The following is a 56739-nucleotide window of genomic DNA, read 5'->3' as shown; positions in this document are numbered from 1 at the left end:
GCAAACGGCGACGGAAAGTTCCTCAACTGCTTTCACTACCCGATGGAGAGCTGGGTCGAGACGCCGATGATCGCCTTCTTCGTCGACGGGGCGGCGATGCGCCGACAGGCGACGCTCCGGCGGACCAGCTGGGAGCCTTACGCCCACGCGATGGACAAGGTCTGCTTCGAGGAGGGGTTCCACGTCAAACACGGCGAGGACATCCTCAAGGAGCTGATGACCGGCTCCCGCAAGGAACAGCGGCTGACTCAGGAGGCCTTCGAGACGTGGTGGCCGCGTATCATCCAGTTCTTCGGCCCGACCGACGACAAGAGCACCCACCACGACTTCGCGTCGGACGTCGGCCTGAAACAGCAGTCAAACGACGCGCTGCGCAATGCCTTTCTCGATCAGTACATCCCGAAAGCGCGGAAGTACGGCCTCGAGATCCCCGACGAGCCGCGCATCCGCGAGCGCGACGACGGCACCTACGAGGTCGAGGAGGACGACCTCGACTGGGACGAGTTCTTCACGATCGCCAAAAACGAGTACGAACCCGGCCTCGGACAGATCAACGGTCGCAAGGCCGCACAGGAGGCCGTCGAGTGGGTTCGCGAAACGATCGACAGCGACGACGCTACCGCCGCCGGCGGCCACGCGCCGCAGGCGGCCGACTGACCATGATCTGGGAAGTGTTCCGACAGGAGAAAACGGGCGAGTACCACACCCACTGTGGCAACGTTCACGCGCCGGACCGCGAGATGGCCAAACAGTTCGCCGCCATCCAGCACGGCCGTCGCAAGCCGACCAACAGCCTCTGGGTAGTCCCCAAGGACGAGATCGGCGAAATCGACGACGCGGACGTCGCGTTCGGCGGGACGACCGACAAGAGCTATCGGTGGGCGACGAGCTACAGCACGACCGGGACCGACGCCAGCGAGGTCGTCGAATCCGAAGACGAGCAAGCGACCGCGGAGAAACAACGGGGTGACGCCTGATGGCCACGGACTTCGCCGATCCGGACGCCCTCGACGAACGCGAACGCGCCGCGCTCGAGGCGCTGCTGAAACGCCTAGGCGACGACGAGTTCGTGCTCGCCGAGCGCTACACCGAGTGGCAGGTCCGTGCACCCACCCTCGAGTCCGACCTCGCGCTGGCGAACAACGCACAGGACGAACTCGGCCACGCCCGCCTGTGGTACGACGTGCTCGAAGACCTCGGGTTCACGGAACGGGATCTCGTTTACGAGCGCGATCCGGCCGACTTCCGGCACAGCACGCTCGTCGAATTGCCGTTCGAGGACGGCGACTGGGCCGACGCCGTCCTCCGCTCGTACCTCTACGACGCCGCCGAGGAGATCCGGCTTGCGGCCCTCGAGGACTCCGCCCATCCGAAGATCACCGACCGCGTCGGCAAGATCCGGAGCGAGGAGGAGTACCACCTCGAGCACGCCCAGAACTGGCTGGAGCGACTCGCCGACGGCGACGAGGGCCACGAGCGCGTCCAGGACGCACTCGATCGGCTGTTCCCATACGCGCTGACGATCTTCGAACCGTCCGCGCCGCGTGCGGGTGCGGACGCTATGCGCGGCGACCTCGAGGACGACATCGTCGATCTCGGTCTGCGCGAGGCGACCCTCGCGGAGATGGGCACCGAGTGGCTGTCGACCGTCGTCCCGTTCCTCGAGTCGCTCGATCTCTCGGTTCCGGTCGCGGAACGGGACGGCGACGAGGAGTTCGCGTTCGAGGCGACCGACGACCTGCTGCCCGACGCGCGTGGCCGCGACGGCACCCACACCGACGCGTGGGCGGATCTCTACGACGAATTCACGCACACGTACCGCGAACTCGAGCGGAGCGAACCGACCAAGATCATGTCCAATCCAGACTAATGAGTAGTAATGTTCCTGACCCGGACGGCGACGCCACGCCCTGTGCGTACACCGAGTACCGCGAGGGGACGGCAAGCGAAGACCTCCCGGCGACCGGCGACGATGCCACCGGTCTCGAGGCCGACGTGTGGGAAGTCCTGTACGATATCGACGACCCCGAGATGCCGATCAGCATCGTCGACCTCGGGTTGCTCTACGGCGTGGCCGTCGAGGACGGCGTTGCGACCGTGGACATGACGCTCACCTACTCGGGCTGTCCGGCCCGTGACATGCTCACCGACGAGGTCGAGCGTCGCGTCGACTCCGTCGACGGCGTCGACGAGGTGGACCTGCGGCTGGTGTGGAGTCCGGGGTGGTCCGTCGAGATGGTAACCCAACAGGGCGAGGACGACCTGCGGGAGTTCGGGCTGAGCGTATGAGACGCGCATCCGATCCGAGCGTGACGACGGGCGGGGACGACAGCGGCGCGGAGTGTCCGTACTGCGAGTCGACCGATACCGTCCGCGAGCACCCGAAAGGGCCGTCGCTCTGTCGATCGATGCACTACTGTCGCGACTGCGAACAGCCCTTCGAGAAGTTCGAGTGAACTGTCAGGACCGTGGAGCCGAACGGACATCGCGACGCTCGCCGGACCCGAGACCCCCGATCGGACGAAAGGTTTTGAGGATCGATTGCGTGAGCGAAAGACGAACGCATGCCAGAGCGTATCGAACGAGTGCCCCGCGAGGAGTTACGGGTGACACAGAACGAACGGCTCCGCGAGACCGTCCAGTACGCCTACCGGACCGTTCCGTTCTACCGCGAGACCCTCGACGCGGCGGGTATTTCGCCGGCCGAAATCGAGACCGTCGACGATCTCTCGGCGCTGCCGTTGACGACCAAAGCCGACTTCCGCGAGGAGTACCCCGACGGGCTGTTCGCCGTCGACGACGACCGCATCCGGCGCGTCCACGCCTCCTCCGGTACTACCGGCAATCCCAAGATCGTCGCCTACACCCGCTCCGATCTCGACCGCTGGAACGAGGTGATGGCTCGATCGATGGCAGCGGCGGGGATCGAGCGAGGCGAGACGTTCCAGAACGCCTACGCCTACGGGCTCTTTACGGGCGGGCTCGGGTTCCACGGCGGTGCCGAGGAACTCGGGGCGACGGTCATCCCCGCAAGCAGCGGCAACACCCGGCGACAGGTCGAACTCGCGCGTGATCTCGAGAGCGATTCGCTCGGCTGTACGCCGTCGTACGCGATTTACTTCGCCGAAACGGCCGCGGAGATGGGCGTCGACCCCCGGGCGCTGTCGATCTCGACGGTCCTTTTCGGAGCCGAGCCCTGCACCGAGCCGATGCGCGAGGAGATCGAATCGCGGCTGGACGCGACGGGGATCGAAAACTACGGCCTCTCGGAACTGATCGGGCCGGGCGTCGCCGTCGAATGTCGCGAAGCTCAGTCCGGACTGCACGTCTGGGAAGATCACTTCTATCCCGAGGTGATCGACCCAGAGACTGGCGAACCGCTGCCGGCGGGCGAGGAGGGCGAACTGGTTCTGACGTCGCTGTCGAAGGAGGCCCTGCCGGTGCTTCGGTACCGCACCGGCGATCTGACTACACTCACCTACGACGAATGCGAGTGTGGCCGCACGATGGTCCGCATGGACGGCGTCACCGGCCGCACCGATGACCTGCTGATCGTCCGTGGCGTCAACCTCTATCCCAGCCAGATCGAAGCCGTCGTCCTCGAGTTCGACGCCGTCGCTCCTTACTACCGCATCGATCTCTACCGCGAGGACGCCCTCGATCGCTTCGAACTCACGATCGAACTGGAAGCGGGGTTCGACGGTGACGCTGACAGACTCCGTGCGGCCGTCCGCAAGCGATTAGCGAACGCCCTGTCGATCACGCCCGATGCGCTCGAACTCGTCGAGTACGGAACGATCGAACGGACCGAGGTCGGGAAGGTAAGGCGGGTCTTCGACCACCGGTGACGTCGAGGCAAACGGTTCCACTAGCTGGCACATTTATTATCGTTCGGCGGACAACCGTGTTGCATGGACATCGAATCCTTCTTCGAGGGGATGCCCTTCGCGTCCCTGCTCGGAATCGACGTCACCGAATGCGCCGACGGCCACGCCGAGGGCCGACTCGAGATGACGGAGGACCTCTCCTGGAACGAGGACCAGCTGATGGCCCACGGCGGCGTCACCTTCACGCTCGCGGACACCGTCGGCGGGGCGGCGCTGGTCTCGGTGGTCGACCAGCCGGTGCCGACGATCGACATGCGGATCGACTATCTCAGCGCCGGGACGGGCGATCTCTACGCCGAAGCCGACGTCGTCCGCTGTGGCAACGACGTCGGCGTCGTCGACGTCGACGTGTACGCCGAAGACGACGAGACCCACATCGCCGACGCGCGCGGCGTCTACAAGACCGGCTAACGGTCGAACCGGACTATAAGGCCCTCGAGGTGGGACGTGTCGCCATGCCTGTACCCGGGTACGATCCGGAAGACATCGACGACGCGCTCGAGGGGGAACGGCTCGAGGCGTCCCTCTCCGAGTCGGAGCTGGAGGCCTACAGGAACGGCGACGCGGAGCTGATCGATCTCCTGTCCGAGGACGAGATCCGACGGCTCATCGACGACGAGAGCGGTCCCGATTGATCCGGTGTCGGCTCCCGAAACGATCGCGACCGTTCGAATACCGAAAACCGACGACGGGAGCGGGTCGCGTTCGAATCTTTCGAACGCGTCGCCTGCTGGCCACCGGCGGCTCGTCGAACCTGCCGGGACGGACGCGGTAGCACCGACGGCCGTTCGAATTTTCGACGCGGATACAGGTGTTGTTTTCTGCCAGAACAAAAACTAAACCGTCCCTCCCTCGATAAGGGGACATGGACGACACCTCGCGATCGAATCGGCCGGTCACGACGACGGAGTCGTCGATCCGGATCCTCGAGCAACTGAAGCAAAACCCCGGCGGGACGCTCGACGAACTGACCGACGAGTTGGATCTCGCTCGCAGTACGATTCACCGGCATCTCCTCACGCTCGAGGACAACGACTTGCTCGTCAGGGAGGACGGCGGGTTCTACCTCGGCCTTCGGTTTCTGGACTTCGGGATCAGCGCCCGCAACCGCGTCCCGTTTTTCGATGTCGGTCGGCGACAGGTCGATCGACTGGCCGAAGAAACCGGAGAAAAGGTCTGGCTCGTCGCGAAGGAAGGTGATTTCAGCGTCCACCTCTACAAAGCATCGGGCGACAGCCCGCTGCGGACCTCCGCACGGGTTGGACAGCGACGATACCTTCACCAACTCGCCGCGGGCAAGGCCATACTGGCGTATCTCGACGAGGAAGAGTTCCGGGCGATCATCGATCGACAGGGCCTGTTGCGGATGACCGATCACACCATCACCGATGCGGATGCACTCCGTGAGGAACTGGAGGCGATTCGGGACCGGGGGTACGCGTTCAACACCGGCGAATCGATCGAGGGGCTGAACGCGGTCGGTGCACCGATCCGGAACGACGAGGGGACGCCGATCGGCGGCATAAGCATCTCCGGGCCGGCAAACCGGGTGAAAGGCGACTACCTGAAAGACGAACTCCCGGACAAACTCCTCGCGGCGATCGACGAGATCCATATCAACCTTCGATACAGTTCGACGTAGTACTGTTCGGGCCCCGCCGTGCCCGGGGCGACAGGGGTTCGACCCACCGTCGACTCGGGCACCCGATCCCGGTCGAGTCGGGATCCGGTCGTGGCCGGTCACCCGATCGCGCTTCCGTCGTTTGTCCGAGTAACTTGTTCCTCTTCCCCCACCGAACGCGGCAGTGAATTACGAATGTACAGTTGTAAATACAGGGCTGTTATTCCATCCGTTTCCGCCCGACAAGTACTGCGTCTCGGTCGCTGTGACGGTTTCGGTTCCGTATGATTCGTTCCGTATCGCCTGCAGTCAAGCGCCGTGACGAGACGGTATGCGGCCCGTTCGGTCGGCTTTCACTGGTGTCAAGAGCCATGGATTTCTATCACTTTCGGACGAAATTCGAGCTATTCGGATCGTATTCTACCCCTTCGACCGATTCGTTCGAAAAGAATCGGCGCTCCCGGCCGAAGAAATCCGACGATCGGTTTTCTACCCGTTGTGAAGTCAGTATCGGTATCCGGTGCGAACGGTCATCTATCCGAATCACTCGGACAACCTCGACGGCGATCGGCCAGAAACGCACGGAACCAGTGGGTCCGTTGTCCGGTTTCAGCCCGCCCGAACCGGTGCGAGTCCGCGACATCAACACGATCTTTCACAACGAAACAGTTTTCACGACGGAATATGAGGGTATAGACGCGATCATGTCATACGGTGTCCAGCCACGAGAGCAGACCTGGGGCCAGAACGCCTCTCAGTTGCGGGAGTACCCACCGAGCGCGAAGCTCGTTGCGAAAGTCCTGACCGTCCACGGGGAGATGACACAGCGGGATCTCGTCGAGGAAACGATGCTTCCGGCCAGAACGGTCCGTCACGCGGTGAACACGCTGGAGGACGACGATCACCTCGAGAGCAGGCACTGCTGGACCGACGCCCGGAAGCGTCTGTACAGGTTGACGCTCGAGGACAGGGAGCCGAACCGGTAGCTCGCGGACAAACGACGTGAGAACGCACCACATCAACGACAAGCGATCCAACAATGAGTAGATACGCAACGCGCGTCGAAGAGATGGATATCAGTGGAATCAGGGAAGTGTTCGAGGCTGCAAGCGAGGACGATATCAACCTCGGCATCGGACAGCCGGACTTTCCGACGCCCGAGCACGCCAGGGACGCCGCTCTCACCGCGATCGAGGAGGGGACCGTCGACTCGTACACGTCGAACAAAGGGATCCCCGAACTCCGGGAGGCGATCAGTACCAAGTACGAACGGGACAACGGGCTCTCGGTCGATCCGGACGACGTCATCGCGACGGCGGGCGGAAGCGAAGCGCTCCATATCGCCATCGAGGCCCACGTGGAGCCGGGCGACGAGGTGATCTATCCGGATCCCGGGTTCGTTGCATACGAACAGTTGATACTGCTCGCGGGCGGGACGCCCAAACCCGTCCCACTCAGGGACGACCTGACCCTCGACCCCGAGACGGTCGAAGCAGCGATCACCGACGACACGTCGCTGTTTATCGTCAACAGCCCGGCCAACCCGACGGGTGCAGTCCAGTCCGAAGCGGATATGCGCGCGTTCGCTCGTCTCGCCGACGAACGGGATGTCGTCTGCCTGTCCGACGAAGTCTACGAACACATCGTGTTCGACGGCGACCACTACAGTCCCATGGCGTTTGCGACGACCGACAACGTGGTCCAGGTAAACGCCTGCTCGAAGGCGTACTCGATGACAGGCTGGCGACTCGGCTGGGTCGTCGCGAGTTCCGATCGCATCGAACGGATGTTGCGCGTCCACCAGTACGTCCAGGCCTGTGCGAGCGCGCCGGCCCAGTACGCCGCGGCGGCTGCGCTGACGGGGCCACAGGACCCCATCGAGGAGATGGTCGACGCGTTCGAGAACCGGCGCGATGTCCTGCTCGACGGGCTGGAAGACATCGGCCTCCCGACGCCGACGCCCGAGGGGGCGTTCTACGCGATGCCGGAGGTACCCGAAGGGTGGTGCGAGGCGGTGCTCGAGAACGGCGTCGTCGTCGTTCCCGGCGAGGCGTTCGGGGAACACGGCGCGGGGTACGCTCGACTGTCGTATGCGACCGGAATACCGGAGTTGAAAGAGTCGCTGGAAGTGATGCGGTCGGTTACTCGAACCTCCTTCTAACGGCCGTCTTCCGGCCAGTCGTCGCTGTTCTATTCTCAACAGAGCTATACTATACACCGGTTATTTTCGGAATTAATGGAAAGCCTTTATTATGCCAGTTTATGTTATATGATATTGCATGTCACGCGAGACCTGGGCAAGTCGTATCGGATTCATTCTGGCGGCGGTCGGGAGCGCCGTCGGACTGGGGAATATCTGGCGGTTTCCGTGGATGACGGCGGAGAACGGGGGGAGTGCGTTCTTGCTGATGTACCTCCTCATCGTGCTCGGGATCGGCGTTCCGGGACTGCTGACAGCGTTCGTGATCGGGCGACGCTCGAAACGAAATCCGGTCGGGGCGTTTAAATCGTTGAAGGGATCGCGAGCGTGGACGCTCCTTGGAGTACTGTGTGTCGTCACCTCCGTCGTACTGATCTCGTTTTACAGCGTCGTCGGGGGATGGATACTCCGGTATTTCGTCGAGAGCTTTACCGGGGCGTACTTCGCCGATCCCGGCGCTCATTTCGAGGCGATCAACTTCGGAACGAGCGCCTTCCTGTATCAAATCGCGTTTCTCGGCGTGACCGCGCTCATCGTGATGGCCGGGGTACGGCGGGGCATCGAGGCGACGACGAAGTTCATGATGCCGGGTATCGCCGTTTTGCTCGTTGCTCTCGCCATCTGGGCCTCACGGCAGCCCAACGCGATCGAGGGATACCAGTTCTATCTGGCCTTCGACGGGGGATACCTCGCTGACAACTTCCTCGCCGTCCTCGGCTCTGCCGCCGGGCAGGCGCTTTTTACCCTCTCGGTCGGTGGCGGGACGATGATCACGTACGCCTCGTACATCGACGACGATAGATCGCTGCCGTTCGACGCGACGATGATCGCCGGACTCAACCTCAGTATCGGAATTCTTGCCGGCCTCGTCGTGTTTCCGCTCCTCTTTTCGTTCGCCGGGGGGCCGACCGGCGGCGGACCCGGCGCACTCTTCGTGAGCATCGCCGGCGCGTTCGCGACACTCCCTGCAGGACAGCTTCTCGGGGCCGTGTTCTTCCTCGTCGTTTTGCTGGCCGCGATCACCAGTTCGATCAGCATCCTCGAGATTCCCGTCGCGTTCGTCGTCGACGAATTCGACCTCGAGCGTTCGATGGCGACGCGGGGAATGTTCGTCCTGATCGTCGGGACGGGTGCCCTGAACGCCTTCAACGCGGACGTGTTCGGGCTCTTTGCTGACCAACTCGTTGATCTCCTGTTGACGCTCGGCCTGATCGGGTTCATGTTCTACGGGGCGTGGGTGCTCGGCCCGGACGCAGTACAGGAGTTCCGCAACGGGGCCGGGAGGGTCTCGCGCTCGCTGGCTACCCCGTGGCGGTACGCGATCGGGACGGTGTTCCCGACGTTTCTCCTCTTTACCTTCTACTCCGACGCGTTGAGTCTGGCGGGCTACAGCCCGGGGACGAGCGTGATCGCGCTTGTTGCTCTCGTCACGACCGTTCTGTTCGTCCTGTTGGTGCTGTGGTCCGAACAGGAAGTTCGGACGGAGAACGTCGATACCGCCGACTGACGGCCGCTCAGTGGTTTCACGGGTAGGCCGATCCGATACGACGCTTCTCGAGTCAGAACCGCCCGGCCGCTGTTCGACGTTCCGTCTCGGGTTGGTCGTCCATCGTCGCGTGATATTGAGAGTATGTCTCACAGAACTATTAAGTATCATCTCGATAATTGTGTCTCATATGGCAACCGCCAGTACGCAGGAGGTCCGCGCCGCGACCGAGCCATGTCGACAGCTCGAGGCTACCGTCAGCGCGCTTTTCCTCTTTACATTTACACTGGCGGAAGTCGCTTCGATGCGAGGCGGGAACCGCGCTCGCATCGGACACGCTCTCTGGGGATAACTCACGGGATTCGTTCCCATCGATCCCGGGGTCACCCAGACCGGCCGTGGTACAGCCCCGTGAGCAGCCACCGGTCCAGACACCACTATCAATGAGCGCACAAGAAGAAGCAGACCAGCGAGCGAACAGAGAACCCACGCACGTCGACGACGAGCCGATCCGGATCCTCGACGAGGACGGGAACGTCTTGCCGAACGCCGAGGTACCCGACCTCTCGGACGGGGAGTTGCTGGCCATGTACGAGGACATCAAGCTCGCACGCCGGTTCGACCAGCGTGCGATCAGCCTCCAGCGACAGGGCCGCATCGCGACCTACGCCCCGATGACGGGCCAGGAGGGGGCACAGGTTGCGACGAGTTACGCCCTCGAGGAACAGGACTGGCTGTTCCCGACCTACCGCGAGCACGCAGCTAAGTACGTTCACGGTATGAGTCTCGCGTCGCTGTTGAAACCGCTTCGGGGCCTCCGGGACGGGTATGCGATCCCGGACGACGTCAACGTCATGCCGGAGTACATTCCGATCGCGACCCAGCTCCCCCAAGCGATGGGGATGGCCTGGGGGAACAAACTCCAGGGGCAGACCGACAGCGCCGTCCTGTGTCACTTCGGTGACGGGGCGACCTCCGAAGGCGACTTCCACGAAGGGCTAAACTTCGCCGGCGTGTTCGACGTCCCCGCGGTGTTCGTCTGTAACAACAACCAGTGGGCGATCTCCGTGCCACGGGACCGACAGACCGCAAGCGAAACGATCGCACAGAAGGCCGCCGCGTACGGGCTCGAGGGGGTCCGCGTCGACGGCCTCGATCCGCTCGCCATGTACGAGGTCACCCGTACCGCCCTCAGAAAGGCGAAGAACCCGACCGACGACGAACGCCGGCCGACCCTCATCGAGGCGGTCCAGTACCGTTACGGGGCACACACGACGGCGGACGACCCCTCAGTATACCGCGAGGAAGACGAGGCGGAAGCGTGGCGGCAGAAAGACCCCCTCGACCGACTCCGGAACTACCTGTCCGCGGAGGGAATCCTCGACGAGGCGTACGACGCCGAGATCGACGAGCGGATCGAGTCGCGGATCAGCGACGCGATGGAGACGGTCGAAGCCGCCGAGACCGATCCGGAACGCATCTTCGAACACGTCTACGAGGAGATGCCCGAACGGCTCCGAGAGCAACGCGACGAACTGAACGCCCTCCGGGAGAAGTACGGCGACGAAGCCTTCTCAGAGGTGTTAGAATGAGTTCGGCTGCGACACCGAGTACCGATGCCAGAACGGACAGCCTGACGCTCGTCGAGGCGGTTCGTGATGGCCTCTACACGGAGATGTCGTCGGACGACAGCGTCGTCGTCCTTGGCGAAGACGTCGGCAAAAACGGCGGCGTCTTCCGCGCTACCGAGGCGCTGTACGAGGAGTTCGGCGAGGAACGCGTCGTCGACACGCCGCTTGCGGAGTCGGGTATCGTCGGTGCTGCCATCGGGCTGGCGTTGTCCGGGATGCGCCCCGTCGCGGAGATGCAGTTCATGGGCTTTTCCTATCCCGCGTTCGACCAACTGGTCAGTCACGCCGCCAGAATGCGAAGCCGCAGTCACGGCCAGTACTCGGTCCCGATGGTGGTCCGGGCACCCTACGGCGGCGGGATTCGTGCGCCGGAACATCACTCCGAGTCCAAGGAGGCGTTTTTCGTCCACGAGCCCGGACTGAAGGTCGTCTCCCCGAGTACGCCCGCCGACGCGAAGGGGCTGCTCATCGCGTCCATCCGCGACCCCGATCCGGTGATCTTCCTCGAGCCAAAGCTGATCTACCGCGCGTTTCGCGAGGACGTTCCGACGGGCAGCTACGAAGTTTCGCTGAGCGACGCCGCCGTCAGGCGGGAAGGAAGCGACGTCGCGGTGTACACGTGGGGAGCGATGACCCGGCCGACCCTCATCGCCGCGGACAACCTCGCCGAGGAACACGGCGTCGACGTCGAGGTCGTCGACCTCCGGACGCTGTCGCCGCTCGATGTCGAGACTATCGTCGACTCGTTCGAGAAGACCGGCCGGGCCGCGATCGTCCACGAAGCGCCCAAGACCGGCGGACTCGGCGCGGAAGTGGCGACGACCATCCAGGAGCACGCGCTCCTCTACCAGGAGGCCCCCATCAAGCGCATCACCGGGTTCGACACGCCCATGCCGTTGCATTCCCTCGAGGATTACTACCTCCCGCAGGCCGTCCGGATTCAGGAGGGAATCCTCGAGACCGTCGAGTTCTAGCGATGGGGCGCGAATTCGAACTTCCCGACGTCGGTGAAGGCGTCGCCGAAGGCGAACTCGTTAGCTGGCTCGTCGCCGAAGGCGATTCGGTCCGGGAGGAGCAACCGATCGCCGAGGTCGAAACCGACAAGGCCCTCGTCGAGGTGCCGTCGCCGGTCGACGGGACGGTATCGAAGCTGTGTGCCGACGAGGGCGAGGTCGTCCCCGTCGGCGACGTCATCGTCGTGTTCGCCGTCGACGGAGACGCTCGCGAGGAAGCCGATTCCCAGACGGAACGCGAGCCCGAACCCGACGAGGACGGTACCGACGCTCGAGCGCCCGACGAGGCCGAAACACCCGACGGTCGCGTCTTCGCACCACCGAGCGTTCGCCGGCTGGCGCGCGAGCTCGGCGTCGATATCGACGACGTTTCCGCCGCCGTATCGTCGGGTCGGGTGACCGAGACCGACGTTCGAGCGTACGCGAGCGAAGACGGGACGGCCGAGGAACGCGCGGCGGTGACCGATACTGGGACCGCAGGCCAGACCGAGGCCGCCCAGCGGGTCGCGGCCACAAGCGCTTCCGGAAGCGCGGAGCGCCCGGCGGCCGCCGGACGCGAGACGACGCTGGCGACCCCCGCGACGCGGCGCGTCGCCGCGGCGGCCGGCGTCGACATCGACGACGTGCCGGCGTCCGAGAACCGGGACGGTCACGGGGTCGTCACGACCGAAGACGTCCGCGAGTACGCCGACAGCCAGCGGACGGTCCGGACGACGGATTGCGAGACCCCGACCGCCGATACCGGTCCGGCCGGCGTCGGCGAGGACCGGCCCGAGACGCGGGAACCCTACCGCGGCGTTCGTCGCACCATCGGCGAGGCGATGGTCGACTCGAAGGCCACCGCACCACACGTCACCCATCACGACGAGATCGACGTGACCGAACTCGTCGAGACGCGGGCCGAACTCGAGGCACACGTCGACGACCGCGACGGGGCGCTCACGTACATGCCGTTCGTAATGAAGGCGTGCGTGGCGGCGCTCGAGGAGTATCCGATCGTCAACGCCTCGCTCGACGAGGAATCCGACGAGATCGTCACGAAACACTACTACGACATCGGCGTTGCGACCGCGACCGACGCCGGGCTGATGGTGCCCGTGGTCGAGGGCGTCGATCGAAAGGGGCTGCTCGAACTCGCCGCGGAGGTGAGCGACTTGGCCGAGCGCGCCCGCGAACGGACGATCGATCCCGCGGAGTTACAGGGGTCGACGTTCACGATCTCCAACGTCGGCGGAATCGGCGGCGAGTACGCGACGCCGATCATCAACCAGCCCGAGGTGGCCATCCTGGCGCTCGGCGAGATCACCAAGAAACCCCGCGTCGTCACCGACGAGAACGGCGAGGACGCGATCGAGAGCAGACACGTCCTTCCGGTCTCGTTGAGCTTCGATCACCGGCTCATCGACGGTGCCGACGGCGCGCGATTCGTGAACGAGGTCACGGAGTACCTCGAAACCCCGACACTCCTGCTGGTAGAATGATGGGCGTTTGAGACGGTACCCGGCGCACGGACGTCCTGGTTATCGGTGCCGGCCCGGGCGGCGACGTCGCCGCCATCCGCGCGGGACAACTCGGTCTCGACGTCACGCTCGTCGAGACGGACGCCGACGGCGGCACCCGTCTCAACCGCGGTGCATTCCGTCAAATTTACTGCATCCGAGAGCGGTACCGTCGGTTTGACCGAGACCAAAGCCGAGGCGGTCGGGATCGTACGCGGTGCCCAAATCGTCGGTCCGGATGCCGCCGAACTCGTCGCGGCGGTTACTCACACTCGAGATCGGCACTCGGTACGAGGACCTCGCGGCGACGTTCCGTACGCATCCGACGTTCGCCGAAGCGGTCATGGAGGCCACAGAGAACGCCTCGGCCGCGCGATTCACACGCTAACCCGGGCGGTCGCCGTCGCTTCCCGACTGGAACCCGCCAGTCGCGACTGCTCGAGGGACGATCCGAACGGATCGTCCCCCGAGGCGGCTCAGAACAGTGTCGCAAAACAGCGTTCGTCGCAGAAGGAAAACTCCGCGAACCGACCGGCGGTCGTCCGGACGGTCGCACACTTGTACCGCGTTCGAGACGAGATCCGGCAGCCACACGCCTCGCAGGTCGTGCTCCCCGAGAAACGGACGCGAGTCGAAAGCTGTACGACCCGCTCGGCGTCGGGGCTAGATCGCTGGTTTGCAGTCGCCATTCCGTTCCGGTATTCAGTCGCTCCTGTAATAAACTAGCAGGGTAGCAGCAGTACTGGCCGCACCCGGGCGGCGATCGCGGCATCTGCGGGATCGACTCGATCCGTCCTCGTCGTGCCCGCATCGTGAGGCCGGCCGCGAAGAACGCGATCCGGGTGCCTATCGGAGTTCGGGGGCTACCTCGTCGCCGAGGCGGTGGACGCAGTCGATCATCTCTTCGGTCCCGACGCCGGGGTGGTAGGTCCGCAGGATGAAGTGGACGTCGTCGCCCAGCGCCTCCCGGTAGGTCTCGAGTTCGTCGACGACCTGTGACGGCGTCCCGAAGACGGCCTGCTCTTTCAGCTCCCGTTTCCGTTCGTCGTCGAGTTCGTCGACGGGTTCGCCGGAGAAGATCTCCTCGTAGCGCCGCTGAATGTAGAAGTAGCCGTCGCGCATCGTCGCCCAGGCCGCCTCGCGGGAGTCGCCGACCCACCCGTGCTGGAGGACGTAGATCGTGAAGTCGTCGTCGAGTCCGTCCGACTCGCGGACGTTCCGGATGTCCTCGACGCGCTTTCGGACGCCCTCGACCGAAAGCGAAGACGGGGCACACCACGCGTCGGCGGTTCGGGCCGCCCGCCGGACGGCCGGCTTGGCGCCGCCGCCCAGCATGATCGGAACGGTGCCGTCGTCGGGTTTGGGCGTGACGGTGACGTCGTCCGGCACGTCGTGAAACGCGGACTCGTAGCCGAGGGTGCCCTCGCTCCAGGCCCCCCGGAGGAAGGGGACGAGGTCCGCGAGTCGGTCGGCCCGCTGGTCCTGCGGGACGCCGAACGCATCGAACTCCCGCGGGTTCGAGCCGATCGCGAGTCCGAGGGTGAGCCGTCCGTCGGCGAGCAGATCGACGGTGGCGGCGTCTTCCGCGAGCCTGATGGGGTCGTACAGCGGTCCGAGTGCGACGCAACTGCCGATCTCGAGACGCTCGGTTTCGGCGGCCATCGCGCCGAGCGTCGGCATCGTCCCCGAGAGGTAGTCGTCCTCGGCGAAGTGGTGTTCGGAGACCCACGCGCTGTCGAGGCCGGCGGCCTCGATCTCGCGGGTCAGCGACAGCAGTTCGTCGTACAGTTCGCTCGCCTCGCGGTCGTCGCCCGGCCGTCGCTGGGCGGTAAACAGACCGGTCCCGAGTTGCATACCGTACACATACAGGACATCCACCTTAACAGTTGGCGAACCAGCGATCCGTACGCCCCCGCGAGTCGGCAGGGTCCGACGGGTCTCGAGTACTGAGAACGGACGGCCCGAATCGGCAACTCTCGAGCGGTCAGTGATCGATGACGGTGATCTCGTCGACGGGCCACTGGCTCAGGACTTCGACGCCGTTCTCGCGGACGACGACCATCTCCTCGACGCGAACGCCCTGTCTGTCGGCCGGTTGCATCGTCTCGACGGCCATGGTCATCCCCTCCTCGATCTCGATCGGGTGGTCCGGCGAGAGACCGCGCCAGATCAACGGCACTTCGTACAACTGGAGGCCGAGGCCGTGTGCCCAGTGGTTGGTCGTCATCTGCCAGAACTCGTCGGCGTCGTACCAGTCCATGTGTTCGCCGTCCTCGTCGGGAAAGCCCCGACAGATCTCGTCGGTCGTGGCCCCCGGCTCGATCCGCTCGAGGACGTCGTAGAGGTCGTCGCGGGCCTTCTCGTAGGCGTCCCGCTGGGCCTGAGTCGGCTCGCCCATCGAGAAGGTTCGGTAGTAACACGACCGGTAGCCCAGATAGCCGATGTTGTAGAAGTCGGCGTAGACGAGGTCGCCGGGCCGGATCGCCCGGTCGGTAGTGTTGGCCTGGTGTTTCGGCCACGTGTTCGGGCCGGACGTGACGTAGCCGCCGCCGACGAACGCGCCGTGGCGCCACAGTTCGTTGACGGCCTCACCCCACACCTCGGTTTCCCGCATCCCGGGTTTGGCGGTCTCTTTGATCGTCTGGAACCCGGCCTCGCAGATCGCCGCGACCATGCGGAGACACTCGATTTCGTCTTCGGTTTTGGTCTTGCGGGCGTCCTCCATGACCGCCTGCGCCGTCGGGACGTCGACCTCGACGTTGCGGTCCTCGAAGGCCGCGACGAGTCCCCGGTTGCCGATGTCGATGCCGAGCGGGTCGTCGTCGACGCCGTACTCCGCCATGGCCTCGGTGACGGTTTCGGCCATCTTCGAGAGCAGGAACTGCCGCGCAGACGCGCTGCCGGAGGCTCGCGGCACGTTTCCGAGACCCGGGCAGGCGTACCGGACGTCGTGCAGCCAGGGACAGTTGAACCGCTGGTTGCTCGCGTGATCTGCCGTGTCCCAGTGAACGACGTCGCCGTTTTCGGTCAGGAGCGTGTAGTGATCCGCGCCGCTGCCGCCGGTCATCGCCAGCCCGGTGACATAGCGGATGTTCGGATCGGATACCAACAACATCGCCCCGAGATCCGTCTCCCGGAGACGCTCGAGCGCTTTCTCCTTGCGCTCTTTGCGAAGCCGCCGGGTATCGATCCGCTGTTCCCAGTCGACGGCCTGGGTGCCACGCGTTCCCTCCATGAAGCGCCGCTCGTAGAATGTCATGGACAGGTAAACCAACCGAAGCGAACTACATAAATTGTACCGCTTCCGACCCCGCGTCGACCGAGCGGGGACGACCTAGATCGGCTCGAGACCGTTCTCCTCGCGCAGGACGTTGATGTACTTCCGGAACCCGGACTCGAGGTCGTACTCGGGGTCGTAGCCGAGATCCGCCTGGGCCTTCGTCATGTCGAGGTTCTGGGTCCAGGGGAGTTCGCCGTCGTCGGAGACGTCGATATCGGCTTCCGGCATAACGGATTCGACGGCTTCGGCGGCTTCACGGACGGTTGCGAGCACGCCGCGAACGTTGTAGACGCGCTGGCTCAGCTCCGACTCGGGCGTAAACGCCGCCTTCCGGAACGCCTGAGCGATGTCCTCGACGTGTTGCCAGTCGACGTACTGGTCGCCGTACTCGACGCTGTAGGACTCGCCGAGGGCGGGCTTTTCGATGATGTTCGCCAGGAAAGCCGAGCCGCCGGTCTCGCGGTAGGGACCGTAGGCGACGGTCGGCCGGAGCGCGACGTGGTCGAGTCCGTAGTCCTCGTGATAGACCCGCGCCTGGTGTTCGTTGTACTCCTTGGTCGCGCCGTAGAGCGTGTCGGGATAGACGAGTTCCGTCTCGTCGATCCACTCGTCGTCGTAGTGTTCCGGCGGCGCGTACGCCGCAGCCGAGGACGCCCACGCGACGCGCTCGACCTGATCGTCGAGCGTTCGAGCCGCCTCGAAGACGTTGTTCGTTCCCATGATGTTCACGTCGGCCGCGGCGCGGGGGTTCTCGCGTGCGGTCGTCGTCAACAGCGCGGCCAGGTGGATGATGTGAGTCGTCCCCGTCTCCCTGACCGCACGGATGACGTCGGTCGGCTCCGAGACGTCGCCCCGCCGGACCGTCACCTCGTCGGCGACGCCGAGTTTCTCGAGGATCTCCGTGTCCGTCGAGAGGTCGTAGGCCACGACGTCGTGGCCGTGTTCGACCAAGTCCTGTACCACGTAGGAACCGATGAATCCGGTTCCGCCCGTTACCAGTACGGTCGCATCAGTGTCGTTCATGTATGGATCCCGTGTCGTCGGTTCGTCGCATCCTGTGTTTCATGTTCGTTCGGTATCGTTCCATCGATACTACTCGTGGAGTCCGCCGACCGATTCGTAGAACGAGGACGCCAGCGTGTCGGCCATGTCCTCCTCGCGGTCGATGCGAACGTCGAGGACGTATGGTGTGTCGGCCGCTTTGCCGGCCTCGAGCGCGTCGACGAGGTCGGCTGGGTCGGTCACGCGCCGGCCGACCGCGCCGAACGCCTCGGCGGCTTTCACGAAGTCGGTGTCGTGGAACTCGACGCCGGCGATGTCGCCGTCCTCGCGTTGCATCTGCCGGACCATCCCGAGGCTGGTGTCGTTCAGGACGACGAACGTCGGGGCGACGCCGTACTCGACGGCCGTCTCGACGCTGTTCATCGTCATCGAGAAGCCGCCGTCCCCGGCGACCGCGACGACGTCCTTGTCGGTGGTCAACGCGGCCGAGACCGCGGCCGGGTTCGCCCAGCCCATCCCGCCGACGCCGCCGCTGCCGAAGTAGGTGCGGACCGCCGGCGTCTGGAGGTAGTACAGCAGCCAGAACCGGTTGTTTCCGGAGTCGGCCGTGACGATCGTCTCCTCGTCGACGACCGCCTCGATCTCTTTGACCGCACGCTGTGGTTTGATCGGCGCGGAATCGTCGTCGCATTCGGGAGCGCTGAACCACTCCCGGGCCTGCCGAGCCCGCTCGAGCGCCCAGCCGTTTGTCCCGCCGCCGGCGTCGGCGAGCGCTGCGAGACTCTCTTTCGCGTCGCCGATGAGTCCCACGTCCGCGGGATAGACCCAGCCGGCGTTGCGCGTGTCGATGTCCGCGTGAACGATCGTCTGCTCGTCGGGCCGGATGAACTCCGGGGCCTGCCAGTTGGTATCCATCGGGTTCAGCCGACAGCCGACGACGAGCAACGCGTCGGCTTCGCTGACGACACGATTCGCGCCCTCGTGGCCGAACGACCCCATGACGCCGACGGCGCGGTCGTCCGTCTCCGGATAGGTCGACTTGCCGAGATACGAGGTCGCGACGGCGCAGTCGTAGGTCTCGGCGACCGATGCGAGTTCGTCGTAGGCCTTGGCGGCGTGGACGCCGTTGCCCGCGACGATCACCGGCCGGTCGGCTTCCTCGAGCGCCTCGGCGGCCGCGACGGTGTCCTCGGCGGTCGGCCGTGCATCCCACGTTCGCGTCTGGGCGCGTGCGTTCCAGGCGGGCGGCGTCTGGTCGTCGGGCATCTCGCCCGTGATCGCGTCGCCGTCGAGGATCACCGCCGTCGGTCCCGGCCGACCGGCGACGGCGTGTTTGAACGCCAGTTGCGTCGACCGTACCGTCTCGACGGGCGTCCGCGGGAACCACCACTCTTTGGTCACCCCGTCGAGGATGTCGGGCAGGCTGAACCCGCCGTAATCGCCGCGAGCCTGCTGATAGGGGGCCAGCGTCGAGTACTCGCCGCGTTCGGACGCTTCCGTCAGGACGACCATCGGCGAGGACGACAGCCGGGCCTCCATCTGGCCGATCAGCCCCAGACTGCCGACCCACGGCCCTTGTCCGGCGAGCACGCCGGGGGCACCCGTCAGCCGACCGTGCATTTCGGCCATCACGCTCGCCTCGCGCTCGTCGCGCGGCCGAACGACCTCGACCTCGGAGTCGGGCAGGTGATCGAGCAGTTCGATGACCCGACCGCCCGGATAGCCGAACACGTACTCGACGTCCAGCTCCTCGAGCGTCGTCACGAGGTCAGCTGCTGTCGTCGTCATGGGTCGGTGGTTGTGAAGGCGAGGGGGTCGCTGTGTGGTTCGATTCGGAAGCCGCGCGAGCGACGGCGGCACGAGTGGCCTGCCGTCGCTTGACGGATTCGTCGTGACTGTCGCCGTCCGGACGGACGAACGACTCCACCAGTTCGAGCATGCATCCCTACCGTTGCGGGCTGATAACTTTGCTCTATCGGTGCGATTCCATCACGTGACTGTCATTCGAGGCGACCGATCGAGAGGGAGCGACCTCATGATTTATTGCAGAGTATGCAAAAGTTCCCCGTGATGTACAAGCACGTAGCCCTACTGGTACGTCAGGAGGGACTGTCTCACGAGGAGTTCGTCGATTACTGGCAGACCAACCACACACCGATCGCCAAGGACATCGAAGGCGTCGTTCGCTATCAGCAGGTCTTGCCGACGGAACCGGACCACGCCGAGTTCGACGGGCTGGCCGAACTCTACTTCGACGACCTCGAGGATCTCCACGATGCCCTCGGAAGTCCGGGATCGCGGGATTACGATCCGACCAAAGAGGTCGCGGCGAAAGCCCGCGAGGACGTCGACAACTTCCTCGCGGTCGAACAGCGGCCGCGGTTCATCGGCGAGGAGATCGTCCAGAAGGACGAGGTCGACGGCGACACGGAGGGGCTGTACAAGCACTCGGCGTTTCTCGTCCGACAGGACGGGATGTCCCACGAGGAGTTCGTCGACTACTGGCAGACCAACCACACCCCGATCGCGCGGGAAATCGAGGGCGTCGTGAAGTACAACACGATCGTGCCGACCGATCCCGAGAACGCGGAGTTCGACGGCGTCGCCGAACTCTACTTCGACGACCTCGAGAAACTGTACGACGCCCTCGGGAGCGAGGGGTCCCGGGACTACGACCCGGACAGGGGCAAAGCCAAGGCGGCCCGCGAGGACGTGGATAACTTCCTCGCGATCGACGACCGACCCCGGTTTATCGGCCGGGAACGACTCGTCAAACGCGAGCGCTGATCACGATGTCCGAATCCGACCCCGAATCGAACCACCCGTTCGAAACGCAAGTTCGCGAGGCCTTCCCGGAACTCGAGCACATCGAGAGCGACGACCTCCGCGAGCGCGTCGTCGAGGCGTGGGTACTCGGCCTCGAACGCGGCGGGTGGCGGCGGATCGAGGACATCCCCTACGCCTGGAACATTCACGACGTCACGAACGTCGAGCACGTCCGCGGCGTCACGCGGATCGCCCTCGAGTCGGCCCACGAACAGCGGCAGTTCCACGGGGCCGATCCGGATACCGACACGCTCGTCGCCGCGTGTCTCCTGCACGACGTCGGCAAGTGTTACGAGTATCCGGACCACGTCGACGACGACACGCTCGACGAACCCGACCCGACGTACGTCAGCGAGGAGATCCCGCACTCGATTTCGGGCTACGCCCTCGCCCACGAGGTCGGCTGTCCGCTGGCGGTACAGCGGGCCATCCCGCATTTCCTCGGCGAGGTTCCGAAACGGACGCTCGAGGCCGAACTCGTAAAGAGCGCGAACTCCGCGTCGTCGAACGCGATCACGCAGGCGACGATGGACATCACCTTACAGGAGTGGGTCGAGCGGTACTCCCAGACCTCGTAGGTTATTCGGTCCAGACCGTTTTCCGGTTGACGAACGCCGTGATTCCCGGCTCCGAGAGTTCGCGGCCGTACCCCGAATCCTTGATCCCGCCGAACGGAACTCGCGGATCCGATTTGGTGAGCTGGTTGATGTACACACAGCCCGCTTCGATGTCGCGGGCGAGCCGTTCGCCCCGGGCTCTGTCGGCCGTCCAGACGCTCGCGCCGAGACCGAAGCGAGTGTCGTTCGCGAGCTCGATCGCCTCGCGCTCGGACGCGACCTCGTAGACGGCCGCAACGGGGCCGAACGTCTCCTCCGTATCGACCGGACACCCCGCCGGAACGTCCGTGAGCACGGTCGGCGGATAGTACGCGCCGTCGCGGTCGAGCGGTTCGCCGCCGGTCAGTACGGTCGCTCCCGCCTCGACGCTTTCGACCACCTGCTCGTGGAGGGCGTCCATGAGGTCGGGGTCGGCCTGCGGACCGACGTCGGTGTCCTCGTCCATCGGATCGCCGACGGCCAAATCCTCGAACGCCGCCACCAGCCGGTCGACGTACTCGTCGAAGACGGCCTCGTGGACGATGAACCGCTTTGCCGCGATACACGACTGGCCGCCGTTCTGGGTTCGTGCCGTGACGCCCGTCTCGACTGCGTCCTCGAGCGGGGCGTCTTCGAGGACGATAAACGGGTCGCTGCCGCCCAACTCGAGGACCGTTTTCTTCAGTGATTCGCCCGCGGTCTTGGCAACCGCGCGACCGGCCGGGCCGCTCCCGGTCAGCGTCGCCGCCCGGACCCGGTCGTCCTCGAGGACGTCGTTCACCGAGTCGGAGCCGATCAGCAGCGTCTGGAAGACGCCGTCCGGATATCCGGCCTCCCGAAAGACCTCCTCGATCGCTTTCGCACAGCCGGGAACGTTCGACGCGTGTTTGAGCAGTCCGACGTTGCCGGCCGTCAGATACGGTGCGGCGAACCTGATGACCTGCCAGAACGGGTAGTTCCACGGCATCACGGCGAGAACCGGCCCGAGCGGATCGTAAACCGTCTTCACCGTCGTCCCCGCTGGACTCGGGTAGTGGTCCGGTTCGAGATACGCGCTCGCGTATTCCGCGTAGTGGTCACACAGCCACGCACACTTCCGGATTTCGGCACGCGCCTGCGTGATCGGTTTCCCCATCTCTTCGGTCATCAACGTCGCGTAGTCGTCCTCGTCGTCCCGAAGCACGGTTGCCGCCGCCGCGAGCAGTTCCTCCCGCTCGCGAAGCGGGCGCTCGCGCCAGTCCGCGAAGGCGTCGTTTGCGCGCTCGAGTTTCGATTCGACGTCGGCGTCGCTGTCCTCCCGGTACGACCGGAGATGAGCGCCGGTCGCGGGATCGATCGAATCCATCGAGCCGCTGATACTACCCTGCGGGTAAAATGGATTACTTCCCGGACTAGCATTGCCGGTATCGTCTCCGCGGGGATCGGACGCGGAGCCGTTCGAACGGGACGATCGAAATTCCAATCCGTTCGAGTAGCGGAAACAACGCTTTTGTCGAGCCGGAGGGATCGAAATCGTATGGCACGCGACTCGCAATACAGGCCCGTCGAAACGGTCGACACGGCGTTCGACATCATCGACGCGCTCAAACGCAACGGCGGTGCGGGAATCACGACGCTCGCCGACGAACTCGGACTCGCCAAGAGTACGGTCCACCGACACGTCAAGACCCTCGAGTCACGCGGACTGCTCGTCCAAGAGAGTGGGATCTACCGCATCAGTTCGTGGGTTCTCGATTACGGGGGTTACGTCCGGAATCGCCACAGGCTGTACGACGTCGCCGGACCCAAAGTCGACGAACTGGCCGCCGAAACCGACGAGAAAGTCTGGTGCGTGATCGAAGAGCACGGCGTCGGCGTCCACATCTACGGTGCCGAAGGCCGCCACTCCATCAAAACCCACGCGCGCCTCGGACAGCGGACGCCCCTGCATCAGTTCGCTGCCGGAAAAGCGATCCTCGCACACCTCCCGCCGGACCGCGTCGAAGCGATCCTCGAGGAGTACGGCCTCGCCGCCCGGACCGACCGGACGATCACCGACCGCGACACCCTCTTCGAGCAACTCGAGACGATCCGCGAGCGGGGGTACGCGCTCAATCGTGGGGAATCGGTCGCCGGCGTCCACGCCGTCGGGGCTCCGATCAGAGACGAGTCGGGCGACGCCATCGGCGCGATCAGCGTCGCAGGCCCCGCAAATCGGCTTCGCGGCGAGTTGCTGACCGACGAACTGCCCGATCTCCTGCTCGGAGGGGCCAACGAGGTGGAGATCAACCTCGCCCATACCTGAGCCACGCTTTCACAGCGCCAGCGTGTTCGAGTATTTCGAACGGATGCGCGCCATCCGTTCGACCGATCGCTCCCCGATATTTTACACTCGTATGTGTGTAATTGGAGGCTGAAATACGCCCCGAACGAGGGGTCGATCGCCCGTCCAATCGATTCGGATTTCGATCGCGTTTCGTTCGAGTAATTCGAACAGCACCGGCGAACGCGGACGGCCGTGGCTCGGGCCGGCGGTCGCTACAGGTTCAGGAATTCAACCGCGTTCTCCCAGAGGATCTTGCGTTGGGTCTCCTCGTCGAAGTCGAGTTCGGCGAACTGCTCGAGCCACGGCTCCGGCTCGAGCATGGGGTAGTCGGTGCCGAACATGACCTTGTCGGCGAGGAGGGTCTTCGCGTAGTGAAGCACCTGCTCGTCGATGTATCGCGGCATCCAGCCGGACAGGTCCATGTAGACGTTGCCTTTCTGCTGGCAGATCGCGAGCTGTTCTTTCTCCCAGGGGTAGGCGGGGTGGGCGATGAGGATCTGCAGGTCGGGGTGGGCCGCCGCGACGTCGTCGATCAACATCGGATTCCCGTACTTGATCTGCAGGCCGCGACCGCCCGGTGAACACGCTCCGAGCGTGGAGTTCCCGCCGTGGAAGACGACCGGGACGCCGAGGTCCTCGATGGTCTCCCAGAGGGGTTCGTGTTCGGGGTCGGACGGATCGAACCCCTGTGCGATCTGCTGGAACTTGAACCCCGAGAGGTTCAGGTCCTCGACGCACCGCACGGCCTCCTCGACGCAGTCGTCCTTGAGCGGATCGACGGAACCGAAGCCGACGAAAAAGTCGGCATACTCGTCGCGGACCTCGGCGACGTAGTCGTTTGGAACGGGGGGGTTTCCGGTGTTGGTCTCGGCGTCCCACCCGAGCAGGACGGCGCGGTCGACGCCGGCGTCGCGGTACTCCGCGATCATGTTCTCGTAGGTGTCCGTCTCGAGATCCGACCCGAACCGGTCGGCCGCGTCCTGCATCATCTGACCGCCCGCATCGTGGAGGAACTCGCTGGTCGGCTGGTGTGCGTGTGTGTCGATTGCACGCGGCTCCTCGAGTACCGTGGGCAAACCCATACCCATGTCATGGTGGCGGCGCTATATGTATGTTCGTCCGTCTATCCCGCACCCGCAACTGACCGAACTGATAGCTGAATTTATTATTTGCGTTCCTATCGGAATAGTGATTGAATCGTAGTATCGCCGGCCGAAGAACTCGACACCGATAATTCACTCCGATGGAGGCCTCGTCACTACTCTTCGGGTTGAACACCATGCTCCGATATCGGGTGACGTTTCTCGAGTAAAAATGGCTATTTGAGGCACTGTGAACTATCTATTGCCTCTTCAGCCACTCCATCGCAAACGTACCATAATATAAATATATTTGTGGGCTCTCATTGATGGTATTCAGATAAATAGGGGATTCGTCGATATCTCCTCGAGCGGATCGGACCGAAGACGGGACACCACCGGCTAGTCGACCGGGTCCGAGGAGAGGCCGCGAAGCGACTCCTCGCCGATCTCCTCGAGCACGTGCTCGTGAAACGCCTGTAACGCGGCGCTTTCGTCCTCGGCGAGGACGACGTCGCTGGCCGACAGCGTCGCCAGCCCGAACGATCGCGGCGTCGGCGAATCGACGAGGTGTCGCTCGACGACGATCTCGCCGTCGTCGATCGCTTCGACGACGGCTTCGATCCCTTCGACGTTGAGTTTATCCTCGAGGATCTCGCGGTAGGTCTCCTCGATGACCGCGAACTCCTCGAGATCCTCGGCGAAGCCGAGCAGCATCTCGCTCGAGACCTGCTGTTCGCTGGCGGACTTCTCGTAGCCCTTGTAGCGTTTGAGGATCAGCAGCGATCGGGTCGCGTTGATCCGGAAGTACCGCTGGAGGAGATCGGTCCCCGAGAGGGCCGCCCGCAGGTCCGCCCGGACGGTTTCGGGCTCGAGGTCGTCGACGAGCCCCTCGAGATCGACCTTGCGATTCAACGGCATCGAGAGCACGAACCCGTTGTCCGCGACCGCCACGCGGACGTTCGCGGTCGCCTCCTGGGCACAGCGATATGCCAGCAGGCGGGCGAACCCGTCGTTGAACTTCCGGCCGTACGTCGAATGGACGTAGTAGTGGCGCTCGTACTCCTCGCGGTCGCGCTCGACCTCGATCGCGATCCGGTCGCGGGTGCTTACGCTTTCCTCGCCTGCATACCGGAGCTGATGGTCGAACAGTCGGGCGATCGCCCGGACGCTGTCGTCATCAAGCGGGAACGTCCGCAACCACGCCCGGACCCGCGGCGGGCCACCCTCGTCGTAGCGCTCGAGCAGTTCCCCCTGGAACGACAGGATTTCACGGCCGAGATCGTACGAGAGGGGCAATCGCTCGGAGTACCACGAGGGGACCGTCGGTCGATCGCTTGTGCGGTCGACGTAGACCTTCGAGCCGCGCCGGTAGCGGTACTCGAAGTGATCGCCGCCCAGCACGAAGACGTCCCCCTTCTCGAGGGTATCGAGGTAGTCCTCGTCGAGTTGTCCGACCCACTCGTCGCTCGCGCGGGTGTAGACCTCACACGTAAACGAGTCGGGGATCGTTCCGATGTTGGTCATGTAGATGACCCGCGCCAGCCGGCCGCGTTTGCCGATCAGCGGTTCGCCGACCGGAAACTCCTCGTGGTGGTGGTGGCCGTCCGGCGGGTCGTTCTCGTCGCGCCAGATCTTCGCGTAGACGTTTCGCTCCTCCAGCCCGGCGTACTCGGCGGTCAGATAGCGGGCCAGCGACTCCCACCCCTCGCTCGAGTAGTTCCGGTAGGGGTATGCCCGCCGCAGGATCGCTTTCACCTCGCGTTCGGGCCGGATCTCGGCGATCGCCATGCCGTAGACGTGCTGGGCCGCGACGTCCTGTGCGTTCTCCGGGATCGACACCGAATCGACGAATCCCTCGGTAGCTTTGTTGAGCATGACGGCACACTCGAGGAGTTCGTCGCGGTCGAGCGCGATCACCCGGCCCATGACGGTCTGGCCGACGCGATGGCCCGCGCGGCCGACCCGCTGGAGCAGCGCCGCGACGGACTTGGGGGAGCCGACCTGTACCACGAGGTCGACGTGGGGCATGTCGATCCCCAGCTCGAGGCTCGTCGAGGAGGTGACCACGTCGAGGCCACCCTCCTTGAGCCGCGTTTCGACGTCCTGTCGGACGTCCTTCGAGAGGCTGCCGTGGTGACAGCCGGAGTTTTCCTCGTCGTAGGCGTCGAACCGCTCGCGGAGGTTGTGCAGGACCCGTTCCGCCCCCGACCGGGTATTGGTGAATACGAGCGTGTTCGTGTGGGTCTGGATATGATCGTGGAGCCGCCGGTAAAACCGCTCCTGGACGACCTCGCGGGACGTGTTGATCAGGTCGTCGGTCGGACACTCGAGTTGCAGGTCGAACTCGCGGGCAAAGCGTGCGTCGACGATTTCGTACTCCCGGGGCTTGCCGCCGGGTTCCGCGCGGCCGACGAGAAACTCGGCGACGTCCGAGAGCGGGTCGATCGTCGCCGAGCAGCCGATCCTCGTGATTCCGCCGTCGGCCAGCGCCGCGAGTCGCTCGAGGCTGACCGAGAGGTGGGTGCCGCGCTTGCCCGCGGCAAGCGAGTGGATCTCGTCGACGATGACGTACTCGACGGTCCGGAGTTTCTCGCGGAACTTCGGCGAGTTCAGCAAAATCGCCAGCGTTTCGGGCGTGGTGTTGAGGATGTGGGGCGTCTTTTCGAGCATCTTCTGGCGTTCGCTCGAGGCCGTATCGCCGTGGCGGATGGCGTGGCGAATCTCGCCCATCTCCCGGTCGCCGTCGCGCCGGTCGACGATCCCCTCGATCCCCTCGAGGGGCACTTCGAGGTTGCGGTGGATGTCGTTCGCGAGCGACTTGAGCGGCGACACGTAAAGACAGTAGACGGAGTTCTCGAGTCCCGACTCGGTCTCGCGGTCGCGCCTGTAGAGTTCGTTGATGATCGAGGTAAACGATGCGAGCGTCTTCCCCGAGCCGGTCGGGGCACAGATCAGCGTGTTCGTCCCCTCGTGGACCGTCGGGATCGCGCCCCGCTGTGGCGGCGTAAAAAAGCCCTCGTTCTCGGGAACGAACTCGCCGAACTGCTCGAGCCACCACTCCTGGACGGCCGGCTCGAGCAGGTCGAAGACGTCGGCGTCCTCGATCGGGACCGCGTCCGGATCGAACGGGAGCGAAGAATCGGAGACCGGCAACTCGAGGCGCTCGTTCCCAGCCATCACCGTGGTCTCGGGACCGGGTACGTAAGAGGATTTGGCCAGCGGAGCGAAAGTGAAATCGGGTGCGGATCGGGAAACGGTAGATCGCGCTGATTCCTGTGTGGCCAGCCAAAAGTAACAATTACATAAGAATTAACTCGAATCGTGGAAAACACCGTGTATGACACGGACGGCGGACGAAACGAGTCCGATAGCGAGTCTCGCGGAGGTTCCGGTCGTGACCGCAGTGACGCTCGCGATTGCGATGGGTGCACTACCCGCGCTTTCCCTCGCCGATTCGGCGGTGGCGGTCTCGCAGCCGCAAGCGATCGTGCTCGAGTGGCTCGTCGCCGTCACGGTCATCGGCAGTGCGCTCGGCGTCGAGGATCTGTCGCTCTCGTCGATCGGGTTTCGACGTCCGGCCTGGATCGATTTAGCGTATCTGCTCGGAACCGGTGTGGCCGCGCTGTTGATCTTCGTCTTCGCCGGGCCGCTCGTTCAGGCCCTCGGACTCCCCGTCGAGGCAGGCACGAGCGGACTCGGGGAGCTCCCGAGTCTCCCCGTGGCGCTTGCGTCCGCGATCACGACCGGCATCGTCGAAGAGGTTCTGTACAGGGGGTACGCCATCGAACGGCTCCTCGACTACTCGGACAGTGCGGTCGTGGCAGGCGGGCTTACGCTGATCGGCTTTACCGTCGTACACGCAGTCGCGTGGCCGCTCGGAAATCTGGTCCAGGTCGCTGCGGTCTCCGCGCTGTTTATCGCCGTCTACATACGGCGTCGCACGCTGGTGCCGGTTGCGGGTGCGCACGTACTCGTCTGGGTGGTTCCCGTATTCGGGGCGTTCTTCGGGTGACGTCGTCGTTCGTCGTCGGGCTACGGGATCGAAGGGGGAACACCATCGCCTGATGACACGGGACGATCGCGGACGGAAGCGTGTCGTAGTACTCGAGGCGAGACATCGGCCTTCTAGTTTGGGGAAAGGATTCAGTCCGGAGACCCCTTTGTCGATTCCGAGCCCGCGGGAATCGGTCCGTACGAGTCGAGTGACGCGGTCGAAACGAGTGGCGATCAAAACTCCGTGACGAGCTTCATGCCGCACGTATCGTAGTCATTCGTCGCCGCCAGACGGCCGGCGTCGGCCTGCTGTTTACGAGCCTCCGGAACCTCACCGTCGTCCTCCGGTCGGTGTATCCGATCGTCTGGTTGCTCGGGTCGGCCGGTTTTGGCGTGCTCTCGGTCGATATCATGTTGATCGTCTATCTGGACCTGCTCACCAAGGTCGGCTTCGGACTGATCGCGCTCACGCGAGCGGGGTCATCGAGGAAACGTACGGAACGCCGTTCCGGACACGACGGCGCAGTCGTCCTGACCGGGGAATCCGCGGAACCCGAATCCTTTTGCCCGGGCCGGACACACGCTCTCGCATGCGTGTCACCTTTCTCGGGACCGGCAGCGCGATGCCGACCGGCGAGCGCTTTCAGGCCGGACTCCTCGTGCAGGACGACGGTCGGACCCTGCTGGTCGACTGCGGGTCCGGCGTTCTCCACCGACTCCAGCAGTCCGGTGTCGGCTACGAGAACGTCTCGACGGTACTTCTGACCCACCATCACCTCGATCACGTCGCCGACCTGTTGCCGCTGATGAAAGCCCGCTGGCTCGCCGGGGAGGAACACCTCGAGGTCGTCGGTCCGCAGGGGACGAAGGCGCTGGTCGACGACCTCCTGTCGGTGTACGACTACCTGCAGGACAAACTCGACCTGCAGGTCCGGGAGGTCGTCCCCGGCGAGTTCTCGGTCGCCGGATTCGACGTCTCGGCCTACGAGACCCGCCACTCGCTGCCGTGTCTGGCCTACCGCTTCGGCGACCTGTTTACGTTCAGCGGCGACAGCGAGGCCTTTGCAGGACTGGCGAACTTCGCGGAGGGGTCGGCGATCCTCGCTCACGACTGTTCGTTCCCGGACGATATCGACGTCTCGAACCATCCGACCCCGGAGACGCTCGGCCGCGAACTGGCGGGCCGCGAGATCGGCCGCGTCTACCTCACCCACCTCTACCCGCACACGGACGGCCGACACGAGGAGATGCTCGAGTCGATCGGTACCCACTACGACGGCGACGTCCGGTTCGCGGAGGACCTGAAGACGGTCACGATCGAGTAGCGGCGTCGACTCGGTTTTCCCTCGAGTGTTGTCGCTGGGATCTTATCAGATAGGTTGTATTTTCTGACGTTCTCTCCAGAAGAGTCGAGGATACTGCTATCGGTCGATATATCGGATTCTGTGACGTTCGTGAAGTTGTAACTAACCTAACACATATAAGCGAACGCGTTTGTAGGATCGTCACAACAGCATGCGCTCTAGCCACGACGGCCCGCTGTCGGAGGCGATTCGATGAGCGTTCCGGACCGGATCGCCGACGTCGTTACCTCCCGTTCGCGTCTCGTTCTCGTCGCGCTTCTCGTGACGACGGCGCTGATCGGTGCGGGGATGCCGATGGTCGACGACGACTCCTCGCTCGAGCAGTTCGAGACCGACTCGCCCGAAGCGCAGGCGATGGCGGAGATCGACGAGCAGTTCGTCGTCGCCGACGAGGAGAACACGACCAGCGTCCAGTTGATCGACAGAGGGGACGGCGAGAACGTTCTCACGCGCGAATCGCTGATCGAGTCCCTCGAGTTCCAGCGGACGCTCAGGGAAAACGAGTCGATCAACGGGACGCTCGTCGACGAGGAGCCGATCATCGGCGTCGAGAACCTCGTCGCGATCACCGCGATCACCGACGAGCGGGTCGCGCAGCTGGAAGCCCGGGGCGAGGAACTCGAACGGCGAGAGCAGCGGCTCAACGCGACGCGCGACCGTCTCGAGGCCGGCATCGACGAGGTTCGCGAGATCCAGCGCGAGTACGAGCGGCTCAACGAGACGACGAACGAAACCACGCCCGAGTACCGGGAGCGGGCGGCGGAACTGGACGCCGAGTACGAGGCCGTTCTCGGGAACGCGACGGCCGATCTGGACGCCGAACAGGCGGCCCAGTACGAGGAGCGTGCCCGGGATGCCCGGGGGATCGAGAGCCGGCTCGCCGAGATCGAACGGACCGCCGACGATCCGGCGTCGGAGCCCGAGTATCAGGACCTGCAGGCCCAACTCGAGGACGTCTACGCCGGGGCGACCATGGGCGTTCTCGAGGACGAGTACGACCGACTCGAGGCGGACCTCGCGGCGTTCGAGCGAGAGCAAGCGGCGCTCGAAGACGGCGACGAGCGGCCGCCGCTCGAGGAACAGATCGCGGCGCTCGAGGACATGGACGACGGGGCGTTCGACGACGTCCTCGAACGAACGCTGTCGGACGACGGGGACGACCGCAACGCGGCGCTTGCGTTCATGCCGTCCTCGTACGAGCCGGGGTCGACGGAGGCGGACGCCCGGATGACCGCGATCACCCAGACGTCGGCCGGCAGCGGGATGGAGATGGGTGGCGTCGGCGACCGGCTTACCGAGAGCCAGATCGACATTCGTGATCTCGCGGCCGACCACGAACACGAGTACGTCGTCTTCGGAGCCGGAATCATCACCGACGAGATCGACCGCTCGATGGGCGACAGCCTCGCGATCGTCGGCCCGCTGGCGTTGCTGTTCGTCGTCGCGGCGTTGCTGATCGCCTACCGCGACCTCCTCGATATCGTCCTCGGCGTCGCGGGGATCGTGACGGTGCTGGTCTGGACGTTCGGCTTTATGGGCTGGACCGGGATCGCGTTCAACCAGATGTTCGTCGCCGTTCCCGTCCTCCTGATCGGCCTTTCGATCGACTACGCGATTCACGTCTTCATGCGCCACCGGGAACAACGCGGGAGCGAGGGGACCGCACGCGGCGTTCGCGGCTCGATGGCGGTCGCGCTTGCCGGCGTCGGCGTCGCGCTCGTCTGGGTGACCGCGACGACCGCGATCGGTTTTCTCGCGAACCTCGTCAGTCCGATCGCTCCGATCCGGGAGTTCGGCGTCGTCAGTTCGTTCGGGATCCTCGCCGCGTTGATCGTCTTCGGCGGCCTGATCCCGGCGGCCAAAGTCGAACTCGATTCGGCACTCGAGGCCCGCGGGTTCGATCGGCACAAGCGCGCGTTCGGAACCGGGGAGAGCCGGTTCAGCGACGCACTCACCGTCGGCGCGGTCGCCGCCAGAAAAGCGCCGATCGTGCTCCTCGTGGCGGTCCTGTTGCTCACCGCCGGCGGCGTCTACGGGGCGAGTCAGGTCGATACCAGCTTCGAGGAGGAGGACTTCCTCGCCGAGAGTCCGCCCGACTGGACCGAGACCCTGCCGGCACCGATGCAACCCGGCGACTATCGGGCGGCCGACGACCTCGAGTATGTCAACGAGAACTTCCAGCGACAGGACTCGCAGGCACAGATCCTCGTCGACGGCGACGTCGCCACCGCCGAGACGATGGCGCGGCTGGATCGGGCACGGGACGAGGCCGTCGCCAGCGACGTTACCTACACCCTTCCGAACGGCGAGGCGGACGTCCGGGGACCGCTGTCGGTGATGGAGGAGACGGCGGGGCAAAACGAGTCGTTCAACGCCTCGTTCACCGCCGCGGACACGGACGGCGACGGCGTCCCGGACCGAAACGTCGCGGAACTGTACGACGAACTGTTCGCGGTCAACGAGGCCGGGGCGAGCGACGTTATCCACCGGACGGCCGACGGCGAGTACGAGTCGGTCCGCTTGCTCGTCGCCGTTCAGGGCGATGCCGCCGTCGACGAAACGACCGCCGAGATGCGCGACATCGCGGCGACGATCGACGCGGGCGACGACGCGGACCGCAACGCCATCGCGACCGGCGATCCGATCGTCACCCACATCGTCGAACAGGACCTGCTCGATACCGTCCTCCAGAGCCTGCTGATCACGCTCGTCGCCGTCTTCGCCTTCCTGACGGTGGCCTACTGGGCGACGGGCAACAGCGCCACGCTCGGGACCGTAACCCTGCTTCCGGTCGCGTTCGCCGTCAGCTGGATCCTCGGAACGATGTACCTCATCGATATGCCGTTCAACGTCCTGACCGGCATGATAACCAGCCTGACGATCGGCCTCGGCGTCGCCTACAGCATCCACATCAGCGCCCGCTACACGCTCGAGTTGGAGCGACAGGGGAACGTCTGGGACGCGATGGAGACGACGGTCACCGGCACCGGCGGGGCGTTGCTCGGCAGCGCGGCGACGACCATCGGCGGGTTCGGAACGCTCGCCTTCGCCATCCTGCCGGTGCTCAGTCAGTTCGGGATCATTACCGGGCTGACGATCACGTACGCGTTTCTCGCCAGCGTGATCGTCCTCCCGACGTTGCTCGTGCTCTGGACGCGGTACTTCGGTCCCGACGTCTCGTTCGAGAAACGACGCGCGCGCCGGACGACCCCGACCGCGAGCGACGGCGGGACGGCGACCGACGCGGGGACGAGTGCCGACGGTTCGGAGGCGTCCCGGCTGCCCGGTGGTGACGACGAATGAGCGTCGACGAACCCGACGCCGTCGATGCCTTCGAGCGGCTCGGGTTGACCAGCTACGAGGCCAAAGTCTTCATCGCGCTCCACCGGCTCGGGTCGGGAACGGCACGGGACGTCGCCCGTGTCGCCGACGTCCCCCGCTCGCAGGTCTACAGCGTCGCCGACAACCTCGCGGAGCGGGGACTGCTCGAGATCCAGCACTCGAGTCCGATCCGCTACCGGCCGGTCAGCGTCGAGGAGGCCCGGACGACCCTGCGAGAGCGGTTCGAGCGCGAACAGGAGCGTGCCTTCGAGTACGTTGATGCAGTCAAACGGGAGTCGGCCGGCGAGGAAACACAAGAGGACATCTGGACGATCAGGGGCCGGGATCGGATCGACGACCGCGTCGTCGAACTCCTCTCGAACGCCGACGATCGACTCGTCTTCGGAACACGACTCCCGGAGTTCGTTCCCGAACGGATCGAACGGACGCTCGCGTCGCGGGCGGCCGCCGGCGTTTCGGTGCTCGCCGTCAGCCAGAACCCCTCGATTCGGGACCGGCTCGGGTCGCTCGAGGGCGTCTCGAGCGAATCGCCGCCGGCCCACCGCGAGGACGATCGGCGGTCCGGCCGGATCGTCATCGCCGACGACGACGGGATCCTGCTGAGCGTGATCGACGACGAGGGCTGTGAGACCGCCATCTGGAGTTCGGAATCGGTGTTCGCCGCCGTTTTGATCCAACTGATCGAGGCCAGCGCCGAAACGCCGTCGTAATGTGGGGGCCGATCGAATCGGCGGAGGACCGACCTCATCGGGCTTCGAGGATCGCCCGGACGTTGTTGGACACGGCGGCGACGCCGACCGCGGCGAGCCCGGCCGGGACGAGGAATCGAATGCGGTACCCCTCGAGCGCGGCGTAGCCGACGTAGCAGACGCCGAGGAGGCCGGCCTTGAAAAGTCCGAACCGCCACGTCGACGGCGGGTCGCCGAGTATCGCCCGGACCAGCGGCTGTCCCTCCTCGAGACCGTCGTACTCGAGCCCTGCGTGCGTCGAAACCAGATCGCCGACGCCGTACCAGAGCACGGCCAGCGCCCACAGCAGGGAGTTCACGACCGGGGGCTACGGACACGGACGCCGTAGCAGTTCCGGCCCCGCCTGCTCACTCGAGGCGATACCGCAACAGCGCCGCGATGCCGCCGAGGTTCGAGAGCTGTTGGCCGGGCGGGAACTCGCTCGAGAAGACCGTCACGTCGCCGCCTTTCTGCTCGGTCGTGCGGACGATCTCGTCGACGTCGACGTCCCACTCGCCGTCGGGACCCCGTTCCTTCCGCAGGCGGTCGTCGAGCACGAGCAGGCGATCGATCGCGCCGAACTCGGCGGCTTTCTCGACTTCTTCGGGGCCGTAGGCGGCTTTCGCCCCCTGTGCGATGCGTTCGGTGAGTTCGTCGATGTACTCGGCCTCGCTTTCGATGCGGGTCTCCTGCTGGACGTCCGCGACGGCACCGCGTTTGAGCACCTCGTGGACCCCGCGGTCGCCGACGCTTGCCGTGTCGACCATCGTGATCGACTCGACGAGATCGGGGTGGTTCTCCTCGAGGTGCTTGTAGGCGTCCTGTTTCGTAAAGCCGGGGCCGGCGAGGATGACCGCGTCGGCGTCCTGCCGCTCGAGGACGGCACCGAGTTCCGAGAACAGCTCCGAGCGCTCGCGGGCGTACTCGCCTTTGCCCGTGGGACCGGTGATCGTCGCCCGTTCTTCGGTGCCGTACTGGGCGACCGTATGGACGTGGGCCTGTCCCTCCTCGACGGTCGCGATGGCGACGTCCGGGTTCTCGGTCGCTTCCTCGGCCTCCTCGAGGCGGGCCTCCTGATCGGGCTTGAACCGCTTCTCGATCGAGAGTTCGTCGCGCTCCTCGACGTTCAGCGTGTGGTGAAAGCCGAGTTGGTCTTCGCGCGAGCAGGCGACGATCTCGCCGCCGACCCGCAGCCGGTTGGCGAACTTGTGGAACTCGACGTCATCGACGGCGATGGCAACCCACATGTGCTCGCGCTCGCCGCCGGTATCGCGCATCTGGTCGTCGTTGCGCTGGATCCGCCGGGTCGTATCGCCCGCGACCCGATCGCCGGGCTCGAGGACGTACTGCAAATGCCAGAGGTCGTCGACGCTCTCGGGGACGACGGTCACCCGAACGCGGCCGCCCTCGACCTGTTCCCGGTCTTTGATCTGCATGGGCGTGGCTTCTCGCGGTGACGGTAAGTGGGCTGCGATCCCGCGTTCGCGTCCGTCTCCCGTCTCGCGTCGGTTTCTCGCCGTCGAAGTTGACACAGTTAGGGGTCAGTCGTATCTCAATTGCGTGTCAATATATAGCATGAAGCTCGCACACGTTACGCTTTTCGAAGACTTCGGAACGCGCTCGCTCGCGATCCACGCGCTCATGGCGCTTGCGTTCGTCAACGCCGTTCTGGTCGGGCTGTTCGTCGAGGGGAAACTCGGTCTCGTCTCGTTCGTCGCGCTGCTCAACCTCACCGCAGGACTGTGGGTCGCTCATTCGATCCACTCGCTCGGGAACGTCGCCGGCGGCGACGAGTACGACGGGGTCCTGAACGAACTGCTGGATATCGGTGGCGATGACGCCGGACAGGGACTCGATACCGGCCGGTTCGGTCGCCTCCTCGCGCTGATCGCGGCCGTGACGGCAGTGTCGCTGCTGACCTCCGCACAGGTCCTCCCGGGATCGGTGCTCCCGATCGCCGTCGTCGCCGTCGGCAGCATCGCCCTCGTGACTGCGATCATCGGGTTCTTGATCGCTCTCGGGGCGTCGTACGACGAGAGCCAACGGCAGTGGGCCGATCGGATCGAGCACAACGCGGATCCCGGAGACGTCGACGGCTGATACCGGGTCGGCTTCGGTTTCCTGTTGGTGTCGATCGGCGTCCTGTCGAGAGATGAACGCTCGAGTATCTCGAGTCGCTCGTTCGGCACACCCGATCGCACGGCAACTGTGCGATCGGCGTAGAACCACCGCCACTTACTCGCTTTTCCGTCCCGCCGCTGGACGGCCGTTCGTCGTTCTTACTCCCGTGGTGTCTCGGGCTCGTCCCCGTCGGCCTGCATCGCATCGGCCCCGGACTCGTCGGGTGACTGGACCGTGCTATCCGCACCCGCGTCGGCGGTCGACTGTCGGCCCTGCGTCCCGAACGCGAGATAGATCATGAACGCGACGGCACCGATCAGCGCCACGACCACGACCGCAGTGATCCCGGCCGTCGGTTCGACCTGCAACGGCTCGAGGTGGCCGATCGCTCCGGCTATCGAACCCACCATACGGAAACTACTGGCGCCGGCCACATCAGGGTTCGTCCGAATACGATCGGTATCGGACTGCGTTACTCCTCGGCGATCCGACTCCCGCCCGGCGGCATGAAATGCTGGATGCGGTCCGGGCTGGCGATCTTGCGGACGAACGTCTCGTCCTCGAACCGCTCACGGAATCGCCGGTACAGCCGCTTTGCCGCGTCGGCCTGTGCGTACCGGCCGGGTTCGAGTTCGATCGTCGTCACCGCCTTCCCCTCGATAGCCGACGGCGGGCCGCCGATGACGCGAGTGTACGGCTCACACTGGATGCCGACGGCGGCACCGACCGGCGTATCGCGGTAGTAGGTCCGATCGCCCCGGATCGCGAACCCGCCTTTCTCGAGGTACTCGCCGCTTTCGGGGGTCTTGGTCACCTGATCCGAATCGACGGCGTACACGTCGCCCGCGTAGCGGCCGTCCTTCCAGACCGACGAGTACGAGACCGCGAACTGGGCGGCCTCCTCGATGCTCGATTCGGGCAGTTCGATGTCGCTCGAGGAGGCCTCGCTGGGATCGGTCGCCTTCAAGACGGTGACGGGACCGCCGTGGGCCTGCGTGTGGAGGACTTTGTCGCCCGGCTCGAGGTACTTCTTGACGAGTTCCTCGTTCTGATCGGCGTCGCGGCCGCCGATCACGAGGTAGCCGTCGCTCGTGTGGAACCACCGGAAGCGGTCGTACCACGGTTCGTTCTCGCGGATCGGGACGGAGGGCTCGGCGAGCCAGTCCCGCTCGTCTTCTTCCTCGTCTTCGTCGGCGTCGTCCCCGTCGCCGTCGTCGGCTTCCCACTCGTCGCGGCGGCGCTTGACCGCCTCGAGATCTTCGCGGGTGTCCTCGATGGCCGCCAGCGCGCCTTCCTTTTTCTCCTCGACGCGCTTTGCCTCGGTGTAGAGTCGATCGGCGTTCTGTTCGACGCCGTCGCGGGCGACGAGGTCGATCCGCTCGCCGTCGAGGTCGACGGTGATCGTTCCCTCGCTACCGTCGACGTCGACGACCGCCTCGGCGGCCTCGATGCCGCGCTCGGCTCCCTCCTCGAAGCGGGCTTCGATCTCGTCCCACGAGCGATCCCGCTCGCGAGCCTCCCGGACCGTCGAGAGGATGTCGTCGACCAGTCCGTACTCGGCGTACAGCAGTTCGGCCTGCTCCCGGAGCGAGTCGGCCTCCTGCTCGAACCCTTCGATGGCTCCCTGCTGTTGCTCGATGATCCGCTCGTGTTTGGCGATCTCCGCCTCGAAGTCTGGGCGCTGGTCGGTCGGGTCCGGTTCTTCCTCGTCCTCGAGCTCGAGCCGGAAGAAGTAGTCGTCGAGCGCCGCTAGGAACGACTCGTATGGCTCCCCGGCCAGTTCGACGTGTTCCTCGAGCGGGAACGGGGTGACGTCGACGACGCGGTCGGCGTCGTCTCCCTCCTCGTCTCCGTCGGCCTCGAGGTACAGCCGCGGATCGAAGTTCCCGTTCCGGATGTCCAGTGCGAGCCGTTCGATCGCCTCGTAAAGTCGTCCGTAAACGTCTTCGTCGGCGTCCTCGATGTCCAGTCCCTTCTCGACGCCGGCGCGCGTACAGAGTTCCTCGGCGTAGAGCCCGCCGAAGTTGAGCTGGGTCGCAAGCGTCCGGACGACGTCCGTATCGGAGTCGTCCATCTCCCGCTCGAAGGTCTCCCGGGAGACCGTCAGCGGATTGGTCCGGCTCTCGGGGAACTCGTAGCGCGAGCCCGGGACGACGGTCCGGGATTTCAGGCGGACGGTCTCGAGGCAGTCGATGACCTCGTACTCGCCGTCGGTGACGGCGACGTTGCCCTGGCCGAACAGTTCGACGATGATCCGGGTGGTGCCGTCCTCGCGCTCGAAGACGAACTCGAGGATGCGGTCGAACTCGTACTGGGAGACGCCGACGAAGTCGGCACCAGACAGCCGGTTTCTGAGCATCATCGCGAACTGCGGCGGTCGGCCGGGGGCGTCGGGAACCCGCTCGGGTGCGACCGTGTGTGCGCGTTTGACCTCGCCGACCTCGAGGACCAGTTCGATGCGGCCGCGATCGAAGTCCCGCATCTTGAGTCGCACGAGGTCGTCGCCGTAGAGATAGGCCTTGTCGACCTTCGCGCCCTCGTAGGCCCCGAACTCCTCGACGAGGGCGGCGAGGTCGACGCTGGTGAGCTCCCGCTTTGAATCCATACCTCCAACTGCCCGGCGCTGTCAAAAAGACGTGTCGCTCCCGGTTGCCGCTCGGGTTCGCGTCGCCGCCCGTCCGCCCGCGGTCGGAAAGGCTAATCCGGACCGATCCATTGAACGCACACATGAACGACGCTGTCGTCGAATCGTCGCTCGAGCGGACCCGTTCCTCAGGCAGTTCCGTCAACGGGGGTCGTCGATACCCATGACCGCAGCGCAGGCCCACGGCTGGACCGACGTCTACGAGATCCCGTCCTTCTTCGATCGACTCGAGGAAGCCGGCGGCATCCCGGTGTTGGATCTGGTCGAGGAGCTGACCGCCGAGGGCGCGGCCGACATCGAGATCGACGCCGACGGCGTCGTCTATCACGACCGGGGCATTCGCGTTCCCGGCTACGACGCCACGTTCGTCCACGAACCATCCGGCTCCCGTGGGCGGCCCGCCTTCAGCGTCGAGGTCGATTCCGTCGGGCCGCGCAACACCTGGGCGGTGTTCGACCGGACGCTGTCCTGGGACGTCTATCTCCTTCGAACACAGGGGATGGCGGCCGTCGCCTGGTTGAGCGACGAGGAGTACCGGATCGAGGAGGCCGAGCAGTTCGCGACGAAACGGGACGCGGTCGCCGCGGGTCGGTTCTCGTTCGGCGTCTACCTCTATGCCGGCGAGGACTGGCAGGAGCGGAAGGACCGAATCGAGCGGACCAACGCACCCGCGTATCTCCGCAGCGAGGACGGATCGATCATGCTGCCCTCGACCCAATCGGAGTTCTACGAGTACGTAAACTCGACCCCAACCGAGTTCCGCACCAGCGGCGGCAGCGACCAGTCGTATCTGGGTATCCTCGAACTCGAGATCACGATCGACTGACCGCCATCCGGTCGGTTCCGGATCGACCGGCGACGGTCTCAGAACTCGACCGCGCCGATCCACGTCTCGTCCCCGCAGTGCCGACACTCGAAGGTCGTCTCGTACTGTTCACACCGCTCGTGTACGCCACGACCACACGTCTCGCAGTAGTGGACCCGTTCGTCGTCGATGCTCGTTCCACAGACCGTACAGCGTGTTCCAACTTTCATGATTGGTGCTAACACACCCCACTCTTAGTCGTAGATCGATCGAGCGACACCAAAAGCCTAGGGACTGGTCGGTGCGGGAACCGGTCGGCAACCGCGACGATCGGTGACGGCGGTGATCCCGCCGATTGAAGTGCAAGCGGACCCCGCTCCCGGGTATGAACGAGACGCGACGATCGATCCTCGAGTCGCTGTCCGACGGTCCGGTGTCGGGACCCGACCTCGCCGACGCACTCGGGGTATCGCGGGCCGCCGTCTGGAAACACATCGACGCGCTCCGTGACGTGGGGTTCGAGATCGACAGCGGGCCGGACGGCTACGAACTCACGGCGGTGACGGCGTACAACGGTCCGACGGTCGAGTACGGACTCGAGGCCCCGTTTACCGTCGAATACCACGATTCCGTCGGGAGCACGAACGATCTGGCCCGAACGCGGGCGACCGAGGGGGCCGCGGACGTGGTCGTGCTCGCGGACGAACAGACCGGGGGACGGGGTCGCCTCGAGCGCGAGTGGGAAGCGCCGTCGGGCGGCGTCTGGGCGAGCATCGTGACACGACCGGCGATCGCGCCGCCGCAGGCACCGCTGTATACGCTCGCCACTGCGGTCGCGACCGCCCGGGCCGTCCGGGAAGCGGGCGTCGACGCGCGGATCAAGTGGCCCAACGACGTGGTCGTCCCGACCGGCGACGACGGCGGGTACCGAAAGCTCGCGGGCGTTCTCACGGAAATGGAGGGCGAGACGGATCGTATCGAGTGGCTCGTCGTCGGGGTCGGCCTCAACGCGAACGTCGACGCCGCGACCCTCCCGGCGGGTGCCACGAGCATCCGCGACGAAGCGGGCGACGTCGATCGGCGACGGTTCGTCCAGCGGCTTCTCGAGACGTTCGACGACTACCGGACCGACCTCGAGACCGTGGTTCCGGACTGGCGCGAACTGACGCTGACGCTGGGCCAGCGCGTTCGGATCGACCGCCCCGGTGGCGAACTCGTCGGCGACGCCGTCGACGTCACCGACTCGGGGGCGCTCGTGCTCGAGACCGACGACGGCCGTGTCACCGTTTCCGCGGGCGATTGCGAGCACCTCCGTCCCGTCTGACTGCCGGCGATTACTCGACGGCGACGCGTGGCTCGTCGGGTTGTTCGTCCGTCGCCTCCGAATCGACGTGGACCGTAAGCACCGGGACCGGCGCTCGCCGGACCACCCGCTCCGTGACGCTCCCGAGAAGGAGTCGATCGATCCCGCCGCGACCGTGCGTTCCCATCACGACCAGATCACAGACTTCGGGCGAGGCTTCGTCGACGATCACTCGACTGGGAACGCCCTCGAGAATCGCCGTTTCGACGTCGATATCGCCGGGCGCGAGTTCCTCGACCCGACCGATCGCGGCCTCGCCCTCCCGACGGAGCGCGTCGCTGATCCCTTCCCAGGCGGTCTCCATCGGTAACCCTCCGTACCCGGTCGTGTTGACGACGTAGATCGCCCGGATCGTCGCGTCGTGGGTGTGTGCGAGATCGAACGCGTACTCGAGGGCGCGCTCGACTTCCGAGGAGCCGTCGGTCGGGACGAGGATACGGTCGTACATCGTGCGATATGATAACGTAGTTCGCGACGCTATAATAACGTTGTCGTGAAAACGCCGCCCCTCACGTCGACGTACGTCCGAAGACGACCTCGCGGATGTCGTCGACGCCGGCCCGCCGAACCACGGCCCGGACCGGATCGCGCGCGCCGGCGAGGTTGTCCGAGTCGCCGTCGAGGACCAGCAGTCGGGCCTCCCGACCCGGCTCGATCACCCCGTACTCGAGGTCGGCGATGTCGGCCCCGTGTACCGTCGCCATCCGGAGGATTTCGTCGGCGGGCAGCTCCGAGAGTTTGGCGAGAAACTCCATCTCGCGGAACATCGACGGCGAGTTGAGCATCACGTTGTCGGTCCCGAGCGCGAGCGTCGTCCGCTCGGCCAGTTCCGCGTACGGCGACAGGCCGACGCCGGTTACGAGGTTCGAGCGCGGACAGACGACGACCGGCACGGCCTCGTCGTCGATCCGCTCGAGGTGTGCCGGCTCCGGATGGACGACGTGGACGAGAAAGTCCGGTTCCAGATCGAGCGCCGGGTCGATGTCGCTCGCGTCGACCTCGCCGGCGTGGATGCCGAAGGGCTTGTCCGCCTCCCGGGTCGCCGTCCGCTCGCGGCCGAACTCGTCGTCGTTCGCTCCGCTCGCACCGAACCCGTCGCCTTCGTGCATCGCGTCGACCGACCCCCGGGCGAACGAGAGCGCGTCGACCTCGAGTCCGGCCGCCGCGTCCGCGAGCATGCGAACGCCGGACACGTCGCCCTCGCGGAAATCGAGACAGGCCGCCGTGCCGCTTTGCTGCATGAACCGCAGCGATCGCTCCATCGCGGCGACGAGTTCCTCGCGGTCGGCGTTCCGGAGCAGCCGGTGTTTCAGCCCGTCCGGCGGCGCGACCAGTTCCTCGAGCGAGAGGCCCCCGCCTGCTTCCTTCGCGATCGAGTCCCCGATGTGGGTGTGGGCGTTGACAAACGCCGGGACGATGATGTCGGTACTGTCGACCGACTCCGCCTCGACGGCCTCGACCCGGCCGTCCTCGTCGACGACTACCCGTCCCTCGATGGGCTCGAACTCGCGTCCACGCAGTATCGTGCCGGTTCGTTCCATAGCGGACTGTTCGTGGGTAGTTCCTTCAACGGTTCGACGTGGAACTCCCGGCCGTCCTAGTCGACGAACTGATCGAGCGTCGCGTCGAGCCCGTTGCGAACCTCGCTAACCAGCGCCCCGTCGATATCGAGTCCGAGCACGTCGACGGCGGCCCGCCCCACCTGCTCGCGCAGGTCCCGGGGCGAGTAGACGCCCAGTCGCCACTGCGAGTACTGGGCCGCCCGGAGCGCCTCGACCAGCGGCGACTGCTGCTCGAGCCGCCGGATGTCGCCGTTTACCATCACGCGCGAGGTCGACTCCGTCATCGACGGCCGACCGGGAACGTCGAGGATCACGTGCTCTCGATCGACGCCCGCTTCGGCGGCGATTTCGCGCTCGAACGCCCGGATCGATTCGTGGTCGGCCTCGATGACGCCGCCGGGGACGTCGTCGATCTCGGCCCAGACGGCTCGCTTGAACAATGCCCGCCGATCCAGCCGTCGGGAGAACTCGCTGGTCGCCGCACACGAACGCAGGGCCACGATCAGGTCGGCGTCGTCCATCCGCTGCAGCGTTTCGGCGTCGACGTCGGCGTCCGGCGACTCGAGCAGCCGTTCGCCGGCCCGCCGAAGCATCGCCTTGCTGATCCGGGCGACGCTGTGGCTGTAGACGGTCGGGTTCATCAGCGCCCGCGCGACAAGCAGGCTCTCGGCCGTCTGGACGTTCCCTTCGTCCAGGACGAGTTCTCCGTCGACGAAGGTCAGTTCCCTGACCAGCCGTCCGTGATCGATCGTTCCGTAGGGAACGCCCGTGTGGTGGGCATCCCGAACGAGGTAGTCCATCCGATCGACGTCGAGTTCGCCAGAAACGAGCTGTCCGAACCGGCCCTCGCCGGCGACGAGGCCGGCGACGATGTCGGGTTCGAGGTCGTGGGCGCGCAACACGTCGCCGACCTCGCCGTCCGCGAGCAGGTCGTGGACGTCGTCGTGATAGCGGCCCGTTCGGCGGTAGGTCAACGACTCGAGGTTGTGGCTGAAGGGGCCGTGCCCGACGTCGTGTAGCAACGCGGCCGCCTGTACCCGGTCGGCCTGTTTTCCGCCGACGCCGAGGTGCTCGAGGGCCTGACAGGCGAGGTGGTAGACGCCGAGGCTGTGTTCGAAGCGGGTGTGATTGGCGGAGGGATAGACCAGCGAGACGGTCCCGAGTTGGCTGATCCGCCGGAGCCGTTGGACCGCCGGCGTATCGAGCAACTCGCGGGCGACGCCGTCGACAGCGATGTGATCGTGAACGCTGTCCTTGATCGTCTTCATATCCCCTGTTTTTGCGCTATCGTGGAAAAGCTGTCGTCGCAGTTACGGGTCGGTCGACCGCCAGTCCTTTTATCGGCGGTTTCGAACGGCCGGTATGACAGCCCCACAGCTCATGACGGTCGCGCTGTTCGTGATCGTGATCCTCTGTCTGATCGCGCTGTTGTACATCTCGACCCAGTGGGAGGAGTAGCCGGCGGATCGATCCCCGTCCCTGTCAGTGGGTGCAAAGGAGTAGTTTGTCGCCGGTCCGTGCGAGACAGAAGGGGCGCTCCGGCGGCACGTCGAACGTGGCCGTTCGTCGCTCGGTGACGAACAGGCGGTCGAACGCGGCGTCACACGCGGGACACCGGAGGCCGTCCCGGTTCTCGAGGGTCCGCGTCTCGCCCGAGTCCTTCAACAGCTTGAGTTTCGACCGATAGTCGTGGATGCTGAACCCGTCCGCGAGGTCGATCCGGCTCATACCAGTATCGACGCCCGGTCGTGCACATAACCGTTGTTGCCGCGTGCCACCGGTACAAAACGCCCCAGCACCTGACGCGGCGGCGTTTACCCCCGTGGAACCCCTCGTCCCGGACGATGACCGAACTGACAATCCCATCGGAGGCCGACGCGGGACGGGCCGCGGAACTCGTCAGCGACCACATCGAAATCGGCGACACGGTCGAGGTTCGCGAAGCCGACCGCACCGGCGGCGAGGAACACACGCTGACCGGCGAAGTGACGGGCCTCGAGCCCGGCTACCTCGAACTCGACGGCCAGCCCCTCGACGAGGGGAGTATCCGATACGACGAGATACACACCGTGACCAGAATCGAATCCGCCTGAACACCGTCTCGGCTACCCGTTCCCGTCGTCCGAAAACCACGGCCGCTCGACGAACAGTGTGACGATCAACAGGAGGCTGACGAAGATACCGACGACCGTGTCGGGGGTGCCGACGATATCACCGGTGGTGCGTTCGACTATCCCGACGGTGTTCTCACCCACTCCGACGAGGATGAACAGGATCGCGCCACGCCACGCCCACAGATGGCCCCGAAAGAGTCCCGCGCCGATTACCACCAGCCCCGCACCGTACATACTGCGCAACGGGGACGCGGACGATGAGTAGTGCTGGAGACTGCTGATAACGAACAGCGACCCGAACAGGATCGATAACGTTGCGAGAACCGAGACCGAAAGCGGTCTACTGGTGTTCATACCTGCATTCTATCTCACACCCACAGAATGTTACTTTCGCTTCTGAATAGTATGCATTTACATTTAATCATATTACAAATAAAGGTCGGAAATACCGCCGAGCCGGCTAATCGTCGCCTGTGACATCCCGATCTGTCACTCGAGCTCGACCGGTCGTCTCCGTCGTTCCGTTGTGCAGTCGCCAACGACCGCTCGGTCGCGGCGAGGCCGATTTCGCCGTCTCGAGTCCGCCCCTCGACCGACCGCTCACTCCCACCGGAAAAGCGGAATCCGAAGCTTTACAAGCTACATTTCAGTATCTAAACTTTAGTTGGATGGGGGACCCGATCGCCATCGATCCGGCCTCGAGCGGCCGCGAGCCGTACGCGGGGTAGCCAGTGCTATGTTACGGACGTTGCTCTCCCGGCTCGGATCGCTTTCGATCGTGATGGGCGGCGTATCGCTTCTGACGTACGGGTTCGTCTTCCTGACGCCGGGCGACCCGGCGTATACGATCCTCAGGGAACAACGACAGCGGCCGCCGTCCGAGCAGGAACTCCGTGCCTTTCGGGCCGAACACGGTCTCGACGAACCGTTCGTCGTTCAGTATCTCTCGTGGCTGTCGGACGTCCTCCGGGGGGATCTCGGCACGTCGTACTACCGATCGGAGCCCGTCACCTCGCTGTTGCTCGAACACCTGCCGAACACCCTCGAGCTCGCGCTGGCGGCGATGACCGTTTCGTTGCTGTTGGCCGTCCCGACTGGGGTCCTGAGTGCCGTCCACCGAGACACTTGGATCGATCGCACCTGCCAGTTCGTCGCGTTGCTCGGCGTTTCCGTCCCGAACTTCTGGCTCGGGTATCTGTTGATCCTGTGTTGCTCGCTGTGGCTCGGCCTGACCCCCGTCTCGGGTGCGGGGACGCTCGGTCACCTCGTGTTGCCGGCGCTTACCCTCGGAACCGGCATGGCCGCGGTCGTGACGCGTCTCGTCCGGACCTCGATGCTCGAGGTGCTCGAGGCCGACTACGTCGATACCGCACGTTCGAAGGGCGTCCGTAAACGGCTCGTCGTGTACAAACACGCGCTCCGGAACGCCCTCGTGCCGGTCGTGACGATCGTCGGCCTCCAGTTCGGGTTCGTGCTCAACGGCGCGGTCGTCGTCGAAGTCGTCTTCCAGCGGCCGGGGCTCGGGACGTTGCTCGTCGACGCCGTCTTCGCCCGTGACTACCCGATCGTCCAGGGAGTCGTGCTCGTGACCGCGTTTACCTTCGTCGTGACGAACCAGCTCGTCGACCTCGCGTACGTCGCGCTCGATCCGCGCCTCGAAGGAGGTGACCGGGCGTGAGCGACCGCGACGCTCGCGGCTCGCGGTTGGCGGCCCTCGGAGCACGGATGCGCACGCTCTCGCGGTCCCGGTTCGGTGTCGCACTCCGGACGAACTTCCGGATCCGGCTGGGCGGCGGGATCGTGTGTCTCCTCGCGCTCGGTGCCGTCGTCGGTCCCGTGCTGACGCCGTACGATCCGACGGCGCAGGCCCTCGACGCCCGCCTACAGGGACCGTCGCTCGCGCATCCGCTCGGAACCGACGCGCTCGGCCGGGACGTGGCGACACGGCTCGTCTACGGAGCCCGCGTCTCGCTCGCGCTGGCGGTCGTCGCGACGCTCGTTCGACTCACCATCGGGACCGCAACCGGGTTGCTCGCGGCTACCGGCGGCGAACTGGTCGACGCCGCGTTGATGCGGCTCGTGGACGTCCAGCTTGCCTTTCCCGGACTCGTGCTGGCGCTCGTGATCGCCGGCGCGCTCGGCCCGAGCCTCACGAACGTCGTGATCGCCCTGTCGGTCGTCGGCTGGGCGACGTACGCACGGGTTGTTCGGGCGAGCGCACTCGCCGTGAAAGACCGCCCGTTCGTCCAGTCGGCCCGCCTCTATGGAACCCCGCGGCGACGGATCGTCAGGCGACACCTGCTGCCCCACGTCGTCAGTCCCGTCCTCGTCCTGGCGACCCTCAACATCGGGACCGTCGTGCTCGCGGCTGCGGGACTCTCCTTTCTCGGACTGGGCGCACAGCCGCCGACGGCCGAGTGGGGGACGATGATCGCGGGCGGGCGGGACTACCTCCGGTCGGCCCCGTGGCTCACCACCGCGCCCGGCGTCGCGATCGCGGCGACCGTCGTCGGCTTCAACCTGCTGGGCGACGGGCTGCGGGACGTGCTGGACCCCGATCACGTAGAGACCGACCAACGGAGGCGACCCTGACCGTGAGCGGTGCACTCGAGGTCGAGGACCTTCACGTCCGGTTTCGGACCCGATCGGGACCGATCCACGCGGTCAACGGGGCATCGTTCGCGGTCGCTCCCGGCGAGATCGTCGGTCTCGTCGGCGAGAGCGGCTGTGGCAAGTCCGTCACCGCGAGGGCGATCACCAGGCTCGAGGAGCCCGGCGAGATCACCGCGGGCAGCATTCGGTTCGACGGGGACGATCTCACGGCGGCCGACGACCGGACGCTGCGGCGGCTCCGCGGTCGCGAACTCGCGATGGTCTTTCAGGACCCGTCGACGACGCTCAACCCGGCCTATCCGATCGGCGAGCAGATCGCCGAGGCGCTGCGGGTCCGCCGTGATCCGGATCGCCAGCCGTTCGTCCGCGAACTCGCCGCCGGGATGAGTTCCCGGCTCCGCTCGCGGCGGACGCGATCGACGGTGCTCGAGTTGCTCGAGACGGTCGGGATCGCCCGACCTGAAGCGCGGATCGACGACTACCCCCACCAGTTCAGCGGCGGCATGCGCCAGCGGGTGATGCTTGCGATCGCGCTTGCCCGCCGGCCGTCGCTGTTGATCGCCGACGAGCCGACGACGGCGCTTGACACCACGACGCAGGCGGCGATCCTCGATCGACTCGCCGAACTCAACGACGAGTACGGAACGGGAATGCTGGTGATCAGCCACGATCTCGGCGTCGTCTCGGAGCTGTGCGATCGGATCGTGGTCATGTACGACGGCGTCGTCGTCGAACAGGGGCCGACCGAGCGGCTCCGCTCGAACCCCGCCCACCCGTACACGAAGGCGCTGCTCGGCTGTCTTCCCCACCGCTTCGAGCCGGGAACGCGGCTGCCGACGGTCGAGGGGACGCCGCCGGACGGCTCCGCGCCGCCGGACGGCTGTGCGTTCGCGGACCGCTGTCCGTTCGCGACCGAGGGCTGTCACGACACGTCCCAGCCGGTCGTTTCCGTCGGCGACGACCACACGGTCCGCTGTAGCGTTCCCGGAGCACGCGAAGCGTCTCTCGAGTCGCTGCGGGCGAAACCGGAACCAGCCGGAGACGCGCGTGACTTCTCGCGGACCCGCAGGGGATCGACGGACGAACCCCGACCCGACGAACCGGTCGTCGAACTCGAGGGCGTCACGAAGACCTTTCGGCAGTCCGAGTCGCTCGTCGATCGGCTCCTCGGGCGCGGAGCCGAGGACGGGAGGACGGCCGTCAGGGACCTCAGCCTCGAGCTTCGTGCGGGCGAGACCGTCGGCCTCGTCGGCGAGAGCGGCTGTGGCAAGTCGACGCTGGCACAGCTCATCGCGGGCCTCGAGACCCCCACCGCCGGGACCGTTCGACTCCGCGGCGAGCGCGTCGGCGACGTCAATTCGCGAACGGCCGCCCAGCGTTCCGACGTCGGGTTCGTCTTCCAGAACCCGGGGACGAGTCTCGATCCGAAGCGAACGGTGGCCGAGTCGATCGCCGATCCGCTGTCCGAGGCCGGCTGGAAGCGCTCGCGCCGGCGCGAACGGGTCACGGACCTCCTCTCACTGGTCGATCTGCCCCTCGAGTACGCCGACCGGTATCCGGGACAGCTGTCGGGCGGCCAGCGCCAGCGCGTCGCGATCGCCCGCGCGCTCGCGCTCGATCCGGCCGTGCTCGTCCTCGACGAGCCAACGGCGGCGCTCGACGTCTCGACGCAGGCGCGGATTCTCAACCTGCTCGCCGACCTGCAAGACGCGCTCGGGTTCGCGTCCCTGTTCGTCTCCCACGACCTCGACGTCGTTCGCCACGTCGCCGACCGCATCGCGGTGATGTATCTCGGCCGACTCGTCGAAGTCGGGCCGGCGACGCGGGTGTTCTCGCAGCCGACGCATCCGTATACGCACGCGCTGCTGGACGCGATCCCGGGCGACCGCGGCGAGACCGACCGGGCGCTTGGCTCGGCGGAGCCACCCGACCCCGCGTCGCCGCCCGACGGCTGTTCGTTCCACTCCCGCTGTCCGATCGCCCGACCGGACTGCTCGCGGACCGAACCGGCCCTCGAGTCCATCGACGGGGTCCGATCACGGTGTCTGTACGCGACGGCATGGTCCCCCGACGATCGGAACGGCCGCTCGAGCGAGCGAACCGACGTGGACGAGACACGGAGCAACTATGATCGACGATGAGTGAAACCCCACGACTGACGATCGACAGACGTACCGCACTACAGGCAACGCTCGGCGCTGGCGCGCTCGCGCTCTCGGGCTGTCTCTCGGGCGACGGCGCGGACGCCGACGTTCGCATCGGCTCGCCGTGGGACGCCAACCGGGATCCCCTCGACGGCGGACACACGCTGCGACGGCTCGGGATCACGGAGGCGCTGGTCCGGGTCGACGACGACGCCAACCCCGCGCCGGGGCTTGCGACCGACTGGGAGCGCCTCGACGATCACACCTGGCGGTTTCAGCTCCGCGAGGGCGTGACGTTCCACGACGGCGAGTCCCTCGACGCGGCGGCGGCCGTCGCGTCGCTCCGTCGGACCGCCGCGTCGACGGCGTTCGCGGACCTTCCGATCGAGACGATCGACGCGACCGGCGACCTGACCGTCGAGGTCGAGACCGCCGTTCCGTTCGCGCCGTTGCCGGCCCACCTCTCGCGAAACGAAGCGGTCCTCCTCAGTCCGGCAGCCCTCCCGGACGACGACGGCGCGGTCGCGGAGCCGGTCAGCACCGGCCCGTTCGTCTTCGACTCGTTTCATCCCGGGTCCAAACTCCGGGCGGTTCGAAACGACGACTACTACGGCGAGATCCCCTCGATCGAGTCCGTCCGCTACGAGGTCGTCTCGGACGACCAGACCCGCCGGATGAAACTCGAGAACGGCGAACTCGAGATGGCGCGGATCCTCCCGGCCGAGATGGTCGACTCGCTCGAGTCGGCCGACGAGATCGACGTCTACACGCCGGAGATCCCCCGGATCAGGTTCCTCGCGTTCGATACGACCTCGGCCCCGTTCGACGACGCCCGCGTTCGGCGGGCGGCGAGCTACGCCATCGATCGGGAGGCGATCACGGACACGCTCCTCGAGGGCGTCGACGACCCCGCCGTCGGCCCGTTCCCCGAGTCGGTGACGGAGTGGGCCAACCCGGATCTCGAGGGCCATCCCCACGCGCCCGCTCGGGCGCGGTCCCTGCTCGCCGACGCCGGGTGGACGGCCGGCGACGGCGTCCGGACCCGCGACGGCGGGTCGCTGTCGATCGAGTTCCACACGTTCGACGCCCGGAGCCTGCCGCTGATCGCCGAGACGATTCAGGACCAGCTCGGGCGGGTCGGGTTCGACGTCGACGTGACGACGATGGAGTACAACGCGATGATCGACGCGGTCTCACAGGGCACGTTCGACGGCTATCTCTCCTCGTGGGGGATGCTCTGGTACCCCGATCCGGACCGGCTCGCCGAGATGTTCCACTCGACGGAATCGACGCTGTTCCACGGCTACGAGAACGAACGGGTCGATACGCTTCTGGAGGAAGCCCGGAAACGGTCCGATCGCGAGGAACGGCTGGACCGGTACCACGAGGTCCAGTCGATCGTCCTCGAGGAGGCACCGATCGCGTTCCTGACGAACTACACGAACGTCGTCGCGACGACCGCCGAGCTCGGCGGCTACGAACCGCACCCGACGGAGTCGCGGTACGGCCTCGAGTCGGTCACCCTCGAGTGACCGCGGCCGCAATGGACTACGGTTCCGAGCGAGGGTCCATCAGGCGGCCGAGCGGCCAGCCGACGAGGAGGTCGACGAGAGCTGGAAGTGGTGGCCCCGGCATGGCGGCCCCGGTTACGTCGGCCCGGATATCGACCGCCATCCCGACGCCGCTCGCGACGGCAGCAGGGTCGACGAGGGGGGCTTAGGTCCAAAAGGCCCGCTGTCGGTCCTCGATCTCGGCGAGGGCCATCGAGAGGACGTCACGCCAGTCCGGCGGATGCGTCGTGTCCGCCCCCGGCGTCGGCGCATCGGGTCCCGGATGCACGTGGTCACGCGCGTTGTGCTCCGACGGATGCCGGTCCCATCGGTGATCGAACGTTCCGTCGCGCTGCTCCTCGTGGTAATGGATCGAGAAGTCCCCGTTCTCGAACCACACGATCTCCAGACGGGCCGTGTGAACGCTGCTCGGGTAGAATCCGGAATCGTAGACGCATACCAGTCGATCCGGAGCGAACTCGGGTCGAAGAACGACCCGGGCAAAGCGATCGTCGGTAGACAGCCGTTCCGCGATGATTTCGAGGCGATCGAAATCGGTCGGCGCGCCGCTGCTGTCGTCGGGCCGTTCCGTCCCGTCGCCGCCGTCAGTCATACGGCGGACCGTTCCTCGGTCGACGTACCGGATCCGGTCGGGAGCGCCCGTTCGAGGAGGGCGATCCGCTCACGGGTCGTCTTCCACGCGGAAACGTCCTTCCAGACGTCCGCTATCGATCGATCGGTTCTCGATGCGTGTGCCGTGACCGAAACCGCGCTCGGGGAGTCGGCGTCGAACAGCTCGGCGTATTTCTCGTCGCGCTCTACCGCCGCGTTCAGGAACTCGAGAAGGTCATCGGTAGCGTACTGCTTTCGGAGCCGCTGGACGCGACGCCAGCGCAGGTACTCCCGGTTTCGCTCGTACGTCGCCGGCGATTCGGTGACCTGCGTGACGATCCCCATCCGCTCGAACCACTCCAGATACTCCCTCGCCGCGTCGACCCCGTGGCCGGCGCGGTCAGCGACGTCGCTGACGGTTGCAGGACTATCGAGTCCGAGAACCGCATCGAAGAAATCGTCGCGCGTGCGCTCACCGCGAACGAGTTCTCGAGGGGGCGTCAGCCCGTCGAAATCCGGCGGCTCCGCGCGTTCGTCGGCGTTCGCCTTCCGGTCCGGGCGCGGTTCTTTCATAGACGTACCATCGTTCTTCAACGGGATAAATCCAGCCACTACGGAATAATCCGTGAACGGCGGAGCGCATTCGGAATACCACACTCATTCGAGGGACCGTCGACGACGCGGTCGGTGAACGTCTCCGTCACCCGGCCCCGCCACGCGATCAAGTCTTCAGTACGCGGGGACCGTGCCGCCCGCGGAGAGACGGCGGACTCGCGCGGTAGGTTCCGATTTCCCAGACATCCGGTTGCCACTCGAGCCGATCGCGGCGCGTGCGGTTGCCGCCAGCCGGTCCGCAGAGATCAATCAAACTTCTAACAGTAAATATAAGTTATCCGACGGCAATACGCAGAATGGAAGTCACGTTCCGAAGGGCATTCGCTGAATGCCCCGGGTGCTAGGGACACCCGAGACGTGGCTTCCAAAGCCCACTCGGCTTTGAAGCCATGATTGCGTACATTCTACCGGGATATAAACGTCCCGCACGACGGCAGTACCGTCCGATCCGACCAGCGACAGCGTCCGCACACGTCCGTTCCGGATGCGGTCGCCGCCCCGCCGTTCCGGCTCGCCGCTTTGCGTCCGCCGCGGCGGCTCGAGGGGCGGGCCTCGAGCCGACCGCGTCGGCCGGCCGTATCGCCGCTTTCGCCCGCGACGTCGGCACCGAACGGGTGGGACGATGACCGACGGACGTCGCGAGACTCCCGACGACGACGCCGACGGAACCGACCCCGATCCGCCGTCGTGGGCGACGCCGTGCCCGCGCTGTGGGACGCCGATCCTGCGGGTGTCGGTGGCCGGCCCGCTCGAGGCCACCGCCGGCCCGTGTGGCTGTCCGGTCTCGCCGGGATCCTCGATCGGCGGTCAGACGCCGGGACCTCGAGCGAGGAACCTGACGCCCGCGACCCCGCGAGCGAGTAACGGGCCGCAGGCTCCGGGCTCGAGTCGCGATCACGAACCGACTCGGGCCGGGCGGCACGCCGACTCCACGCTGTGGGACGACGGCCGCTCCCAACCGCATCCACAGGCCCTCCCAACCACCGCCGTTCGTCCCGAGTGCGGGGTCGGCCCGTAAACCGGCCTCGAGTCCGCCGCCTACAGCGACACCCACTCGCCGCGTTCGTCGCTTTCCTCGATCGCCGCGAGCACGCGCTGGGCGGCGAGGCCGTCCTCGAAACTCGGGTGGAACTCGCCGCCCTCGTCGACGGCACGCAGGAACTCGTCGTTCTCGTGGACGAACGTGTGCTCCCAGCCCAGCACGTGCCCCGGCGGCCACCAGTGGTCGACATACGGATCGTCCGCGTCGGTCACCAGCACCGTCTCGTACCCCCGGTCGCCCTCGCGGAGCACCTCGAGTTCGTTCAGCCGCTCGAGCGAGAACCGCAGGCTCCCCTTCGAGCCGTGGATCTCGACGGTGTGATCGTTCTTGTGCCCCGCCGCGACCCGCGAGGCCTCCAGCGTTCCCATCGCGCCGTTCTCGAACGCGACCTGTGCGGAGTAGGCGTCGTCGACGGTGACCGGCCGGGTCTCGTCGCCGCCCTCGACGGGCCGCTCGTCGACGAACGTCCGCAGGTGGCCGCTCACGCGGGTCATCTCGCCCGCAAGATCGCCCACCAGAAACCGCAGGAGATCGACGGTGTGTGCGCCGAGATCGCCCAGCGCGCCCGACCCGGCCAGTTCCGCGTCGTTTCGCCACGACCACGGCTCCTCGGGATCGACGAGCCAGTCCTGCAGGTACCGGCCGCGGACGTGGCGGATCTCGCCCAGTTCGCCGTCCTCGAGCAGCCCCTTCGCGTAGCGGATCGCGGGCACGAACCGGTAGTTGAACGCACAGCCGGCGGGCACGTCCGCCTCGCGCGCCGCCGCGGCCATCCGTTCGGCCTCGTCGAGGGTCGGCGCGAGCGGCTTCTCGCAAAAGACCGGCGTCCCGGCCTCGAGCGCGGCGATCGAGGGCTCGGCGTGGACGTGGTTCGGGCCGAGGTTATAGAAGGCGTCGACGTCGTCGATCACGTCGGCCCAGTCGGTCGCGATCGAGTCGAATCCGAGCCGGTCGGCGGCGTCCGACAGCGCGTCCTCGTCGCGGCCGACCAAAACGGTGCGCTCGATATCCGGTGCATCCGGGAAGAACATCGGCAGCCGCGCCATGGCGTTTGCGTGTGCTTTTCCCATGAACCGGTAGCCGAGCACGCCGACTTCGAGCGTCATGCCTTGGCCTTCACTCGAGGCGTTGTTAGACGTTTCCGTCGGCGCGAACGCGGCCCTCGTCGCCCTACGGCTCGGGCATCGGTTCGGAATCGGTGATCGTGCCGGCGTTCCGGATCGTCAGCGTCGCCGTCTCGTCGCCGACCGCGATCCCGTACGTCCCCGGCTCGACGACCGGTCGCCGGTGGCCCGGGACGTCTCCCGGCACGACCTCGAGCGCCGAGAGATCGAGGTCGATCTCGACTGTCTCGGCGTCGCCGGCGTCGACCCGGACGCGCTCGAAGCCAAGCAGTCGGCGGCGGGGCTGGAGCACCGAGCCGTAGGACTCGACGTTGTACACCTCGACGACGTGCTCGCCGGCCATCCCGCCCGTGTTTTCGACGGTTACCCGCGCGGTGATGGACGTTTTCGTCGAGGGCGTCCCGATCGTCTCCCGCGAGAGCTCGAGTCCCGAGTACTCCCAGTCGGTGTACGAGAGCCCGTGGCCGAACTCGTACTGGACCGTCTCGTCTTCGGCACCGACGGACTGGCGCGGCGGATAATCGTCGTAGCACTGGGGCACGTGGCCGACGTTGGCCTCCCAGGTGAACGGCAGCTTCCCCGACGGATTGTAGTCGCCGAACAGCGTCTCTGCGACGGCGACGCCGGCGTCGCTGCCGGGCTGGCCGGCGAAGAGGACCGCGTCGAGGTGCGCGAACGTCTCCTGTGTCCCCCGCGGGCTCCCGGCGAGGACGACGCCGACGAGCGTCGTGTCGTCGTCCGTCTCCGCGTCGACGAGATCGACCAGGTCCCGCTGTGCCTCGGGGAAGCGCATCTTGTCGCGATCGCCGTAGCCCTCGTTGTGCGGCCCCTCGCCGAGCACGACGACGACCGTCTCCGCGGCGTCGGCGGTGTCGACGATCGCCGCTTCCTGCTCGTCCGTGACGTCGAAAAAGCCGTTTTCGAAGTTCTGGACGCTCTCGTACGGTGCCGCGCGGAACTCCGTGGGGACGTGGCTGAGTCGATCGCCGAGCCGCGCCTCGAGTTCGCTCGCGACGGTATTCTGGCGCGGTCGCGGCCCGTCATCGGTTAGGTCGCCGTCCTCGATCCCCTGCCAGCCGAGCGTCCAGCCGCCGTGTTGCATCAGGAACCGGTTGGGTGTCCCGTCCTCGACGCCCGGCCCGGTCAGCAACACCGCCTCGTCGTCCGACAGCGGCAGCGCGTCGGCCTCGTTTTTCAGCAGGACCAGCGACTCCTTGGCGAGTCGCTCCGAGACGTCCCGTGCGCCGCCGACGAGGTCGCCGATCTCGCCCTCGTCTGCGTAGGGTGCCTCGAACAGGCCGAGGTCTTGCTTGAGCTCGAGGATGCGCCGGACCGACTCGTCGATGCGTTCCTCCGGGAGGTCACCGCTCTCGACCAGGTCGATCGTCGTCTCGATGAACGCCGCCGGCGGCGTCTCGCCGCCGCACATGTGCATGTCGACGCCGGCCTCGATCCCCCGCTTGACCGCCCGACGCCACCCTGCCTCCGTGTCGGGCAGGTACTCGTGGTTGGAACGCAGCCGCTCGAAGTCGTCCCAGTCGGTCAGGGCGACCCCGTCGAAGCCGAACCGCTCCCGCAGTACCTGGGTCAGCAGCCAACGGGAGACGTGGGCCGGCTTACCGTTGACCGCGCCGCTGTTGACCATCACCGTCTTCGCCTCCTCGAGCGCGCGTTCGTAGGCCGGGAGTTGTCTGTTACGGAGGTCGCGCATCGACGTCCGGGCGTGGGCGCGGTCCTTGCCGGTGGTTGGCGTCCCGTAGCCGGCGAAGTGTTTGACCGTCGCGGCGACGCGGCCGTTGCGTTCGAACCCTCGGGCTCGCGCCGTGGCCATCTCGCCCGCCAGGATCGGATCCTCGCTGTGTCCCTCGAAGTACCGGCCCCACCGCATGTCCCGCAGCAGGTCGACCGTCGGGCCGAAGATCCAGTGACCCCCCATCGCCGCGATCTCGGTCCCGGTGTGGGTCGCCGCCGCCTCGACCAGATCGATGTCGCGGGTCACGCCCATGTTGAGCCGCTGGGGAAAGCTCGTGCAGCCGTCGAGCAGGGTGTTCCCGTGGAGGGCGTCGCCGCCCCACAGGAACGGGACGCCGTGCGTCGACTGCTCGAGGTTGTACTGCTGGAGGTCGTTGAGCCCCGACACGAACTCCTCGCCGTCGAACGTCGGTCCCGATGCACCGCCGTGGAGGATCGACCCGACGTGAAACTCGGTAAACAGGTCCCCGACCGTCGCAGGCTCGTCATACGTCTCGAAGGGATCCGACGGATCGAGCCCCTCGCCGTCTTCGCCGATCGCGACCTGCGTCATCTGGCCGACCTTCTGCTCGAGCGTCAGTTCGTCGACCAGACGATCGATCTCGCGGCGGCCGCCGTCCGCCGCCGCGCCGTTCGCTCCAAACCCCATCGTCGATGCCGCCGTTGCGGTCCCGGTCGCCTTGATGACCGCCCGCCGCGACTCGCTGATCGCTTTCGATCCATCCACGTTCGAATTACCGTTCGACATAGCGGGTAATTTCGGAACTCGGGTAGTAATAAATATTCCAGTTATACGGTCGGACTACGAAGCGGAAACGAATCG

The 56739-nt window shown here is 65.9% G+C and carries 53 protein-coding genes and 2 pseudogenes (1 of these 55 cut by a window edge); 34 read left to right on the top strand and 21 right to left on the bottom strand.

The features are described from left to right. From paaA to TX80_RS18840, 17 genes and pseudogenes are all read left to right on the top strand, one after another. Positions 1 to 657, top strand: the 3' portion of a protein-coding gene (gene paaA, locus TX80_RS02560) for a 1,2-phenylacetyl-CoA epoxidase subunit PaaA (RefSeq protein WP_049921304.1). It extends 288 nt beyond the left edge of the window; the window shows 657 of its 945 coding nt (coding positions 289-945); its start codon lies beyond the left edge, outside the window; its stop codon occupies positions 655 to 657. A gap of 2 nt (positions 658 to 659) precedes the next feature. Continuing rightward, a complete protein-coding gene (gene paaB, locus TX80_RS02555) occupies positions 660 to 977 on the top strand; it encodes a 1,2-phenylacetyl-CoA epoxidase subunit PaaB (RefSeq protein ID WP_049921303.1) in 318 nt (105 codons plus the stop codon). Then, complete coding sequence (gene paaC, locus TX80_RS02550) at positions 977 to 1870, top strand: 1,2-phenylacetyl-CoA epoxidase subunit PaaC (protein WP_049921302.1); 894 nt, start codon at positions 977 to 979, stop codon at positions 1868 to 1870. Before paaB ends, paaC begins: the two co-directional genes overlap by 1 nt. Continuing rightward, the gene (gene paaD / locus TX80_RS02545; RefSeq protein ID WP_049921301.1) at positions 1870 to 2289 is read left to right on the top strand and encodes a 1,2-phenylacetyl-CoA epoxidase subunit PaaD; all 420 of its coding nucleotides are present in this window, start codon (positions 1870 to 1872) and stop codon (positions 2287 to 2289) included. The genes paaC and paaD overlap by 1 nt, the downstream gene beginning before the upstream one ends. Continuing rightward, complete coding sequence (paaE, locus tag TX80_RS19270) at positions 2286 to 2456, top strand: 1,2-phenylacetyl-CoA epoxidase subunit PaaE (protein ID WP_195893018.1); 171 nt, start codon at positions 2286 to 2288, stop codon at positions 2454 to 2456. Before paaD ends, paaE begins: the two co-directional genes overlap by 4 nt. A 108-nt stretch (positions 2457 to 2564) precedes the next feature. Continuing rightward, positions 2565 to 3848, top strand: coding sequence for a phenylacetate--CoA ligase PaaK (gene paaK / locus TX80_RS02540; protein ID WP_049921300.1), 1284 nt, complete (start codon positions 2565 to 2567; stop codon positions 3846 to 3848). Positions 3849 to 3911: 63 nt separating this feature from the next. Continuing rightward, complete coding sequence (locus tag TX80_RS02535) at positions 3912 to 4298, top strand: PaaI family thioesterase (protein WP_049921299.1); 387 nt, start codon at positions 3912 to 3914, stop codon at positions 4296 to 4298. A gap of 44 nt (positions 4299 to 4342) precedes the next feature. Next, complete coding sequence (locus TX80_RS02530; RefSeq protein ID WP_049921298.1) at positions 4343 to 4522, top strand: hypothetical protein; 180 nt, start codon at positions 4343 to 4345, stop codon at positions 4520 to 4522. A gap of 230 nt (positions 4523 to 4752) precedes the next feature. Continuing rightward, on the top strand, positions 4753 to 5529 hold the full coding sequence (locus tag TX80_RS02525; RefSeq protein WP_049921297.1) for an IclR family transcriptional regulator: 777 nt from the start codon (positions 4753 to 4755) through the stop codon (positions 5527 to 5529). A 683-nt stretch (positions 5530 to 6212) separates the two neighbouring features. Next, positions 6213 to 6494 carry a MarR family winged helix-turn-helix transcriptional regulator gene (locus TX80_RS02520; RefSeq protein WP_049922163.1) on the top strand — a complete coding sequence of 94 codons (282 nt, stop codon included), beginning with the start codon at positions 6213 to 6215 and terminating at the stop codon, positions 6492 to 6494. A gap of 53 nt (positions 6495 to 6547) precedes the next feature. After that, positions 6548 to 7669, top strand: a complete 1122-nt coding sequence (locus TX80_RS02515; RefSeq protein ID WP_049921296.1) for a pyridoxal phosphate-dependent aminotransferase — start codon at positions 6548 to 6550, stop codon at positions 7667 to 7669. Between the two features lie 118 nt (positions 7670 to 7787). Continuing rightward, positions 7788 to 9215 carry a sodium-dependent transporter gene (locus TX80_RS02510; RefSeq protein ID WP_049921295.1) on the top strand — a complete coding sequence of 476 codons (1428 nt, stop codon included), beginning with the start codon at positions 7788 to 7790 and terminating at the stop codon, positions 9213 to 9215. 169 nt (positions 9216 to 9384) lie between these two features. Next, complete coding sequence (locus tag TX80_RS18845; RefSeq protein ID WP_154658555.1) at positions 9385 to 9546, top strand: hypothetical protein; 162 nt, start codon at positions 9385 to 9387, stop codon at positions 9544 to 9546. A gap of 91 nt (positions 9547 to 9637) precedes the next feature. Further along, a complete protein-coding gene (gene pdhA, locus TX80_RS02505) occupies positions 9638 to 10786 on the top strand; it encodes a pyruvate dehydrogenase (acetyl-transferring) E1 component subunit alpha (protein WP_049921294.1) in 1149 nt (382 codons plus the stop codon). Beyond that, complete coding sequence (locus TX80_RS02500; protein WP_049921293.1) at positions 10783 to 11799, top strand: alpha-ketoacid dehydrogenase subunit beta; 1017 nt, start codon at positions 10783 to 10785, stop codon at positions 11797 to 11799. Before pdhA ends, TX80_RS02500 begins: the two co-directional genes overlap by 4 nt. A 2-nt stretch (positions 11800 to 11801) precedes the next feature. Continuing rightward, positions 11802 to 13319: a dihydrolipoamide acetyltransferase family protein gene (locus TX80_RS02495; RefSeq protein WP_049921292.1), complete on the top strand. Its 1518-nt coding sequence runs from the start codon at positions 11802 to 11804 to the stop codon at positions 13317 to 13319. A 35-nt stretch (positions 13320 to 13354) separates the two neighbouring features. Further along, positions 13355 to 13471: pseudogene (locus tag TX80_RS18840) on the top strand (FAD-dependent oxidoreductase); the annotation flags it as partial. A gap of 712 nt (positions 13472 to 14183) precedes the next feature. On the opposite strand, the gene TX80_RS02485 reads toward TX80_RS18840, so the two are convergent. From TX80_RS02485 to TX80_RS02470, 4 genes are all read right to left on the bottom strand, one after another. Next, the gene (locus TX80_RS02485; RefSeq protein WP_049921290.1) at positions 14184 to 15191 is read right to left on the bottom strand and encodes an LLM class flavin-dependent oxidoreductase; all 1008 of its coding nucleotides are present in this window, start codon (positions 15189 to 15191) and stop codon (positions 14184 to 14186) included. 130 nt (positions 15192 to 15321) lie between these two features. Beyond that, on the bottom strand, positions 15322 to 16596 hold the full coding sequence (locus TX80_RS02480) for a M24 family metallopeptidase (protein WP_049921289.1): 1275 nt from the start codon (positions 16594 to 16596) through the stop codon (positions 15322 to 15324). A 75-nt stretch (positions 16597 to 16671) separates the two neighbouring features. Then, entirely contained in the window at positions 16672 to 17640 is a 969-nt protein-coding gene (locus TX80_RS02475; protein ID WP_049921288.1) for an NAD-dependent epimerase/dehydratase family protein, read from the bottom strand. A 69-nt stretch (positions 17641 to 17709) separates the two neighbouring features. Next, entirely contained in the window at positions 17710 to 19407 is a 1698-nt protein-coding gene (locus TX80_RS02470; protein ID WP_049921287.1) for a thiamine pyrophosphate-binding protein, read from the bottom strand. Positions 19408 to 19689: 282 nt separating this feature from the next. Here TX80_RS02470 and TX80_RS02465 point away from each other — a divergent pair, with 282 nt between their 5' ends. Continuing rightward, a complete protein-coding gene (locus TX80_RS02465; RefSeq protein ID WP_049922161.1) occupies positions 19690 to 20406 on the top strand; it encodes an EthD domain-containing protein in 717 nt (238 codons plus the stop codon). Between the two features lie 5 nt (positions 20407 to 20411). Beyond that, a complete protein-coding gene (locus tag TX80_RS02460; RefSeq protein WP_049921286.1) occupies positions 20412 to 21023 on the top strand; it encodes an HD domain-containing protein in 612 nt (203 codons plus the stop codon). Position 21024: 1 nt separating this feature from the next. Here TX80_RS02460 and TX80_RS02455 read toward each other — a convergent pair whose 3' ends face one another. Continuing rightward, positions 21025 to 22386, bottom strand: coding sequence for an NAD-dependent succinate-semialdehyde dehydrogenase (locus tag TX80_RS02455; protein ID WP_049921285.1), 1362 nt, complete (start codon positions 22384 to 22386; stop codon positions 21025 to 21027). Positions 22387 to 22557: 171 nt separating this feature from the next. On the opposite strand from TX80_RS02455, the gene TX80_RS02450 reads away from it, so the two are divergent. After that, positions 22558 to 23325 carry an IclR family transcriptional regulator gene (locus TX80_RS02450; protein ID WP_049921284.1) on the top strand — a complete coding sequence of 256 codons (768 nt, stop codon included), beginning with the start codon at positions 22558 to 22560 and terminating at the stop codon, positions 23323 to 23325. Between the two features lie 233 nt (positions 23326 to 23558). Here the strand turns inward: TX80_RS02450 and TX80_RS02445 are convergent, their stop codons facing one another. After that, positions 23559 to 24428, bottom strand: a complete 870-nt coding sequence (locus tag TX80_RS02445) for an amidohydrolase family protein (protein WP_049921283.1) — start codon at positions 24426 to 24428, stop codon at positions 23559 to 23561. A 399-nt stretch (positions 24429 to 24827) separates the two neighbouring features. Then, positions 24828 to 27605, bottom strand: coding sequence for an ATP-dependent helicase (locus TX80_RS02440; RefSeq protein WP_049921282.1), 2778 nt, complete (start codon positions 27603 to 27605; stop codon positions 24828 to 24830). A gap of 160 nt (positions 27606 to 27765) precedes the next feature. On the opposite strand from TX80_RS02440, the gene TX80_RS02435 reads away from it, so the two are divergent. From TX80_RS02435 to TX80_RS02420, 5 genes and pseudogenes are all read left to right on the top strand, one after another. Further along, the gene (locus TX80_RS02435; RefSeq protein WP_049921281.1) at positions 27766 to 28440 is read left to right on the top strand and encodes a CPBP family intramembrane glutamic endopeptidase; all 675 of its coding nucleotides are present in this window, start codon (positions 27766 to 27768) and stop codon (positions 28438 to 28440) included. 248 nt (positions 28441 to 28688) lie between these two features. Beyond that, positions 28689 to 28832 (top strand): annotated as a pseudogene (locus TX80_RS19920) (bacteriorhodopsin); the annotation flags it as partial. 179 nt (positions 28833 to 29011) lie between these two features. Next, positions 29012 to 29746: an MBL fold metallo-hydrolase gene (locus TX80_RS02430; RefSeq protein ID WP_049921280.1), complete on the top strand. Its 735-nt coding sequence runs from the start codon at positions 29012 to 29014 to the stop codon at positions 29744 to 29746. A gap of 231 nt (positions 29747 to 29977) precedes the next feature. Further along, positions 29978 to 33088: an MMPL family transporter gene (locus TX80_RS02425; protein ID WP_049921279.1), complete on the top strand. Its 3111-nt coding sequence runs from the start codon at positions 29978 to 29980 to the stop codon at positions 33086 to 33088. Then, on the top strand, positions 33085 to 33837 hold the full coding sequence (locus tag TX80_RS02420; protein ID WP_049921278.1) for a TrmB family transcriptional regulator: 753 nt from the start codon (positions 33085 to 33087) through the stop codon (positions 33835 to 33837). The genes TX80_RS02425 and TX80_RS02420 overlap by 4 nt, the downstream gene beginning before the upstream one ends. A 34-nt stretch (positions 33838 to 33871) precedes the next feature. Here the strand turns inward: TX80_RS02420 and TX80_RS02415 are convergent, their stop codons facing one another. Together TX80_RS02415 and TX80_RS02410 are read right to left on the bottom strand one after the other, a co-directional pair. Next, positions 33872 to 34174 carry a hypothetical protein gene (locus TX80_RS02415; protein ID WP_049921277.1) on the bottom strand — a complete coding sequence of 101 codons (303 nt, stop codon included), beginning with the start codon at positions 34172 to 34174 and terminating at the stop codon, positions 33872 to 33874. 49 nt (positions 34175 to 34223) lie between these two features. Next, positions 34224 to 35291, bottom strand: coding sequence for an mRNA surveillance protein pelota (locus TX80_RS02410; protein ID WP_049921276.1), 1068 nt, complete (start codon positions 35289 to 35291; stop codon positions 34224 to 34226). A gap of 139 nt (positions 35292 to 35430) precedes the next feature. Here TX80_RS02410 and TX80_RS02405 point away from each other — a divergent pair, with 139 nt between their 5' ends. Further along, positions 35431 to 35955, top strand: coding sequence for a hypothetical protein (locus TX80_RS02405; RefSeq protein ID WP_049921275.1), 525 nt, complete (start codon positions 35431 to 35433; stop codon positions 35953 to 35955). 179 nt (positions 35956 to 36134) lie between these two features. Here TX80_RS02405 and TX80_RS02400 read toward each other — a convergent pair whose 3' ends face one another. Together TX80_RS02400 and rqcH are read right to left on the bottom strand one after the other, a co-directional pair. Continuing rightward, positions 36135 to 36386: a hypothetical protein gene (locus TX80_RS02400; RefSeq protein ID WP_049921274.1), complete on the bottom strand. Its 252-nt coding sequence runs from the start codon at positions 36384 to 36386 to the stop codon at positions 36135 to 36137. Positions 36387 to 36448: 62 nt separating this feature from the next. Continuing rightward, positions 36449 to 38581 carry a ribosome rescue protein RqcH gene (gene rqcH, locus TX80_RS02395; RefSeq protein ID WP_049921273.1) on the bottom strand — a complete coding sequence of 711 codons (2133 nt, stop codon included), beginning with the start codon at positions 38579 to 38581 and terminating at the stop codon, positions 36449 to 36451. A 202-nt stretch (positions 38582 to 38783) separates the two neighbouring features. On the opposite strand from rqcH, the gene TX80_RS02390 reads away from it, so the two are divergent. Further along, positions 38784 to 39446 carry a hypothetical protein gene (locus TX80_RS02390; protein WP_049921272.1) on the top strand — a complete coding sequence of 221 codons (663 nt, stop codon included), beginning with the start codon at positions 38784 to 38786 and terminating at the stop codon, positions 39444 to 39446. 38 nt (positions 39447 to 39484) lie between these two features. On the opposite strand, the gene TX80_RS19265 is transcribed toward TX80_RS02390, so the two are convergent. Further along, positions 39485 to 39655, bottom strand: coding sequence for a hypothetical protein (locus TX80_RS19265; RefSeq protein ID WP_195893017.1), 171 nt, complete (start codon positions 39653 to 39655; stop codon positions 39485 to 39487). Positions 39656 to 39810: 155 nt separating this feature from the next. Between TX80_RS19265 and TX80_RS02385 the strand changes: the two genes are divergently transcribed. Continuing rightward, positions 39811 to 40749, top strand: a complete 939-nt coding sequence (locus TX80_RS02385; RefSeq protein WP_049921271.1) for a biotin--[acetyl-CoA-carboxylase] ligase — start codon at positions 39811 to 39813, stop codon at positions 40747 to 40749. A 10-nt stretch (positions 40750 to 40759) separates the two neighbouring features. Here TX80_RS02385 and TX80_RS02380 read toward each other — a convergent pair whose 3' ends face one another. The 4 genes from TX80_RS02380 to TX80_RS02365 all read right to left on the bottom strand — a co-directional run bounded on the left by TX80_RS02380 (position 40760) and on the right by TX80_RS02365 (position 44078). Next, positions 40760 to 41236 carry a universal stress protein gene (locus TX80_RS02380; RefSeq protein ID WP_049921270.1) on the bottom strand — a complete coding sequence of 159 codons (477 nt, stop codon included), beginning with the start codon at positions 41234 to 41236 and terminating at the stop codon, positions 40760 to 40762. A 61-nt stretch (positions 41237 to 41297) separates the two neighbouring features. After that, positions 41298 to 42329, bottom strand: a complete 1032-nt coding sequence (locus TX80_RS02375; protein ID WP_049921269.1) for an amidohydrolase family protein — start codon at positions 42327 to 42329, stop codon at positions 41298 to 41300. Positions 42330 to 42385: 56 nt separating this feature from the next. Further along, positions 42386 to 43618, bottom strand: a complete 1233-nt coding sequence (locus TX80_RS02370; RefSeq protein ID WP_049921268.1) for an HD domain-containing protein — start codon at positions 43616 to 43618, stop codon at positions 42386 to 42388. A 214-nt stretch (positions 43619 to 43832) separates the two neighbouring features. Beyond that, entirely contained in the window at positions 43833 to 44078 is a 246-nt protein-coding gene (locus TX80_RS02365; RefSeq protein ID WP_049921267.1) for a DUF7385 family protein, read from the bottom strand. Between the two features lie 116 nt (positions 44079 to 44194). Here TX80_RS02365 and TX80_RS02360 point away from each other — a divergent pair, with 116 nt between their 5' ends. Beyond that, positions 44195 to 44443, top strand: a complete 249-nt coding sequence (locus tag TX80_RS02360) for a hypothetical protein (RefSeq protein WP_049921266.1) — start codon at positions 44195 to 44197, stop codon at positions 44441 to 44443. Positions 44444 to 44455: 12 nt separating this feature from the next. On the opposite strand, the gene TX80_RS02355 is transcribed toward TX80_RS02360, so the two are convergent. Next, entirely contained in the window at positions 44456 to 44818 is a 363-nt protein-coding gene (locus TX80_RS02355) for a hypothetical protein (protein ID WP_154658554.1), read from the bottom strand. Between the two features lie 382 nt (positions 44819 to 45200). On the opposite strand from TX80_RS02355, the gene nikB reads away from it, so the two are divergent. Genes nikB through TX80_RS02335 form a run of 4 tightly spaced genes read left to right on the top strand, consistent with a single transcriptional unit; the run spans position 45201 to position 50753 of the window. Then, positions 45201 to 46142, top strand: coding sequence for a nickel ABC transporter permease (gene nikB, locus TX80_RS02350; RefSeq protein ID WP_049921264.1), 942 nt, complete (start codon positions 45201 to 45203; stop codon positions 46140 to 46142). Positions 46143 to 46189: 47 nt separating this feature from the next. Then, positions 46190 to 47056, top strand: coding sequence for a nickel transporter permease (nikC, locus tag TX80_RS02345; RefSeq protein ID WP_154658583.1), 867 nt, complete (start codon positions 46190 to 46192; stop codon positions 47054 to 47056). A gap of 2 nt (positions 47057 to 47058) precedes the next feature. Further along, positions 47059 to 49218, top strand: coding sequence for a dipeptide ABC transporter ATP-binding protein (locus tag TX80_RS02340; RefSeq protein WP_049921262.1), 2160 nt, complete (start codon positions 47059 to 47061; stop codon positions 49216 to 49218). Beyond that, positions 49215 to 50753, top strand: a complete 1539-nt coding sequence (locus TX80_RS02335) for an ABC transporter substrate-binding protein (RefSeq protein ID WP_049921261.1) — start codon at positions 49215 to 49217, stop codon at positions 50751 to 50753. The genes TX80_RS02340 and TX80_RS02335 overlap by 4 nt, the downstream gene beginning before the upstream one ends. Positions 50754 to 50937: 184 nt before the next feature. On the opposite strand, the gene TX80_RS02330 is transcribed toward TX80_RS02335, so the two are convergent. Both TX80_RS02330 and TX80_RS02325 read right to left on the bottom strand, forming a co-directional pair. Beyond that, a complete protein-coding gene (locus TX80_RS02330; RefSeq protein ID WP_049921260.1) occupies positions 50938 to 51384 on the bottom strand; it encodes a hypothetical protein in 447 nt (148 codons plus the stop codon). After that, positions 51381 to 51956 carry a DUF7342 family protein gene (locus TX80_RS02325; RefSeq protein WP_049921259.1) on the bottom strand — a complete coding sequence of 192 codons (576 nt, stop codon included), beginning with the start codon at positions 51954 to 51956 and terminating at the stop codon, positions 51381 to 51383. The genes TX80_RS02330 and TX80_RS02325 overlap by 4 nt, the downstream gene beginning before the upstream one ends. Positions 51957 to 52620: 664 nt before the next feature. On the opposite strand from TX80_RS02325, the gene TX80_RS02320 reads away from it, so the two are divergent. Then, on the top strand, positions 52621 to 53016 hold the full coding sequence (locus tag TX80_RS02320; protein WP_049921258.1) for a hypothetical protein: 396 nt from the start codon (positions 52621 to 52623) through the stop codon (positions 53014 to 53016). A gap of 20 nt (positions 53017 to 53036) precedes the next feature. Here TX80_RS02320 and TX80_RS02315 read toward each other — a convergent pair whose 3' ends face one another. Both TX80_RS02315 and TX80_RS02310 read right to left on the bottom strand, forming a co-directional pair. Continuing rightward, positions 53037 to 54146: a Gfo/Idh/MocA family protein gene (locus TX80_RS02315; protein WP_049921257.1), complete on the bottom strand. Its 1110-nt coding sequence runs from the start codon at positions 54144 to 54146 to the stop codon at positions 53037 to 53039. A gap of 64 nt (positions 54147 to 54210) precedes the next feature. Continuing rightward, positions 54211 to 56664 (bottom strand): beta-glucosidase family protein, encoded by a 2454-nt coding sequence (locus tag TX80_RS02310; RefSeq protein ID WP_049921256.1) that lies wholly within the window; start codon positions 56662 to 56664, stop codon positions 54211 to 54213. Positions 56665 to 56739 lie beyond the last annotated feature (75 nt).

This window comes from Halopiger djelfimassiliensis (assembly GCF_000455365.1).
Lineage (GTDB): Archaea > Halobacteriota > Halobacteria > Halobacteriales > Natrialbaceae > Halopiger_B > Halopiger_B djelfimassiliensis.
Note: the sequence above shows the minus strand (reverse complement) of the source record. Positions and strands in the feature narration are given on the sequence as shown.

Coding starts and splice junctions, on each gene's coding strand:
- TX80_RS02460 (WP_049921286.1), top strand. CDS start 20,412: ATGTCCGAATCCGACCCCGAATCGAACCACCCGTTCGAAACGCAAGTT.
- TX80_RS02400 (WP_049921274.1), bottom strand. CDS start 36,386: ATGGTGGGTTCGATAGCCGGAGCGATCGGCCACCTCGAGCCGTTGCAG.
- TX80_RS02365 (WP_049921267.1), bottom strand. CDS start 44,078: ATGAGCCGGATCGACCTCGCGGACGGGTTCAGCATCCACGACTATCGG.
- TX80_RS19265 (WP_195893017.1), bottom strand. CDS start 39,655: ATGAAAGTTGGAACACGCTGTACGGTCTGTGGAACGAGCATCGACGAC.
- TX80_RS02510 (WP_049921295.1), top strand. CDS start 7,788: ATGTCACGCGAGACCTGGGCAAGTCGTATCGGATTCATTCTGGCGGCG.
- TX80_RS02360 (WP_049921266.1), top strand. CDS start 44,195: ATGACCGAACTGACAATCCCATCGGAGGCCGACGCGGGACGGGCCGCG.
- TX80_RS02465 (WP_049922161.1), top strand. CDS start 19,690: ATGTACAAGCACGTAGCCCTACTGGTACGTCAGGAGGGACTGTCTCAC.
- TX80_RS02330 (WP_049921260.1), bottom strand. CDS start 51,384: ATGACTGACGGCGGCGACGGGACGGAACGGCCCGACGACAGCAGCGGC.
- paaD (WP_049921301.1), top strand. CDS start 1,870: ATGAGTAGTAATGTTCCTGACCCGGACGGCGACGCCACGCCCTGTGCG.
- TX80_RS02475 (WP_049921288.1), bottom strand. CDS start 17,640: ATGAACGACACTGATGCGACCGTACTGGTAACGGGCGGAACCGGATTC.
- TX80_RS02450 (WP_049921284.1), top strand. CDS start 22,558: ATGGCACGCGACTCGCAATACAGGCCCGTCGAAACGGTCGACACGGCG.
- TX80_RS02375 (WP_049921269.1), bottom strand. CDS start 42,329: ATGGAACGAACCGGCACGATACTGCGTGGACGCGAGTTCGAGCCCATC.
- TX80_RS02325 (WP_049921259.1), bottom strand. CDS start 51,956: ATGAAAGAACCGCGCCCGGACCGGAAGGCGAACGCCGACGAACGCGCG.
- TX80_RS02420 (WP_049921278.1), top strand. CDS start 33,085: ATGAGCGTCGACGAACCCGACGCCGTCGATGCCTTCGAGCGGCTCGGG.
- TX80_RS02500 (WP_049921293.1), top strand. CDS start 10,783: ATGAGTTCGGCTGCGACACCGAGTACCGATGCCAGAACGGACAGCCTG.
- TX80_RS02355 (WP_154658554.1), bottom strand. CDS start 44,818: ATGAACACCAGTAGACCGCTTTCGGTCTCGGTTCTCGCAACGTTATCG.
- TX80_RS02430 (WP_049921280.1), top strand. CDS start 29,012: ATGCGTGTCACCTTTCTCGGGACCGGCAGCGCGATGCCGACCGGCGAG.
- rqcH (WP_049921273.1), bottom strand. CDS start 38,581: ATGGATTCAAAGCGGGAGCTCACCAGCGTCGACCTCGCCGCCCTCGTC.
- TX80_RS02520 (WP_049922163.1), top strand. CDS start 6,213: ATGTCATACGGTGTCCAGCCACGAGAGCAGACCTGGGGCCAGAACGCC.
- TX80_RS02390 (WP_049921272.1), top strand. CDS start 38,784: ATGACCGCAGCGCAGGCCCACGGCTGGACCGACGTCTACGAGATCCCG.
- pdhA (WP_049921294.1), top strand. CDS start 9,638: ATGAGCGCACAAGAAGAAGCAGACCAGCGAGCGAACAGAGAACCCACG.
- TX80_RS02435 (WP_049921281.1), top strand. CDS start 27,766: ATGACACGGACGGCGGACGAAACGAGTCCGATAGCGAGTCTCGCGGAG.
- nikC (WP_154658583.1), top strand. CDS start 46,190: ATGCGCACGCTCTCGCGGTCCCGGTTCGGTGTCGCACTCCGGACGAAC.
- TX80_RS02495 (WP_049921292.1), top strand. CDS start 11,802: ATGGGGCGCGAATTCGAACTTCCCGACGTCGGTGAAGGCGTCGCCGAA.
- paaE (WP_195893018.1), top strand. CDS start 2,286: ATGAGACGCGCATCCGATCCGAGCGTGACGACGGGCGGGGACGACAGC.
- paaC (WP_049921302.1), top strand. CDS start 977: ATGGCCACGGACTTCGCCGATCCGGACGCCCTCGACGAACGCGAACGC.
- TX80_RS02410 (WP_049921276.1), bottom strand. CDS start 35,291: ATGCAGATCAAAGACCGGGAACAGGTCGAGGGCGGCCGCGTTCGGGTG.
- TX80_RS18845 (WP_154658555.1), top strand. CDS start 9,385: ATGGCAACCGCCAGTACGCAGGAGGTCCGCGCCGCGACCGAGCCATGT.
- TX80_RS02440 (WP_049921282.1), bottom strand. CDS start 27,605: ATGGCTGGGAACGAGCGCCTCGAGTTGCCGGTCTCCGATTCTTCGCTC.
- paaB (WP_049921303.1), top strand. CDS start 660: ATGATCTGGGAAGTGTTCCGACAGGAGAAAACGGGCGAGTACCACACC.
- TX80_RS02370 (WP_049921268.1), bottom strand. CDS start 43,618: ATGAAGACGATCAAGGACAGCGTTCACGATCACATCGCTGTCGACGGC.
- TX80_RS02480 (WP_049921289.1), bottom strand. CDS start 16,596: ATGACATTCTACGAGCGGCGCTTCATGGAGGGAACGCGTGGCACCCAG.
- TX80_RS02485 (WP_049921290.1), bottom strand. CDS start 15,191: ATGCAACTCGGGACCGGTCTGTTTACCGCCCAGCGACGGCCGGGCGAC.
- TX80_RS02335 (WP_049921261.1), top strand. CDS start 49,215: ATGAGTGAAACCCCACGACTGACGATCGACAGACGTACCGCACTACAG.
- TX80_RS02470 (WP_049921287.1), bottom strand. CDS start 19,407: ATGACGACGACAGCAGCTGACCTCGTGACGACGCTCGAGGAGCTGGAC.
- TX80_RS02525 (WP_049921297.1), top strand. CDS start 4,753: ATGGACGACACCTCGCGATCGAATCGGCCGGTCACGACGACGGAGTCG.
- TX80_RS02535 (WP_049921299.1), top strand. CDS start 3,912: ATGGACATCGAATCCTTCTTCGAGGGGATGCCCTTCGCGTCCCTGCTC.
- TX80_RS02405 (WP_049921275.1), top strand. CDS start 35,431: ATGAAGCTCGCACACGTTACGCTTTTCGAAGACTTCGGAACGCGCTCG.
- paaK (WP_049921300.1), top strand. CDS start 2,565: ATGCCAGAGCGTATCGAACGAGTGCCCCGCGAGGAGTTACGGGTGACA.
- TX80_RS02425 (WP_049921279.1), top strand. CDS start 29,978: ATGAGCGTTCCGGACCGGATCGCCGACGTCGTTACCTCCCGTTCGCGT.
- TX80_RS02320 (WP_049921258.1), top strand. CDS start 52,621: ATGACCGACGGACGTCGCGAGACTCCCGACGACGACGCCGACGGAACC.
- TX80_RS02445 (WP_049921283.1), bottom strand. CDS start 24,428: ATGGGTTTGCCCACGGTACTCGAGGAGCCGCGTGCAATCGACACACAC.
- TX80_RS02455 (WP_049921285.1), bottom strand. CDS start 22,386: ATGGATTCGATCGATCCCGCGACCGGCGCTCATCTCCGGTCGTACCGG.
- TX80_RS02380 (WP_049921270.1), bottom strand. CDS start 41,236: ATGTACGACCGTATCCTCGTCCCGACCGACGGCTCCTCGGAAGTCGAG.
- TX80_RS02310 (WP_049921256.1), bottom strand. CDS start 56,664: ATGTCGAACGGTAATTCGAACGTGGATGGATCGAAAGCGATCAGCGAG.
- TX80_RS02315 (WP_049921257.1), bottom strand. CDS start 54,146: ATGACGCTCGAAGTCGGCGTGCTCGGCTACCGGTTCATGGGAAAAGCA.
- nikB (WP_049921264.1), top strand. CDS start 45,201: ATGTTACGGACGTTGCTCTCCCGGCTCGGATCGCTTTCGATCGTGATG.
- TX80_RS02385 (WP_049921271.1), top strand. CDS start 39,811: ATGAACGAGACGCGACGATCGATCCTCGAGTCGCTGTCCGACGGTCCG.
- TX80_RS02515 (WP_049921296.1), top strand. CDS start 6,548: ATGAGTAGATACGCAACGCGCGTCGAAGAGATGGATATCAGTGGAATC.
- TX80_RS02530 (WP_049921298.1), top strand. CDS start 4,343: ATGCCTGTACCCGGGTACGATCCGGAAGACATCGACGACGCGCTCGAG.